This window comes from Jeotgalibacillus aurantiacus (genome assembly GCF_020595125.1).
Taxonomy (GTDB): Bacteria; Bacillota; Bacilli; order Bacillales; family Jeotgalibacillaceae; genus Jeotgalibacillus; species Jeotgalibacillus aurantiacus.
Genome location: NZ_JACNMS010000003.1, coordinates 171,265 through 225,651 on the forward strand (window position 1 = coordinate 171,265; position 54,387 = coordinate 225,651).

At 43.7% G+C, this 54,387-nt stretch carries 69 protein-coding genes, 1 pseudogene and 2 other annotated features (2 of these 72 cut by a window edge); of the genes and pseudogenes, 52 read left to right on the top strand and 18 right to left on the bottom strand.

Translation table 11 applies throughout. The features are described from left to right. The 3 genes from H7968_RS10375 to H7968_RS10385 form a co-directional block, all read left to right on the top strand. Window positions 1-485 carry the 3' portion of an HAD family hydrolase gene (locus H7968_RS10375; RefSeq protein ID WP_227396084.1) on the top strand. It extends 136 nt beyond the left edge of the window, so the window shows 485 of its 621 coding nt (coding positions 137-621); the start codon falls outside the window, past its left edge; its stop codon occupies window positions 483-485. Next, window positions 482-718 carry a hypothetical protein gene (locus tag H7968_RS10380; RefSeq protein ID WP_227396085.1) on the top strand — a complete coding sequence of 79 codons (237 nt, stop codon included), beginning with the start codon at window positions 482-484 and terminating at the stop codon, window positions 716-718. The genes H7968_RS10375 and H7968_RS10380 overlap by 4 nt, the downstream gene beginning before the upstream one ends. A 67-nt stretch (window positions 719-785) precedes the next feature. Then, on the top strand, window positions 786-1,283 hold the full coding sequence (locus H7968_RS10385; protein ID WP_406566411.1) for a GNAT family N-acetyltransferase: 498 nt from the start codon (window positions 786-788) through the stop codon (window positions 1,281-1,283). Between the two features lie 95 nt (window positions 1,284-1,378). On the opposite strand, the gene H7968_RS10390 is transcribed toward H7968_RS10385, so the two are convergent. The 3 genes from H7968_RS10390 to H7968_RS10400 are packed head-to-tail and all read right to left on the bottom strand — an operon-like array spanning window position 1,379 to window position 4,685. Further along, a complete protein-coding gene (locus H7968_RS10390; protein WP_227396087.1) occupies window positions 1,379-2,491 on the bottom strand; it encodes a TolB-like translocation protein in 1,113 nt (370 codons plus the stop codon). 59 nt (window positions 2,492-2,550) lie between these two features. Further along, window positions 2,551-4,014, bottom strand: a complete 1,464-nt coding sequence (locus tag H7968_RS10395; protein ID WP_227396088.1) for a sensor histidine kinase — start codon at window positions 4,012-4,014, stop codon at window positions 2,551-2,553. Next, complete coding sequence (locus tag H7968_RS10400) at window positions 4,011-4,685, bottom strand: response regulator transcription factor (RefSeq protein WP_227396089.1); 675 nt, start codon at window positions 4,683-4,685, stop codon at window positions 4,011-4,013. The genes H7968_RS10395 and H7968_RS10400 overlap by 4 nt, the downstream gene beginning before the upstream one ends. 164 nt (window positions 4,686-4,849) lie before the next feature. Between H7968_RS10400 and H7968_RS10405 the strand changes: the two genes are divergently transcribed. The 12 genes from H7968_RS10405 to H7968_RS10460 all read left to right on the top strand — a co-directional run bounded on the left by H7968_RS10405 (window position 4,850) and on the right by H7968_RS10460 (window position 13,120). Continuing rightward, a complete protein-coding gene (locus H7968_RS10405; RefSeq protein WP_227396090.1) occupies window positions 4,850-5,338 on the top strand; it encodes a GNAT family N-acetyltransferase in 489 nt (162 codons plus the stop codon). Further along, window positions 5,335-5,592 carry a hypothetical protein gene (locus H7968_RS10410; RefSeq protein ID WP_227396091.1) on the top strand — a complete coding sequence of 86 codons (258 nt, stop codon included), beginning with the start codon at window positions 5,335-5,337 and terminating at the stop codon, window positions 5,590-5,592. Before H7968_RS10405 ends, H7968_RS10410 begins: the two co-directional genes overlap by 4 nt. A gap of 14 nt (window positions 5,593-5,606) precedes the next feature. Next, the gene (locus H7968_RS10415) at window positions 5,607-5,882 is read left to right on the top strand and encodes a hypothetical protein (RefSeq protein ID WP_227396092.1); all 276 of its coding nucleotides are present in this window, start codon (window positions 5,607-5,609) and stop codon (window positions 5,880-5,882) included. A gap of 14 nt (window positions 5,883-5,896) precedes the next feature. Continuing rightward, window positions 5,897-6,610 (top strand): MOSC domain-containing protein, encoded by a 714-nt coding sequence (locus tag H7968_RS10420; protein ID WP_227396093.1) that lies wholly within the window; start codon window positions 5,897-5,899, stop codon window positions 6,608-6,610. A 70-nt stretch (window positions 6,611-6,680) separates the two neighbouring features. Then, window positions 6,681-7,094, top strand: a complete 414-nt coding sequence (locus H7968_RS10425) for a MarR family winged helix-turn-helix transcriptional regulator (RefSeq protein ID WP_227396094.1) — start codon at window positions 6,681-6,683, stop codon at window positions 7,092-7,094. Further along, complete coding sequence (locus H7968_RS10430) at window positions 7,085-7,423, top strand: DUF3147 family protein (protein WP_227396095.1); 339 nt, start codon at window positions 7,085-7,087, stop codon at window positions 7,421-7,423. Before H7968_RS10425 ends, H7968_RS10430 begins: the two co-directional genes overlap by 10 nt. A gap of 420 nt (window positions 7,424-7,843) precedes the next feature. Further along, complete coding sequence (locus H7968_RS10435) at window positions 7,844-8,713, top strand: efflux RND transporter periplasmic adaptor subunit (RefSeq protein WP_227396096.1); 870 nt, start codon at window positions 7,844-7,846, stop codon at window positions 8,711-8,713. Further along, window positions 8,710-9,399, top strand: a complete 690-nt coding sequence (locus H7968_RS10440) for an ABC transporter ATP-binding protein (protein ID WP_264476700.1) — start codon at window positions 8,710-8,712, stop codon at window positions 9,397-9,399. Before H7968_RS10435 ends, H7968_RS10440 begins: the two co-directional genes overlap by 4 nt. Continuing rightward, window positions 9,392-10,555 carry an ABC transporter permease gene (locus H7968_RS10445; protein ID WP_227396097.1) on the top strand — a complete coding sequence of 388 codons (1,164 nt, stop codon included), beginning with the start codon at window positions 9,392-9,394 and terminating at the stop codon, window positions 10,553-10,555. Before H7968_RS10440 ends, H7968_RS10445 begins: the two co-directional genes overlap by 8 nt. Window positions 10,556-10,566: 11 nt before the next feature. Beyond that, entirely contained in the window at window positions 10,567-11,238 is a 672-nt protein-coding gene (locus tag H7968_RS10450) for a response regulator transcription factor (RefSeq protein ID WP_227396098.1), read from the top strand. Beyond that, entirely contained in the window at window positions 11,235-12,581 is a 1,347-nt protein-coding gene (locus H7968_RS10455) for a HAMP domain-containing sensor histidine kinase (RefSeq protein ID WP_227396099.1), read from the top strand. The genes H7968_RS10450 and H7968_RS10455 overlap by 4 nt, the downstream gene beginning before the upstream one ends. Before the next feature lie 65 nt (window positions 12,582-12,646). After that, window positions 12,647-13,120 carry a glutathione peroxidase gene (locus H7968_RS10460; protein WP_227396100.1) on the top strand — a complete coding sequence of 158 codons (474 nt, stop codon included), beginning with the start codon at window positions 12,647-12,649 and terminating at the stop codon, window positions 13,118-13,120. 36 nt (window positions 13,121-13,156) lie between these two features. Here the strand turns inward: H7968_RS10460 and H7968_RS10465 are convergent, their stop codons facing one another. Beyond that, window positions 13,157-13,429, bottom strand: a complete 273-nt coding sequence (locus H7968_RS10465; protein WP_227396101.1) for a hypothetical protein — start codon at window positions 13,427-13,429, stop codon at window positions 13,157-13,159. A 111-nt stretch (window positions 13,430-13,540) separates the two neighbouring features. On the opposite strand from H7968_RS10465, the gene H7968_RS10470 reads away from it, so the two are divergent. The 4 genes from H7968_RS10470 to H7968_RS10485 all read left to right on the top strand — a co-directional run bounded on the left by H7968_RS10470 (window position 13,541) and on the right by H7968_RS10485 (window position 15,921). Then, window positions 13,541-13,972, top strand: coding sequence for a DUF1801 domain-containing protein (locus H7968_RS10470; RefSeq protein ID WP_227396102.1), 432 nt, complete (start codon window positions 13,541-13,543; stop codon window positions 13,970-13,972). After that, window positions 13,969-14,358, top strand: coding sequence for an RDD family protein (locus H7968_RS10475; protein WP_227396103.1), 390 nt, complete (start codon window positions 13,969-13,971; stop codon window positions 14,356-14,358). Before H7968_RS10470 ends, H7968_RS10475 begins: the two co-directional genes overlap by 4 nt. 93 nt (window positions 14,359-14,451) lie before the next feature. Continuing rightward, window positions 14,452-15,156, top strand: coding sequence for a DUF459 domain-containing protein (locus H7968_RS10480; protein WP_227396104.1), 705 nt, complete (start codon window positions 14,452-14,454; stop codon window positions 15,154-15,156). Window positions 15,157-15,177: 21 nt separating this feature from the next. Beyond that, window positions 15,178-15,921, top strand: coding sequence for a class I SAM-dependent methyltransferase (locus tag H7968_RS10485; RefSeq protein WP_227396105.1), 744 nt, complete (start codon window positions 15,178-15,180; stop codon window positions 15,919-15,921). A gap of 678 nt (window positions 15,922-16,599) precedes the next feature. Here the strand turns inward: H7968_RS10485 and H7968_RS10490 are convergent. After that, window positions 16,600-17,154 (bottom strand): hypothetical protein, encoded by a 555-nt coding sequence (locus H7968_RS10490; RefSeq protein WP_134376197.1) that lies wholly within the window; start codon window positions 17,152-17,154, stop codon window positions 16,600-16,602. A gap of 35 nt (window positions 17,155-17,189) precedes the next feature. Between H7968_RS10490 and H7968_RS10495 the strand changes: the two genes are divergently transcribed. The 8 genes from H7968_RS10495 to H7968_RS10530 all read left to right on the top strand — a co-directional run bounded on the left by H7968_RS10495 (window position 17,190) and on the right by H7968_RS10530 (window position 24,882). Continuing rightward, complete coding sequence (locus tag H7968_RS10495) at window positions 17,190-18,140, top strand: phosphatidate cytidylyltransferase (protein ID WP_227396106.1); 951 nt, start codon at window positions 17,190-17,192, stop codon at window positions 18,138-18,140. A 72-nt stretch (window positions 18,141-18,212) separates the two neighbouring features. After that, entirely contained in the window at window positions 18,213-18,986 is a 774-nt protein-coding gene (locus H7968_RS10500; protein ID WP_227396107.1) for an arylamine N-acetyltransferase, read from the top strand. A 130-nt stretch (window positions 18,987-19,116) separates the two neighbouring features. Then, on the top strand, window positions 19,117-19,437 hold the full coding sequence (locus tag H7968_RS10505) for a thioredoxin family protein (RefSeq protein WP_227396108.1): 321 nt from the start codon (window positions 19,117-19,119) through the stop codon (window positions 19,435-19,437). 35 nt (window positions 19,438-19,472) lie between these two features. Beyond that, window positions 19,473-19,682, top strand: coding sequence for a copper chaperone CopZ (gene copZ / locus H7968_RS10510; protein ID WP_134376257.1), 210 nt, complete (start codon window positions 19,473-19,475; stop codon window positions 19,680-19,682). Window positions 19,683-19,770: 88 nt separating this feature from the next. Further along, on the top strand, window positions 19,771-22,185 hold the full coding sequence (locus H7968_RS10515; protein ID WP_227396109.1) for a heavy metal translocating P-type ATPase: 2,415 nt from the start codon (window positions 19,771-19,773) through the stop codon (window positions 22,183-22,185). A gap of 19 nt (window positions 22,186-22,204) precedes the next feature. Further along, window positions 22,205-23,086 (top strand): hypothetical protein, encoded by an 882-nt coding sequence (locus tag H7968_RS10520; protein WP_227396110.1) that lies wholly within the window; start codon window positions 22,205-22,207, stop codon window positions 23,084-23,086. A 76-nt stretch (window positions 23,087-23,162) separates the two neighbouring features. Continuing rightward, entirely contained in the window at window positions 23,163-24,587 is a 1,425-nt protein-coding gene (locus H7968_RS10525; protein WP_227396111.1) for an MATE family efflux transporter, read from the top strand. Window positions 24,588-24,603: 16 nt separating this feature from the next. After that, window positions 24,604-24,882 (top strand): glutaredoxin family protein, encoded by a 279-nt coding sequence (locus H7968_RS10530; protein WP_227396112.1) that lies wholly within the window; start codon window positions 24,604-24,606, stop codon window positions 24,880-24,882. A 25-nt stretch (window positions 24,883-24,907) separates the two neighbouring features. Here H7968_RS10530 and H7968_RS10535 read toward each other — a convergent pair whose 3' ends face one another. Next, entirely contained in the window at window positions 24,908-25,240 is a 333-nt protein-coding gene (locus H7968_RS10535) for a four-helix bundle copper-binding protein (protein WP_371414481.1), read from the bottom strand. A 151-nt stretch (window positions 25,241-25,391) separates the two neighbouring features. Between H7968_RS10535 and H7968_RS10540 the strand changes: the two genes are divergently transcribed. The 4 genes from H7968_RS10540 to H7968_RS10555 all read left to right on the top strand — a co-directional run bounded on the left by H7968_RS10540 (window position 25,392) and on the right by H7968_RS10555 (window position 28,805). Next, a complete protein-coding gene (locus H7968_RS10540) occupies window positions 25,392-26,720 on the top strand; it encodes a sensor histidine kinase (protein ID WP_227396113.1) in 1,329 nt (442 codons plus the stop codon). Beyond that, a complete protein-coding gene (locus H7968_RS10545; protein ID WP_227396114.1) occupies window positions 26,695-27,369 on the top strand; it encodes a response regulator transcription factor in 675 nt (224 codons plus the stop codon). Before H7968_RS10540 ends, H7968_RS10545 begins: the two co-directional genes overlap by 26 nt. 104 nt (window positions 27,370-27,473) lie before the next feature. Continuing rightward, window positions 27,474-28,094 carry a YdhK family protein gene (locus H7968_RS10550; RefSeq protein WP_227396115.1) on the top strand — a complete coding sequence of 207 codons (621 nt, stop codon included), beginning with the start codon at window positions 27,474-27,476 and terminating at the stop codon, window positions 28,092-28,094. 144 nt (window positions 28,095-28,238) lie between these two features. Continuing rightward, complete coding sequence (locus tag H7968_RS10555) at window positions 28,239-28,805, top strand: DUF402 domain-containing protein (RefSeq protein ID WP_227396116.1); 567 nt, start codon at window positions 28,239-28,241, stop codon at window positions 28,803-28,805. Between the two features lie 98 nt (window positions 28,806-28,903). On the opposite strand, the gene H7968_RS10560 is transcribed toward H7968_RS10555, so the two are convergent. From H7968_RS10560 to H7968_RS10580, 5 genes are all read right to left on the bottom strand, one after another. Continuing rightward, entirely contained in the window at window positions 28,904-29,383 is a 480-nt protein-coding gene (locus tag H7968_RS10560) for a GNAT family N-acetyltransferase (RefSeq protein ID WP_227396117.1), read from the bottom strand. 40 nt (window positions 29,384-29,423) lie between these two features. Next, window positions 29,424-29,903: a hypothetical protein gene (locus tag H7968_RS10565; RefSeq protein WP_227396118.1), complete on the bottom strand. Its 480-nt coding sequence runs from the start codon at window positions 29,901-29,903 to the stop codon at window positions 29,424-29,426. A gap of 83 nt (window positions 29,904-29,986) precedes the next feature. Beyond that, complete coding sequence (locus tag H7968_RS10570) at window positions 29,987-30,493, bottom strand: hypothetical protein (RefSeq protein ID WP_227396119.1); 507 nt, start codon at window positions 30,491-30,493, stop codon at window positions 29,987-29,989. A gap of 308 nt (window positions 30,494-30,801) precedes the next feature. Then, window positions 30,802-31,110: a hypothetical protein gene (locus H7968_RS10575; protein WP_227396120.1), complete on the bottom strand. Its 309-nt coding sequence runs from the start codon at window positions 31,108-31,110 to the stop codon at window positions 30,802-30,804. A 228-nt stretch (window positions 31,111-31,338) separates the two neighbouring features. Then, entirely contained in the window at window positions 31,339-31,491 is a 153-nt protein-coding gene (locus H7968_RS10580) for a hypothetical protein (RefSeq protein WP_227396121.1), read from the bottom strand. Window positions 31,492-31,587: 96 nt separating this feature from the next. Between H7968_RS10580 and H7968_RS10585 the strand changes: the two genes are divergently transcribed. The 3 genes from H7968_RS10585 to H7968_RS10595 all read left to right on the top strand — a co-directional run bounded on the left by H7968_RS10585 (window position 31,588) and on the right by H7968_RS10595 (window position 36,386). Further along, window positions 31,588-31,992 carry a GNAT family N-acetyltransferase gene (locus H7968_RS10585; RefSeq protein ID WP_227396122.1) on the top strand — a complete coding sequence of 135 codons (405 nt, stop codon included), beginning with the start codon at window positions 31,588-31,590 and terminating at the stop codon, window positions 31,990-31,992. 404 nt (window positions 31,993-32,396) lie between these two features. Next, window positions 32,397-32,631: a binding site (T-box leader), on the top strand. A 63-nt stretch (window positions 32,632-32,694) separates the two neighbouring features. Continuing rightward, window positions 32,695-35,754: an isoleucine--tRNA ligase gene (ileS, locus tag H7968_RS10590; RefSeq protein WP_406566412.1), complete on the top strand. Its 3,060-nt coding sequence runs from the start codon at window positions 32,695-32,697 to the stop codon at window positions 35,752-35,754. A 65-nt stretch (window positions 35,755-35,819) separates the two neighbouring features. Beyond that, entirely contained in the window at window positions 35,820-36,386 is a 567-nt protein-coding gene (locus H7968_RS10595) for a hypothetical protein (RefSeq protein WP_227396124.1), read from the top strand. 661 nt (window positions 36,387-37,047) lie between these two features. Here the strand turns inward: H7968_RS10595 and H7968_RS10600 are convergent. Then, complete coding sequence (locus H7968_RS10600; RefSeq protein WP_227396125.1) at window positions 37,048-37,848, bottom strand: inositol monophosphatase family protein; 801 nt, start codon at window positions 37,846-37,848, stop codon at window positions 37,048-37,050. 191 nt (window positions 37,849-38,039) lie between these two features. On the opposite strand from H7968_RS10600, the gene H7968_RS10605 reads away from it, so the two are divergent. The 7 genes from H7968_RS10605 to H7968_RS10635 all read left to right on the top strand — a co-directional run bounded on the left by H7968_RS10605 (window position 38,040) and on the right by H7968_RS10635 (window position 43,004). Beyond that, on the top strand, window positions 38,040-38,990 hold the full coding sequence (locus H7968_RS10605; protein ID WP_227396126.1) for an ABC transporter ATP-binding protein: 951 nt from the start codon (window positions 38,040-38,042) through the stop codon (window positions 38,988-38,990). 2 nt (window positions 38,991-38,992) lie between these two features. After that, window positions 38,993-39,757, top strand: a complete 765-nt coding sequence (locus tag H7968_RS10610) for an ABC transporter permease (RefSeq protein ID WP_227396127.1) — start codon at window positions 38,993-38,995, stop codon at window positions 39,755-39,757. Continuing rightward, the gene (locus tag H7968_RS10615; RefSeq protein WP_227396128.1) at window positions 39,757-40,539 is read left to right on the top strand and encodes an ABC transporter permease; all 783 of its coding nucleotides are present in this window, start codon (window positions 39,757-39,759) and stop codon (window positions 40,537-40,539) included. Before H7968_RS10610 ends, H7968_RS10615 begins: the two co-directional genes overlap by 1 nt. Window positions 40,540-40,555: 16 nt before the next feature. Then, a complete protein-coding gene (locus H7968_RS10620; protein WP_227396129.1) occupies window positions 40,556-41,458 on the top strand; it encodes a Nif3-like dinuclear metal center hexameric protein in 903 nt (300 codons plus the stop codon). A 46-nt stretch (window positions 41,459-41,504) separates the two neighbouring features. After that, window positions 41,505-41,978: a hypothetical protein gene (locus H7968_RS10625; RefSeq protein ID WP_227396130.1), complete on the top strand. Its 474-nt coding sequence runs from the start codon at window positions 41,505-41,507 to the stop codon at window positions 41,976-41,978. Between the two features lie 65 nt (window positions 41,979-42,043). After that, entirely contained in the window at window positions 42,044-42,466 is a 423-nt protein-coding gene (locus H7968_RS10630; RefSeq protein WP_227396131.1) for an NUDIX domain-containing protein, read from the top strand. A 4-nt stretch (window positions 42,467-42,470) separates the two neighbouring features. Next, window positions 42,471-43,004 (top strand): GNAT family N-acetyltransferase, encoded by a 534-nt coding sequence (locus tag H7968_RS10635; RefSeq protein WP_227396132.1) that lies wholly within the window; start codon window positions 42,471-42,473, stop codon window positions 43,002-43,004. A gap of 114 nt (window positions 43,005-43,118) precedes the next feature. On the opposite strand, the gene H7968_RS10640 is transcribed toward H7968_RS10635, so the two are convergent. Further along, window positions 43,119-44,330 carry an MFS transporter gene (locus H7968_RS10640; protein ID WP_227396133.1) on the bottom strand — a complete coding sequence of 404 codons (1,212 nt, stop codon included), beginning with the start codon at window positions 44,328-44,330 and terminating at the stop codon, window positions 43,119-43,121. Between the two features lie 58 nt (window positions 44,331-44,388). Further along, window positions 44,389-44,640, bottom strand: a binding site (T-box leader). Window positions 44,641-45,057: 417 nt separating this feature from the next. Beyond that, window positions 45,058-46,194: a M14 family metallopeptidase gene (locus tag H7968_RS10645; protein WP_227396134.1), complete on the bottom strand. Its 1,137-nt coding sequence runs from the start codon at window positions 46,192-46,194 to the stop codon at window positions 45,058-45,060. 92 nt (window positions 46,195-46,286) lie between these two features. Between H7968_RS10645 and H7968_RS10650 the strand changes: the two genes are divergently transcribed. Further along, on the top strand, window positions 46,287-46,769 hold the full coding sequence (locus H7968_RS10650) for a GNAT family N-acetyltransferase (RefSeq protein WP_227396135.1): 483 nt from the start codon (window positions 46,287-46,289) through the stop codon (window positions 46,767-46,769). A gap of 34 nt (window positions 46,770-46,803) precedes the next feature. Here H7968_RS10650 and H7968_RS10655 read toward each other — a convergent pair whose 3' ends face one another. The 3 genes from H7968_RS10655 to H7968_RS10665 form a co-directional block, all read right to left on the bottom strand. Then, a complete protein-coding gene (locus tag H7968_RS10655) occupies window positions 46,804-46,995 on the bottom strand; it encodes a hypothetical protein (protein WP_227396136.1) in 192 nt (63 codons plus the stop codon). Between the two features lie 67 nt (window positions 46,996-47,062). Then, window positions 47,063-47,257, bottom strand: coding sequence for a hypothetical protein (locus H7968_RS10660; RefSeq protein ID WP_227396137.1), 195 nt, complete (start codon window positions 47,255-47,257; stop codon window positions 47,063-47,065). A 131-nt stretch (window positions 47,258-47,388) separates the two neighbouring features. Beyond that, window positions 47,389-47,541, bottom strand: a complete 153-nt coding sequence (locus H7968_RS10665) for a hypothetical protein (RefSeq protein WP_227396138.1) — start codon at window positions 47,539-47,541, stop codon at window positions 47,389-47,391. A 73-nt stretch (window positions 47,542-47,614) separates the two neighbouring features. Between H7968_RS10665 and H7968_RS10670 the strand changes: the two genes are divergently transcribed. The 6 genes from H7968_RS10670 (at window position 47,615) to clpP (ending at window position 51,208) form a co-directional block, all read left to right on the top strand. Then, a complete protein-coding gene (locus tag H7968_RS10670; RefSeq protein ID WP_227396139.1) occupies window positions 47,615-48,262 on the top strand; it encodes an NUDIX hydrolase in 648 nt (215 codons plus the stop codon). Further along, window positions 48,246-48,752: a GrpB family protein gene (locus H7968_RS10675; protein WP_227396140.1), complete on the top strand. Its 507-nt coding sequence runs from the start codon at window positions 48,246-48,248 to the stop codon at window positions 48,750-48,752. The genes H7968_RS10670 and H7968_RS10675 overlap by 17 nt, the downstream gene beginning before the upstream one ends. Window positions 48,753-48,858: 106 nt before the next feature. Beyond that, entirely contained in the window at window positions 48,859-49,194 is a 336-nt protein-coding gene (locus tag H7968_RS10680; protein ID WP_227396141.1) for a PadR family transcriptional regulator, read from the top strand. Beyond that, window positions 49,194-49,736 carry a DUF2812 domain-containing protein gene (locus H7968_RS10685; protein WP_227396142.1) on the top strand — a complete coding sequence of 181 codons (543 nt, stop codon included), beginning with the start codon at window positions 49,194-49,196 and terminating at the stop codon, window positions 49,734-49,736. Before H7968_RS10680 ends, H7968_RS10685 begins: the two co-directional genes overlap by 1 nt. A 221-nt stretch (window positions 49,737-49,957) precedes the next feature. Next, a complete protein-coding gene (locus H7968_RS10690) occupies window positions 49,958-50,605 on the top strand; it encodes a sigma factor-like helix-turn-helix DNA-binding protein (protein WP_227396143.1) in 648 nt (215 codons plus the stop codon). Between the two features lie 21 nt (window positions 50,606-50,626). Beyond that, a complete protein-coding gene (gene clpP / locus H7968_RS10695; protein ID WP_227396144.1) occupies window positions 50,627-51,208 on the top strand; it encodes an ATP-dependent Clp endopeptidase proteolytic subunit ClpP in 582 nt (193 codons plus the stop codon). Between the two features lie 63 nt (window positions 51,209-51,271). Here clpP and H7968_RS18175 read toward each other — a convergent pair. Next, window positions 51,272-51,436, bottom strand: a pseudogene (locus H7968_RS18175) (Abi family protein); the annotation flags it as partial. Window positions 51,437-51,699: 263 nt separating this feature from the next. Between H7968_RS18175 and H7968_RS10705 the strand changes: the two are divergent. From H7968_RS10705 to H7968_RS10720, 4 genes are all read left to right on the top strand, one after another. Further along, window positions 51,700-52,491: a hypothetical protein gene (locus H7968_RS10705; protein ID WP_227396145.1), complete on the top strand. Its 792-nt coding sequence runs from the start codon at window positions 51,700-51,702 to the stop codon at window positions 52,489-52,491. A gap of 281 nt (window positions 52,492-52,772) precedes the next feature. Further along, complete coding sequence (locus H7968_RS10710; RefSeq protein WP_227396522.1) at window positions 52,773-53,549, top strand: class I SAM-dependent DNA methyltransferase; 777 nt, start codon at window positions 52,773-52,775, stop codon at window positions 53,547-53,549. Window positions 53,550-53,572: 23 nt separating this feature from the next. Then, on the top strand, window positions 53,573-54,064 hold the full coding sequence (locus H7968_RS10715; RefSeq protein WP_227396146.1) for an HIT family protein: 492 nt from the start codon (window positions 53,573-53,575) through the stop codon (window positions 54,062-54,064). Window positions 54,065-54,080: 16 nt separating this feature from the next. Next, a protein-coding gene (locus H7968_RS10720) for a GNAT family N-acetyltransferase (protein ID WP_227396147.1) crosses the window boundary here: on the top strand, window positions 54,081-54,387 show its 5' portion. Its footprint extends 134 nt past the window's final position; 307 of the gene's 441 nt are visible here — the first part of the coding sequence; the start codon lies at window positions 54,081-54,083; its stop codon lies beyond the right edge, outside the window.

A 54,387-nucleotide genomic window follows, 5' to 3' on the forward strand; every position in this document is an offset into this window, starting at 1 on the left:
TGGGCCTGCAAATGCACGAAATTGCGCAGGTGTTTTTTCCGGAGCTTGATGAAAAAAAGCAAATGGAGATCATGGATTACTGCACAGAAATTGAAATTCCCTACGTGGCGCAGCATGGAGGAGAGCTGTACCCTGATCTGGAGGAAACGCTTAAAAAACTCTCTGAAAAATATCAATTGTTTATCGTCAGCAACTGCCAGGACGGGTATATCGAGGCTTTTTATGAATACCACAAGCTTGATCACTATTTTCAGGACTACGAAAATCCTGGGAGAACGGGTTTGACAAAAGGGGAAAACATTAAGCTGGTGATGGAACGAAACAATCTGAAGTCGCCGGTTTATGTTGGTGATACGCAGGGAGACCGCAACGCTGCCCGCCATGCAGGAGTTCCGTTTGTATTTGCAAAATACGGATTTGGCGAAGTGGATGATTTTCATTACGAGATTGACGGGTTGAAAGAATTGCCGGAGTTGTTTAAGTGATAAAGGGATGGTTTTTCATTGCAGGGGGAGTGTTCATCCTTCTGCTTGTTTTTTATGGCATTTATGATTCCTTTTTTAAAGTTCATACAGGACCGGTTGGGGCTGGAGAGGTACCGGTTAGTACCTATATGTCGCTTAGTGTGGCTTTTTTATCGGCGATACTTTGTCTCTTAAGAGGTCGTTATGAGATCAAGAAGCGTGGAGCAGAGGAGGCTAATTCAAATGATGGTTAATAAGGAAAAGGGCCCTATTAAGATTTCCACAGAAAGACTCTGCTTAAAGACTGGGATTCAGCCTCAAATGGCGCTGGACTATTACGTAAGAAATCGAAAATTCCTGTCAAAATGGGAATCGGAAAGGGAAGAAGCGTTTTTTACACTTGAAATGCAACGCACCATATTAGAAAATGATCAATCAGCCATGTTGAACGGTCAATCATATCGTTTCTGGATCTTTGAACATGGTGAACCTGATCGCGTAATTGGTTGTGTTTCGGTTCAAAATATTCTTCGCAGCATTATGCAATCCTGTATTCTCGGCTATAAGCTGGATCACTCGATGGTTGGAAAAGGCTATATCACAGAAGCCTTGCGTGGTGTCATTACTTTTGTGTTTTCAGAGCTTGCACTACACAGAATTGAAGCACCTATTATGCCTTCCAACAAACCTTCAATCCGGGTTATCGAAAAGCTGGGTTTTCGTTATGAAGGGACAACACAGAAGATGATGAAGGTGAATGGCGTCTGGGAGGATCACGAAAGGTGGTCTCTTTTAAACACAGCAGATGAATTGTTGTAGAAATGGAAAGCTCATGATGAATATGGGAACAAAAATCACAGCAGAAGCCATCTATCACCGGCTTCTGCTGTTTTGTGTACCGCTATATTTAATGATTAATGTCCGAGTCTGAAAAGTTCAACCTTCTTGTTTTCAGGACTGTCCGGTTCATACGTTTGAACATAAAATTGCTGAGAATCTTCCGTCCAGTATCCGCTGTAGGAAATGACAGCATATAATTCAGCATGTTCCATCACCAGAGAAGTGTGGGTCAACTGAAGACCCTCAAGTCGACCGACATACACATTCTGAAAGAACTCACTTCCCATCTGGATGGATGTATTAAATAAAAGATACTGACCGTCAGGAGAGAGATTAAAGGATGGTGTCCAGATTCCTTCCTCCGTTTTTCCTCCGGAAACGAGCATTTCTATTTCGTTCGTTTGAAGATCCTTGATGAATATACCTGATTGACCATCCATCATGCCGCTGAATATGAATTTCTGATCTATCAACACGTACTCTTCGGTTGGATGAAGTTGATCCAGCTCAAGTAAAAGCTCCGGATATCCACCCTTGGCCAATCGATAAATACCATAAGCCCCATCTTTCAGTTTTCCAGATAACAAAAGACCGGACTCGCTGACCTGAAAGTTTTGAGGGTGAATGGAGTCCGCTATGAACCTTGAATCCATTATCCATTCGCTGGTTTCCATCGAAGCAGTATCAATGACTTCAATTGCTCCGTCCGTGTAATAGCTTTCAGGATTGATGATAAAATGACTTTCTCCCCCTGAAAAGTAAGGCTGGTCAATTAATCCTTCCTCACCAAGCGTTCCGATCAGCGTATCCTCACCTGACTCCAGATCAGCCAGAAATAAAAGCTCATCTTCTATCGTCAGCGCCATTTTTCCGTCCTTTGATATATCGATAAAAGGCTTGTCGGAGACCTCGGTATGGTTTCCTGTTTCTGTGTCAACACGGATCATTTTGTTACCATCAGAAAAGAAACTTGAAGCACCATGAAAGCCATAAAATTCCTCAGAGAAAAATGCTATGTCGAAGGTCTGTTCATGCGTAAAAGCAAGCGTTTGATCCGCCAGCATACTTTCTGTTTTGATGTCCTCTTGTACAGTGACAGTTTCCTGCGCAGCAGAGCTCATGACGCATCCTGCTGTTAACAGGCTGGTGAACACAAGTGCGATAGAAAGACTCTTTGGTTTGTTCATTTGATATCCTCCTCAAAAGTAAGTTCTTCTATAGAGTAAGGGAAGGATTTTTCCAACCTTTACGCACTTGTTTCCAGTTTGTTTCCGGCCGGGAAAATCATTTTGACTTGAACGGTCTGATCTTGCTGCTCCATTGTAATCGTGCCATGATTGGACTCTACAAGCTGCTTTGTAATGAATAAACCTAAGCCATGACTGTCCTTGGAAGACCGGAGAACGAATGGTTCAAACAGCTGACTTTTTATTTCCGCAGTCAGGCGGGGTGCATGGTTGGATACAGTGATTTCGTGAGACACATGAATATCAATGGCGTGTCCCGGTGTACCATGCTTAATCGCATTATCAAGCACATTCATCATGATCTGTTTCATCTCATTTCTGTTTGCTGAAAGGATCGTGGGTTCACCTGACAGCTTGAACGTCATCCCGTATTTGCCCGCCTTCAGTTCGAGATCTTCAAGGATGTATTGTGTAAAAGAATACATGTCGACTTCTTCGGTGCTGCGCGGACCCGTTTCGGCTGTCGAAAGGGACAATAGCCGGCTAACCATCTCGTTCAGGCGCTGGCTTTCCAGATGAATCCGACTGGCGGCCTTTTGCAGAAAAGCCTGATCGTCAAAGGATTCAGCACCAATAATCTGAGCGTAGCCTGAAATGGTGGTGAGCGGCGTCTTTAATTCGTGTGTGACGTGCTGGAAAAAGACTGTGCGCTTTTCTTCGGCGGTAAGTACACGTTGTTTTTCAATTTCAAGTTCCTGGATATAGTGCGTGATGTTTTGTTGCATGTGCTGAAATTGAATGGATAGCTCGTTCAGTTCATCTGACGTTCTGACAGTTGGGATGGTTTGAAAATCTCTTTGTGCGATTCTTTTGGCTGCTGCTGTCAGCGTATGTAACGGCTTGATCAGCTGATTCGTAAAGATCATAAGGAATACAAGGATCGCTGAGAATATGATGCCTGTGATCAGTGTCAAACGCTCCAGTAAAGCTTTATTTTGAGCGTAAATCGCTGTGTAGTCTGACGTAAATCTCACTACGCCATAAAAGTCACCATTCACATAAAATGGGTAAGCGAAATAAAGAATGGTTCCGTCATTTACCGGCGTCAGGGTGTAGGCGGCTTTATCGTCAAATGCCTGAAGCAGCTCTGCATGCTCCGTTTCTGACAGATCGACATGGAATTCCTGATGGTCAATCAGGAGTGACTCCTGTAATGGCATCGCTTCATACAAAAAGGTCCCGTCAGCATGGTAAAGAGAGACGGCCATGCTGTTGATTTTGCTTAATTCATTGGCAATAGGCCTGCTGTATTCATTAAACATACCAAGGTCCGCCCCTTGAAGCTCGGCAAACTGGAGCAGGTATTGGCGGGAAGTGTTTTGCAGGGTCTGCATTTCAGTCGTAATGCGCTCATGAACGTGCTCCTCCAGCATTTTTTCGATAACGGAATAAGCGAAAAGAGCGGCTGCTAAAAAAATCAGTGAGAAACCAATAAAAAACTTTTTTCTGATCGTCCACTTCATCTGTGATGCCTGCGCATTCTGTATCCCGCTCCAAAAACAGTTTCAATTAAAGCAGGATGGAGCTTTTGTCTGATTCGCTGCACATGGACATCAACCGTTCTGTCCCCGCCGCTGTAATCAAAAGACCATACATGATCAAGAATCTCCTCTCTGGAAAATACGCGGTTTGGATGCTGGGCAAATAATAATAAGAGCTCAAACTCCTTTGGCTTAAGTGCCACGGTCTCATTCTTTTTTAGAACAGTGTGAGCTGAAGGGTTCATGATGATATCATGATCAAGCGGTATGTATTGATAAGTCGCATCTTGTTTTTGCCTGCGTAAAAGGGCTTTTACACGGGCCAGCACCTCTCTGATGTCAAAAGGCTTTGTCAGGTAATCATCAGCCCCAAGTTCCAGGCCGAGCACTTTATCCACAATATCCCCGCGTGCCGTCAGCATCAAAATAGGCAGGCTGGTTGATGCGGTAATCTCCTTACACAATTCAAATCCGGTCGTATCCGGAAGCATCACATCCAGAATCACGAGATCAAAGCGGGTTCCCTGAAGCAGCCTGCGCGCCTCGTGTCCTGTGGCAGCCCCTTTTACTGCATAGCCTTCCTGCCTGAGAGAATAAGATAATATATCGAAAATGGCTTCTTCATCTTCTACAATTAAAATCGATTTGTTCATATAGACACCGTCCTTGAAAATCATTCTTCTATTATTTTACTGGAAAATTGTATCGAATTTGTTTCCAACTTTAAAAAGATCTTCAGAACACGAAGTTTTGCAGGATAACAGTCATTTGGAAGCGAAATACAAATGAGGACATTGAATAGACAGGGGAATAAAACATGGAACTCATTTTCTACACAGAGAAGGAAACATCATTGATTGAGCAATATCAGCTTTCAGAGGAGCAATTGAATTTCACAGGAGCTCCGCAGAACAGCATCAAGTTAGCTGAGGAGGATGATCAGCGGCGGTGCATTTTGCTGATGGATGAAGGGAAGCTTGTATCGTATTTTGTTCTACATGAAAAAGATGGAGCGGCTCCTTATTCTGATAATCCCAAGGCGATTTTAATGCGGACATTCTCAACAGATGTCAGGTATCTGGGGAAAGGCTATGGGAAGGCTGCCATCAAGCTGCTTCCGGACTTTGTACGAAAGCACTATCCGCATGTGAATGAAATCGTATTAGCTGTAAATATGGGCAATTTAGTAGCCCAGTCACTTTATGAAAAAAATGGCTACATTGATCACGGACGCCGGAAGATGGGACGTAAGGGAGAAATGAAAATATTGAGTCTGATGCTTGGGCAGAAAGCGGGTGTGCGATGAGTGGTGTATTGAAGGAATTTAAGGTGCCAATCGGTTTTCTAGTGCTGGGTATTGTGTTTTTACTGATTGGTTTTAATGGACAATGGTTGGCCGTTAATTTTTCGAGGCCCGGAAACGTCGGCTACTGGGAAACGAGTCAGGAAATGATTAATGGATTTACGTATTTCCCTGTAATTGTTGGTGTTGTCATGCTGCTGTTGTTTGTCAGTACGTTTTCGATTGTGTATGCACAGTCGTTTAAGAAAACGGTATAAGGAGGTCGTGGGAAATGGGGGTTTTTTTCGAAAATAGTGAGACGAAGTCTTCTAAACGAGTGACGACGATTCAGATCACCTTAATCGTGATCAGTTTGTTTTTTTTATTACTAGGATTGTTTACAGATGCCGGCGATCCTGCTTTGGCAGTCGGGTTTGTCCTTGCGGTGGTTCACAGTCTTATAGAGGTTGTTGAAGGGATCAGACATAAAGAAGGTAAGAAATACTGGTTCAATATTGTATTCTCTATCGTATTTCTTATCTTTGCCTATCAGGCTATCTTTGGTTGAGAAGGAGTGAAAATATGACTTCTATTGGAAAAGTAACCACAATCATGCGTCATCCGGTTAAGTCCTTGCGCGGTGAAGAGGTAGCGGAGACAAGGATCATGAGCTACGGACTGTATGGAGATCGCAGTCATGCACTGATAGATGGGGAGCGCTTTTACACCGCTACACAAAATAAGAAACTGCTCGGCTATCATGCAGCGTTTGATGGTGAGGAGCAGGACGTGAAATATCCACCTGTTAAGATTTACGGCCCGGAAGGACAGACATTTTACTGGCATGAAAAAGCCTGCCTATCAACGTTTGAAGAGCTGGCTGGAAAGCCTTTAACACAGCAATCCTACACGCCGGAGCACGTTCCTTTTGGTGCCATTGAGGAAGAGCATCTGCTGATCGTCAATGCAGCTTCCATTGAGCATCTTGAAAAAACACTTGGAAAAGAGATCGACTGGAGAAGATTTCGTCCGAATCTGGTCGTGAACCTCTTGGGTGGCGGGCCGTTTTCAGAGGAAAAACTGATCGGAAGAAAGATTTCTTTGGGAGAAGCGGAAATCGAAATCGTCCGCCCGTGCGAACGCTGCAGCATCATCAATATTGATCCGGAAACGTTAGACATAAACCCTGCTGTCCTAAAAACCGTTTACCAGCAGCACGAAAACTGCTTTGGCATGTATGCGAAAGTGTTGAAGGCTGGTTTGGTGAGGGTTGGGGATGATTTACTTACTAATTAAATATATTCGGTTCTTTTATATCGTATTATAAGATATAATCATATTATACGATATAAAAGAGGTGTGCCGAATGAAAGACGTAATGCAATTAAATGAATGCTGGACAGATCTTTATTTCATGCTTCACTATCAGCATGAAGAAAAGATTTCCCACCAGGCAGTCCGTATTATGCAGCTGCTTGAAAAGTCTGATGAGATTGGGATTAAGGAGATAGCTGCTTTTCTAGGAGTTTCTCACAATACGGGATCAGAGCATGTGAAACGCCTGATTGATAAAAAATATATAGAAAAATTCAGAAGTAAGCAGGATGAAAGAAGAGTCGTGCTAGCACTGACGGAAGAGGGAAGGTTTGTCCTGCACCGGAATACCAGTCTGGATGAAGATAAGCTTAAGATACTTTTAGAGTCATTATCTGAAAAAGAGCGGAAATCGGTCTTAGGTGCATTTGCTCTTTTGAGTGACAAGGCGAAGTCATGTTTTTAGTCGTTAAAATAATCGTGTCGGCTGTCATCATTGCTGTGGTGACGGAGATCGCACGGCGTTTCCCGACCTATGGAGGGATCATTGCTGCTCTGCCGCTCGTCAGCTTACTTAGTATTTTCTGGCTGTATGTGCAGGGAACCGAGAAAGCAGAGCTCAGTAAATTTGCGCTTGGCGTTTTGTGGGGCTTTCCGGCAACAGCCGTTTTGCTGCTAATTGTATTTCTGTCCTTAAAATATTCGCTGAACCTCTTTGTAGGACTCGGTCTTGGAGTAAGCGGCTGGATGATCTTTCTGGTGTTACAGGAGAAGATTGTCCGGGGATGGATTTAAAATTATGTGTGATGAGAAAAAGCTCCGGCGATGCCGGAGCTTTTTCAAAGGTTATTAAATTTAAAAACGTGACAGGTCATTCTTCAGATTTTAGATTAGCGTAACTGTTTTTATGTCGCTAGCAAGCTCATTTCTGTCGATAGGCAGGCTGTTTCTGTCGATCGAGACTCTCGACGGGATAGATTTGTTGTTAGCGCAGGATTTAATGTTGATAGACCTCTAATTGATGTCGTTAACTCTCCCATATCTGTTGATAGCATCAAAATTTTTGTCGATAGACCATCCGGTTGCATTCGACAATATTCGGGAGGTGCCTGGCACCTCAAAGAACCTCAAAACCACCTCAAAACCCCCACCCGTTCATAGTTCGTTCATAACTATCCACTATTCTATCTTCATCAACCAAAAGGAGGACGTAAAATGTCTAAAAACAAACGTAAAAAAAGAGGATGGATGATTGGGGGAGTTGTGGCTGTGGCGGCGATTGCGATTGCGGGTCCGCTTTTTGCAGCTGAGGATCAGGGTGTGCAGAAGACGGAGGAGGTTCTTGAGGAGACGATTACTACTTATAATTATTTTTCGGGTAGCCTGAGTCCTGAGGAGCGGACGATGGTGAGAGCGGAGCAGATGGATACGCTGACGATTGTGGTGGAGGAAGATCAGGAGGTTTCTGAGGGTGATGTGCTGGCGGAAGGCGCTCAATCTTCTATTACTGCTCCACAGGAAGGGACGGTTCAAAGTATTCAGGCAGCGGATGGACCGGTTACACAAGGTGCTCCTTTGATGGAGATTGTTAATTATCAATCACTGCAGGCAGTTATCCAAATTGATGAAGCTGACATTGGTTCTGTTTCAGAAGGGGATGAAGTGACCATTAAAGTGCTGTCGATGAATGAAGACATAACTGGAACCATCACTTCTATTTCCAACGAAGCATCATCTAACGAAACACCAAGTGCGCGTGCTTATTTTACAGCTGAAGTAGAGCTGGAGATCACTGATGGGATGCGAGCGGGAATGACGGTTGAAGCAATGACGGTGAGAGATGAGGCGGTTCAGGTACCAACACTTTCTCTGGATGGCATTGAGTATGACGATCAGGATCAGCCGTTTGTCTGGATTGAAAACGGAGAGGGTGATCTGGAAAAGCGGTTTGTGGAAACCGGTTTAACGGATGGCAAACGCATTGAAATCACAGATGGCCTTACAACGGGTGATCTTATTGTGATGGAAGAAACGTCTGCTGTCGGAGGCTTTGCACCGCCAATGATGGGAGGCGGAGGGCAATGAGCGCCATCGTCGAAATGAATAGACTGACGAAAACCTATCGTCTTGGTGAGGAGACACAAACCGTTTTATCTTCTATTGATCTCGAGATTTATAAAGGAGATTTTATCTCGGTCCTCGGTCCTTCCGGATCAGGAAAGTCCACGCTGATGAATATGATCGGCTGTCTCGATACGCCAAGCTCGGGTGAGTATAAAATCAGTAATCAAAGTGTTTCTGAAATGACGGAAGGAGACCTTGCGTTACTGAGAAATAAAGAAATCGGATTTGTCTTTCAGCAATTTCAGCTATTACCGAGATTGTCGATTTTGGAAAATGTGGAGCTTCCGTTGATTTACGCTAAAGTTTCAAAAAAGGAGCGTAGACAACGGGCAGCTGAACTGCTCAAAAAGGTAGGACTTGGTGATAAGCTGAGGTATCGGCCTAATCAGCTATCAGGCGGTCAGCAGCAGCGTGTAGCGATTGCGCGTGCGCTTGTGACGAACCCGGCGATTCTGCTTGCAGACGAACCAACCGGAGCGCTGGATCAGAAGACAGGTAAGCAGATTATGGATCTTTTTGTTCAGCTTCATCGGGAGGGAAAGACCATTGTGATGATCACACATGATGAAAAGGTTGCCCGTTACGGCAGCAGGATCATTCACCTGCTTGATGGAGAAATACGTGAGGAGGCTGTTGTCCATGTTTAGAGAAAATATCAGAATGGCATGGCTGAATATCGCGGCAAATCGAATGCGATCGTTTCTAACGATGCTCGGGATCGTGATTGGTGTTGGCGCCATTATTGCCCTCATGACAATCGTAAATGGGGCAACAGAATCGATCAATGAAGAGGTATCTACATTCGGTGCTGATCGCGTGAGTCTTCAAATTCAGGGCACTAAACAAAAAGCAGGATTGAGCGCAAGTGAAGTAGAAGAATTAAACGGAATGGATGCCATTAAAGGTGTGTCCCCTGCGGTAAATGGACTCGTAAACAGTACACTCTCCGATGAACAGGTTCAGCTTTCAGGGAGAAGCGAGGTTTACTTTAATCAGACACCTGATGCGTTAGAAGCGGGAAGAGGTATAACAATAGCAGACGTTGAACAGGAAACACCTGTCGTGATCATTGGATCAACCGTTGCGAAAGAATGGTTTCCTGCAGAAAATCCACTGAATCAGTCGATCGAGCTTAATGGACGTACGTTTACCGTAGTAGGCGTACTGGCACCTTCAAGCAGTTTTTCAGTGACATCTGTAAATGACGTTGTCATGACGCCTTATACAACTGCACAACGAGTACTGGGTGTGACATCAGTCAACCAGGCGGATTTGTATATGGAAACGGGTGCAGATGCGAATAACATTGTAGACGAAACAACATTTTTGCTAAAAAAAGCATTTAATCAAAGAGAAGATGTCTTTGCGGTAACGAATTTTGAGGATGCACTTGCTTCAATTGATCAGATCAACGCCATGTTATCGATGCTGCTGGTAGGGATTGCATCCATTTCTCTGCTGGTGGGCGGAATCGGGATTATGAATATGATGCTGGTATCCGTAACAGAGAGAACGAGTGAAATCGGGCTCAGAAAAGCACTTGGTGCATCACCGCGATCGATTCAGCTGCAATTCTTACTGGAATCAACGTTTTTATCTTTACTTGGTGGTGCGATTGGCATTGTTTTTGGAGCGGGACTTGCTTATCTTGTCTGTCTGGCGATGGGAATCGGTTTTACATTATCCGGCACAGCTCTTTTGTTGTCAGTCGGATTCTCAGTAGGGATTGGTGTCATTTTCGGATTCATTCCTGCAAGAAGAGCTTCCCGATTGAATCCAATTGAGGCTTTACGGAGCGTATAGGAGGGAACAAAATGGTCCGGATCTTGATCGTAGAGGATGATGAAGGACTACGGTATTACTTGAAAGAAGGACTGAGTCAGGCGGGATATCGTGTGTTCGAGGCTGAAGACGGCCGGGATGCAATGGACCTGCTTGATCAGCAGGCAATCGATTTAATGATTACGGATGTGATGATGCCGAATCTCGATGGCGTAACCCTGACGTCTGAGCTGAGGGAGGTTTATCATTTCCCCATCTTAATGCTGACGGCACTTGAATCGCTAGATGATAAGAAAAAAGGTTTTTTATCCGGAGCGGATGATTACTTGGTGAAGCCGGTCGAGCTTGAAGAGCTGTTACTCAGGGTGAACGCGTTGTTGCGAAGATCTAACATCGCAAAAGAAAAAAGAATTGTCTTCGGTCAGATCGTCATAGATGAAAGTGCCAGGGTGGTGATGAATGGATCGGAAAAAATTGATCTGCCTTTGAAAGAGTTCGACATTCTATTTAAACTGGCATCGAATCCGAAGAAAATCTTTACTCGACAGCAGTTGATGGATGACATTTGGGGCTATGAAGCTGAAAGTGATCTCCGAACGATTGATGTGCATATTAAGCGGATCCGAAAACGTCTTGAACATGTAAAAGACATTGAGCTTACAACGGTTTGGGGACTGGGATACAGGCTGGAGGTTCAGAAATGAAGCGCTTTTTTCATACCATTTACGGGCGTTTCCTTGTTATATTTATCGGTCTTTTATTAATTCCGATGATGATTTCATTTGCAGTGTTGTTTACTGTTCAGCTCGGGCAAATCAGAGAGGACGTAACCGCACAGATCAAGGATCAGGCGGAGGTTGTTCAAACGCTTATTGCATCAGATACCTTTACAAAAGAAGAAGCGCTTGATCTGGTCGTCAGTGATCTGCTGATTGCAGAGGTCTACTCTTCCGCTGCTGAGTGGAGAAATTCAGATACGGCAGTCTACACAGAGCAGACCATTGAGCAATTGACAGATGGGGAAGTCGTTACAGGCGTTCTAACTGACTTCAGAGAGCTTCCTTATGCAGCCTTCGAGCAAAACGGGGCAATCTATATGATTACGCCTGATCTGAACAACAATCAAATTACACAGTTTCGGGAAATGACGATATACAGCTTTTTAGGAGTGGCTGTTGTGGGCTCCATCCTTCTATTATTTGCGATCTCATTCCTGACTAAAAGGCTGAAGCGGATCAGTCAGGCCTCCAGACAGGTTTACGAGGGGAACTATTCTGTGCGGATTGAAGATAAGGGAAATGATGAAATCGGTGATCTGGCACGTCAATTTAACCAGATGGCGAAAGAGCTTGAATCAAATGAATACCTGAACAAAGAATTGTCAGCGACCATGGCGCATGAATTTAAAACGCCTGTTTCGTCCATGATCGGTTTTGCTGCCCTTTTAAAGAAGAAGGACTTACCTGAGCATAAACGTCTCGAATATGCCTCTGTCATTGAACGTGAAGCAAGAAGACTGGCGAATCTATCTTCTACGCTGTTGAAGTTGTCTACCTTCGATCATCAGCTCATTCGTCTGGAGAAAGAATCATATTCACTTGATGAGCAGGTCAGAGAATGCTTGCTGACGCTGCAGCCGCAGTGGGAGGAAAAGGAACTTCAGATGAACATTGAGCTGGAGGAAATAACGCTGATGGCTGATCAGGAGCTGATGTCCCAGGTCTGGTTAAACATCATGAAAAACGCGATTGAGCACTCTGATCATGGAGGAGAGTTGGCCGTTACACTGTCTCATAAACCGGGTGAAATCCGGATCATGATAAAGGATCAGGGAAAGGGGATTGAACCTGAGCATATAGGCCGGATCTTTGACCGCTTCTACCAGGCTGATCAGACGAGACATTCATCAGGTACAGGACTCGGACTGACCCTCGTGAAAAGGATTGTGGAGCTTCATAACGGACGTGTTGCCGTCGAGAGTAAGCCGGGAGAGGGCGCTTTATTTACCGTTACTCTTCCTCGCCATGACAGTTCCCAGCGCCTTTAAAATCGTACCGAATCAGTCTACTGCGCTAAAATAAGATTGGATACGATGGCAAAGGAGGCTTTACGATGTCTGTGTATGATTTTATTGTAGATAAACCAAACGGTGAATCGACGAGTCTGAAGGAGTATAGAGGAAAGCCGATGCTGATTGTGAATACGGCAAGTAAGTGCGGACTGACACCACAGTTTGAAGGGCTTCAGAAGCTGCATGAAACGTATCACAGTGAAGGTTTGCAGATTCTCGGGTTTCCATGCGACCAGTTTAATAATCAGGAATTCGAAAATATTGAAGAAACAACAGAATTTTGCCAGGTGAACTATGGCGTGACATTCCCGATTTTTGCGAAGGTGAATGTGAACGGCAATGATGCCCATCCTTTATTTGATTATTTAAAGGATCGTCAAAAGGGACTTCTCTCAAAGGACATCAAGTGGAACTTCACCAAATTCCTTGTAGATCGTGAAGGCAACGTTGTGAAGCGCTTTGCCCCGACTACGACACCTGACAAAATCGAAGATGAGATTCGTTCAGTCTTATAATGCAAGAAAACTCCGGACTCAATGTTCGGAGTTTTTTTAACCTCCTAAAATAAATGAAAGCTCTAAAGCAATGAAGATAAAACTGATGATCAGTGTGAGAATAGGAAAAATCCTCCTTTTACCTTTCTCTTTTACGGATCCAAGTATGCCGAAAATAAGTCCAAGCAGACCGGTGAATGGCGTCATGATTATGAAGTACACAATGGCGCCAAAGGGGTTTTCAAATGTAAACAGTGCCAGAAAGAGAAACTGCGCGATTAAAATAAAGAAAAGTACAGCTGCAACCTTGCCGGATCGTGAAGCGGGCATGGTCCGATCCCTCCCATCATTTACATAAGGGTAACATGTTCAGGACAGTAATAGGAATAAAATTGAAAGTAATGTAAAATGATATTATACGTGAAAAGGAGGCGATGCATGATGGCTTATGAGCTGAAAACGAAAGAGCATGATGGGGATGTTTTTGCATTTATTGAAGCAGTGGATTCTCTGAAAAAAAGAGAGGACGCCTACCGGCTGCTTGATCTTTTCACTGAAACATCCGGTTATCCGGCAAAAATGTGGGGACCGAGTATGATTGGCTTTGGATCGTATCATTACAAATATGAGTCCGGTCATGAAGGGGACATGTTTTTAGTTGGATTCTCTCCAAGAAAAGCGAAAATCAGCCTTTACTTTGCAACGGGAGATCCTGATCGCACAGCGCTTCTGGAACGCTTCGGGAAGCATACGACGGGGAAAGCATGTGTGTATATCAATAAGCTGGATGATGTGGATGAAGACGTGCTAAAGGAGCTCATTTCGCAATCGATCACCTTTTTACAAAAAACGTATCCGGAGGGAACGAAATGAAGGATTTAACGAAAAAGCGTGCAAAAGCCATCATGATTGATTTTGCCGTTTCTACAGTTGCCACCCTTGCCATCGAGCAGCTGCTCCGCAGAAAAATCAAAAACGAGGCTTTTCATGCACTTGTGACGCCAACTGCTGTCATGTATGCGCTCGAAATCGCCCAGCTTAAAAAGTCCGGTCAGACACTCGGTTACAAAAAGATGGGTCTCGTGCTTCAAAACGAAGATGGGACATTGCCAACTTCTGAGCAGCTGTTAAAGCGCGTAGCCTATCGGGATACGGTTGGCACCATCTCGTATTTAAAGGACCGCGAAGCATTTGAAGGAGCAGATGGCTCAGTGATGCCTCACGACCGGTTTAGTGGACTGGTAGTGCGGGACAAATAACGTCTCATTTACATAACAATCTCATAACAGCTTCACAAATACTGTTTGTATCATAACCTCCCGGGGAATCTGTATTCTTTAGGAGGTCTTTTTATGTCGAAATTTAAAATGTTGTCTCTTGTAGCCCTTATTTTAGCGGCGGCAGGAGGCGTTTACTGGTATACTGATAAAACGATTCAACCGCAATCCGGGCGTGAGATGGTCGCGCTGGGGGACTCTTTGACCTATGGTGTAGGTGATCAAACAGGGCAGGGGTATGCAGATGAACTTGAGGAGCGTTTAAATGAAACCCAATCGTCTCCTTTAACCGTATATAACTATGGGATCCCGGGTCAGCAGACAGACGGCCTTCTTCAGCAGCTGCAGGATGAGGATGTGAAGGAAACGCTTCGCCATGCAGAATACTTTACGATTTTTATCGGCACCAATGATTTGATTAAAACGAATGGAGGAGACTTATATCCTCTATATGAAGACCGGATCGAAGCGGGGAAAGCAGATTACAGAAAAAATGTAGAAGAGATTTTATCCATCATCCGTGCGGAAAATCCCGATGCACCCATATTATTTTTGGGGCTGTTTAATCCGTATCCCGAGTCTGAAGAGATTCAGCAGGTGATCACGGAGTGGAACGGGTTGACGCAGGAAATGCTTGCTGATGACGGGCGAGTCAAATTCATCGCAACAGATGGGCTTTTAAAAGAAAAAAGCACCGATTACTTCAGCGATGCACTACACCCTAATAGTAAAGGGTATGAACTAATAACGGATGAAATCATCAGAGAGTATGATTTTTAATAGAAGGAGCGTGTATGCGCAATGGAACAGTACTTCCATGAAGCGTTTGAAGGATTGGTAAGATTAGGCCCGGGAAGTGAAACGTCTACAAAAAAGGCGATATCCCTTGTCCCGCTGCCAAAAGAAGAGCCAATCCGCATTTTAGATATCGGATGTGGAACAGGCATTCATACGATGCTCCTCGCAGAAGCCTTCCCGAACGCTGATATCACAGCGATTGATATCAGCGAAGAGCATTTAGAAGTACTGAACGAAAAGTTGAAAATCTTTCAGCTTGAGGACCGGGTTCATGTGAAAAATCAATCAATGTTTGAGCTCGATTATCCGGAAGGAACGTTCGATCTGATCTGGTCTGAAGGGACGATCTACATCGCTGGATTTCAGTCAGGGCTGAAGGATTGGCGTTCTCTTTTAAAAGATGGGGGATATTTGTTCTGCAGCGAGATTTCCTGGCTGCATGCCATGCCATCTGAATCAAGCCGTGCCTTCTGGGAGCAGGGTTACGCCGAAATGAACACCATCCCGAATAAAATTATTCAGGTTGAAGCGAATCAATATGCGTTCGAAGCCTCGTTTGTTTTACCTCAATCAGACTGGCTTGTTGAATATTATGCGCCACTCGCTGACCGCTTGAAGCAAATGAAGGAAAAATATCCTGAAAACGAAGAAGCGCTGAACGTTGTGGCGATGCTTGAGCAGGAAATCAACCTGTTCAAACAGCATCCGGATGACTACAGTTACGTTTTTTACGGGATGAAGAAATGATGAAGAAGATGAGGACGGAGCGGCTGTGGTATTCAGCGTGCTCTGTCCTTTTTGTATGCGATTGGAAAAAGGGGTGGCAAAAGGAACAGCTGCTCCGTCCCCCTGAATTGCTCTGAATGGGAATGTACTGTTCACGGCGGTTTTTGTATCGAATCAATTATTTATTGTCATGTTTCAGGAAATATATGTATTGTTTCAGCTGTTAATTGTATCGTTCCGTTCTCAGAGTGGCATTTTTGTTATGTTTGAACTTTGATATGTAACGTTCACGATCAGATTTGTACTGTTTCAAAATAGAATTGTATCGTTTGGTGTTAAGCACATTCTCGTGTAGAGGTTGAGCTGTCCCTGAACTCTACCTGTCGAATTCGTGCCAAAATGGTCGTGTGACGAGTGATGGAATCGTGTTCAGTTGTGAAGGGATTCCGTCTGGTTGTGAGGGAATTGACATTACGGTCTGAAGGAAAACAGTAGCGTGTGAGGCCTAGTGAAGGAATTAATTTTTCAAAAGAAGGAATCAACATCTCAAAAGCCTGAATGATTTTCCAGAAAGAAGGTATTGTTAGCGGTTGTGATGGAATTCCGCGGCGGACGGTCCTGGCCAACAGTGTAGTGTAACCCGTTCCCGCGGCGCACGTCACAGCCAGCAGTTGCTCCTCATTCCGCGTCAACCCCGCCTCACCCCAAACGCTTCCTCTCCGCAACTGGTGGATACTCCGTCAGCAGCCCTTCATAGATCAATACAGTCTGATCTGATTCCCTGAAATCATTCGGTTCAACAAGCGCGGGAAGCTTATCCCAGAGTCTGATGTCTGCGCGGTGCAAAATGTCTGCGACAAACTGTGAACAGAAATACATCCCGATTGGCTCAAAGGGCTCCTTCATTGCCACGCCAAAAACACCCAGTAAATTATAAATCATTTTACGGTCATTTCGTTTGAACAGTTCAATCAGTCTGACCACCTTGCTGTACTGGCGGTCTGTGACCTCAATTTCATAGACGGCACAGGTGGTTTTCGGAAAGTGTTTATAGGTGCCATAAAGCACATCTTCCTGTACAAAACCGCCATTTAAGGGGTTATTAGGATTTTTTCGCCCGAAGCTATATAATTGAATTAGCTCTGCATCTAATGAGAGAGAGGAATGGTTGTAGGGGGCTTTTGTGTATTTTTTAATGGTTTTGGTGAAGATCGTTCCCGTGTCTGATAACAGGATATAAATCTTTTTAGCCATGGGATGTCACTCCTTTTATGAATGGGGCTGTCAGTATGAATGATATATTTCAATACATATACTTTATTTTCCTTCTTTTAATATCGGTCAGTTTGCTCGTCTCGTTGATTACCTTTTATCAAAAGAGAAAAAATCATGGAATCAATAAATATGATGAGCTTGTAATCCGGACACGTCTCTGGTGGGGGATGGCTGTGATCTTCTGTTTGTCGATCGCCTTTCATCCGAATGTATCGCTCATTTCATTAATGATCTTATGTTTTATGGCCTTAAAAGAGTATTTCTCCATGATGGATACGCGAAAGCAGGACCGTCGTATTTTTATCTGGGCCTACCTGGCGATCCCGCTTAATTTTTATTGGATTTATATTGGCTGGTATGGCATGTTTATTGTCTTTATCCCGATCTATGTGTTTTTGTTTCTGCCGCTGGCCCGTATTTTCAGAGGCGGAAGTATCGGCTTTTTAAAGTCGGTCAGTGTGACGCAATGGGGACTGATGCTGATGGTGTTCGGGATCAGCCACCTCGCCCTTTTTGCAAAAATGCCTGAGATCACGCGGCACGATGTCACGATCGCGACGCAATACGGGGCGTTAATGGTGTTGTATCTTGTTCCTCTCACACAAGTAAATGATGTCGTGCATTACATGGTGTCTAAAAAGTTTGGCAGAAGAAAAGTGCTGACGGCTGCAAATCCTAATCTTACATGGGAGGGGTTTGTGTGCGGCGTCATTGCAACGATTCTTTTATCCATAGTCATCGCACCCTATATCACGCCGATGTCGCTCGGTTTCAGTATCGTATCCGGTCTGATCATCGGGGTAACCGGGTTTTTTGGAACGCTCGTTGTGTCTGTGTTAAAGCGGAACTTCTTCTTCCGTGAAAACGGGGGTAAAGTGGCAGAGAGCAAGTTTATTAATAAAATAGACAGCCTGACCTATACGGCACCAGTGTTTTTTCATCTTGTTTACTATTATATTTTCTAACGAATAAAAAGCTTCCTGTTGGACTGACGCAGCATTGTCTCTTTATCATAAAGTCAGACTGGAGGGAACCGCATGCTGATTGATCGTTTTCTTACATTTCTGGATGTAGAGAAAAAGGAGCCGTCTCTTTCTTATTTAAATGAATTGATCCACGCTCATCAAACAAAGGTTAGGTGGGAGACACTATCTAAGTTCATTGATTATGAGAACTTAAGTCCGGCAGACGCTTATCTGCCATCAATGGACTCTTACATTGATCGAATTATCAATAAAGGGGTAGGGGGTACCTGTTATACACTGGCAAGAGGGTTTCATTTGCTTCTTAGTGAGCTTGGTTTTGATGTGAATTATTTATTCATGGAACCGAATCATTTATGCCTGAGAGTGGATCTCGAAGGAGAACCTTATTACGTGGATGTTGGATACAGTGCGCCCTTATTTAAAGCCTATCCTATGTTTGAATCCTTCGAGGTTGTGGCGCCGGCAGAAACGTTTACTTACACAGTAATGGAGTCAAAGATACTCGTCGAAAGAAATCCTGGTCCGACTAAAACCCTTAACCCTGAGCCTGTTTCATGGTCGGAAATTGAAGCGCATATTAAAGGAACCTATGACTGGAAAGATGGATTTGCTTTTCAATCGTTAAAGCTTTTTGGATACCTGGATGGGGTTCCTGTATCGTTGCGTAATCATGAGCTTCGCATTTTCAAAGAATCAGGCTTCGAGGATCAAGTGCTGAATCCGGAAGAGGTCATGGGTTGGGTGAGAAAATTTGATGTTAATGAGGAATTTTACAAAAAAGCTGTGAGTATTTTTGTAAAAAGAAAAAATGTTAAACCATACTGATACATCCAGCCCTTGATCCGAAAGGTTTTCAGGGGCTGAAAATATTTTTGAGCTTTCCTGTTTACAAAAAAGTAAAAGGGGTGTATATTGAATATACCCACATGGGGTATATAGAGAAGGAGGTGAAGAAATGGAGCAAATAACAACAAATCAATTTTACGATCAAATGAAACTGATGGATCAACCTGTTGTTTTGAAGTTTTCAGCAGACTGGTGTTCAGGCTGTCGTCAAATTGCCCCAGTGGCTGAAGCAGTATCAGAGGAATATAGTGATTCAGTCAAATTCTACGAGGTTAATGTGGATCAGGAACCTGAATTAGCTGAACAGTTCGGTGTCATGAGTCTGCCAACCTTCATTGCATTTAAAGATGGTGAAGAGACAGGCAGAGAGGTTGCACCTTCTGCTTCAGAAGACACATTAAAAGCGTTTATAAAAAATTTTAAAAAATAATATACCCTATAGTGGTATATATGGAGGGATTTATGATGACAAATCAAACATTACAGGTAAAAGGAATGTCTTGTGGGCATTGCGTGAAATCAATTGAAGGAAATGTTGGAGAGCTCCAGGGTGTAGAAAGTGTAAAAGTTAACCTGTCTTCAGGAAAAGTGGATGTTGTGTTTCAATCCTCAGAGGTTAAATTAGAGCAGATCATTGCAACCATTGAAGATTCAGGCTATGAGGTCCAGCAATAAAAACAAAGTAAATCGTGCTGCATAAAGTCAGCACGATTTATTTTAAAATAATATATACCCCATATGGGTATATAAGAGGTGAAGAACTATGAGTGATTTTAAGGAAGCCAGCCTTCGTATTGAAGGGATGACATGTGCGTCGTGTGCGATCAGAATCGAGAAAGGATTAAAGAAAATTACGGGTGTGAAGGATGCTGCGGTTAACTTTGCTGTGGAGAAAACAACTATCGTTTATGATGATCAACTTACGAGTCTGCGGGAGATGGAGCAAAAAATCGAATCACTCGGATACAAGGTAGTGAATGAAAAAGCTGAGTTTAGTATCACGGGAATGACGTGTGCAGCATGTGCAAACAAAATTGAGAAGACGTTAAACAAAATGGATGGCGTTCAATCAGCAGTTGTTAATTTTGCCATGGAATCTGTCCAGGTACATTATCGTCCGGAAGATACATCCTTCTCAGATATGCAGAAAGCTGTGAAGAAACTTGGATATGAACTTCATCAAAAATCACAGGACGGAGCTGGTGAATCAGATTACAGGGAGAAGGAGATTGCAAGACAGCAAAGTCGTTTTATCTTCTCCAGTATTTTGTCCGTTCCTCTGTTGTGGGCAATGGTGAGCCATTTTGAGTTCACATCATTTATATGGTTACCTGAAATGTTTATGAATCCATGGGTTCAGTTGGCGCTTGCAACACCTGTTCAATTTATCGTAGGTGGTCAGTTTTACAAAGGAGCCTATAAAGCACTAAAGAATAAGAGTGCCAATATGGACGTGCTGGTAGCATTGGGAACCTCGGCTGCTTATTTTTACAGCATTTATCTGAGTGTTCTTTCAATCGGATCAACTGGTCATATGGTCGAGCTGTATTTCGAAACGAGTGCGGTATTGATTACATTGATTATTTTAGGAAAGCTGTTTGAAGCGAAAGCGAAGGGACGATCTTCTGAAGCGATTAAAAAGCTGATGGGTCTTCAGGCAAAAACAGCCACTGTTTTTCGTGATGGACAGGAGCTTCAGATCCCTATCGAAGAGGTTGTAACTGGTGACATCATCTCTATTAAACCAGGTGAAAAAGTACCGGTGGACGGTATTATTCTGGAAGGGAGATCTGCGTTTGATGAATCCATGATTACCGGCGAAAGTCTTCCCGTTGATAAAGTCACGGGAGATGAAGTCATTGGCGCGACAGTCAACAAAAATGGATTTATCAAAATCAAAGCAACCAAGGTTGGGAAAGATACTGCGCTGTCACAGATTATCCGCGTTGTTGAAGAGGCACAGGGATCGAAAGCGCCGATCCAGAGGCTCGCAGACAGTATCTCTGGGGTTTTTGTTCCAATCGTTGTAGGGATTGCGTTTATAACCTTCTTCGTCTGGTATCTGGTCATTGACCCGGGTAATTTTGCAGGAGCACTTGAGAAACTGATTGCCGTTCTGGTTATCGCCTGCCCATGTGCGCTTGGTTTAGCAACGCCTACAAGTATTATGGCAGGTTCAGGACGCGCTGCAGAAGCAGGCATTTTATTTAAAGGCGGCGAGCACCTTGAGACCGCACACCGGATTGATACCGTTGTACTTGATAAAACAGGAACAGTAACCAATGGTAAACCTGTATTGACAGATGTGTATCTCACTTCCGGACACAACGAAGCAGAGGTGCTGCGCCTGGTTGGATCAGCAGAGCAGCCGTCAGAGCACCCTCTGGCTGAAGCGATTGTTGAAGGGATCAAAGAAAAAGGAATTTCACTTGAAAAGACCGATGAATTTGAAAACATCCCTGGTTACGGAATTATCGCAGCGGTTGCAGGAAAAAAGGTGATTGCCGGAACGAGAAAGCTGATGAAGCAGCACGATATTTCCTTTGAGGATCATTTATCAACAGTAACGAATTTTGAAAAAGAAGGAAAGACAGCAATGCTGATCGCAATTGATGGAGGATTTGCAGGCATTATCGCTGTAGCTGATACTGTAAAGGATTCATCTGCCAAAGCCATCTCAAGATTAAAAGAAATGGGAATGGAAGTCATTATGATGACAGGTGATAATCCACAGACTGCACAAGCGATTGCAGCAAGTGTGGGTATCGATCGTGTCATTGCAGAGGTTCTGCCCGAAGGTAAGGCCGAGGAAGTCAAAAAACTTCAGCAGGCCGGGAAAAAAGTGGCGATGGTTGGAGACGGAATTAATGATGCTCCTGCTCTTGCAACCGCAGATATTGGAATGGCGATCGGTACAGGAACAGATGTCGCGATGGAGGCGGCAGATATTACATTAATCAGAGGAGATCTGATGAGTGTCGGTGATGCCCTGTTCATGAGTAAGAAAACGATTAGAAATATAAAGCAGAATTTGTTCTGGGCATTTGCCTATAACAGCTTGGGTGTACCGATTGCAGCAGCAGGGTTCCTTGCTCCATGGCTTGCCGGTGCAGCAATGGCATTCAGTTCAGTATCTGTTGTGCTGAATGCGCTGAGACTTCAAAAAGTAAAGCTGTAACATGACAGGAGTGAAGAGGATGAAAAAATCAGTAAAAATATGGACAGTTTCCGGTATAGCTTATTTAGGGCTGGTTATAATTGGGTATAGTCTTTTTGTGGGGAATGAAGAAGAGCCCCACTCTGATGCTCATGAAAAAACAGCAATGGAAGTAAAAGGAGATTCACATGAACATGAAGCTAATCCAAATGAAAAGGAGAATGAACAGATGGAAAATCATCAGCACCATCAGCACGCGACACATAACGATCATGCAGCAGTTGAAAATGAGGTATCTGTAACAGCAGCGTATGAGGATGGAAAGATTGTGGTGGAACTAAAGGACCCGGAAGGTAATGCGCCGGTTCTTGAAACAAGTCATGAAAAAGATCTTCACTTAATTGTAGTGAAAAATGATTTAAGTGAGTATCGTCACCTTCATCCGGTCAGCAAAGAGAACGGCGTTTTTGAGCAGGTCTATGAGTTACCTGATGGAATGTATAAAGTGTTTGTAGATATAAAACCTAAAGGACTTGCCTATCAGGTCAAACCTGTTGAACTGCATGTGGGTGAACATCAGAATCATTCAGCTGAGAATGATCTCTCAGTAGATACAGAGTTTGAAAAAACAGTAGATGGACGCACTGTAGCGCTTTCGGTTAACTCCTTAAAGGTAAATGAACCAACAGTTTTCACATATACAAGTAAAGATGGGAAGCCCGATCCGTATCTTGGCGCATTGGGTCACGTAGTGATTCTGGATGAGGATGCAGAGGAGTTTATTCATGTTCACCCTTCGTCAGAGGATGAAACCGTTTTTGAAACCCACTTCAGCAAGCCGGGGATTTACAAGGTATGGGGAGAATTCAAGTTTGGTGAACAGGTCCATGTGTATCCATTTGTTATAGAAGTAACTGAATAAGGTTGGAGCCATACAATTCTGTATGGCTTCCTGTAATCATTTTTATACCCCGTAAAGGTATAAAGGGAGTGAGGAAATGGACACAACACAGGTGCTTGATGTAGCTTCATCAAGAAAAGATAAAATAAAAGTCATTCTACTGTTGGCCATTCCGGCAGTGGCAGAAAACTTTTTTCAAACCGTACTGGGATTTGTTGATACGCTGTTTGTATCTCAAATCGGGCTGGCAGAAGTTTCAGCAGTAGGCGTAACGAATGCCATATTGGCCATTTATTTTGCTGTTTTTATGGCAGTGGGTGTCGCTGTTAATGTTTACGTGGCGAATAATTTAGGAGCAGGCAAAGTAGAAAGGGCACGTCATATTGCCCAGCAGGCTGTTATCTTATCCGTTTTACTCGGAGTCTTGTTTGGACTGGTGACATTATTCTTCGCTGAACCGCTGCTTTTGCTGATGGGGATCGAAGAAGAGGTGCTTGCTGCAGCCAGTATTTACTTTAAGGTAGTAGGTATACCTTCCGTGTTCATGTCACTGATGTTTGCATTGAGCAGTATTTTAAGAGGAGCTGGAGATACGACGTCACCAATGAAAGTCAGTATCGCTGTTAACGTGATTAACATTGTGCTGGATTATGTTTTTATCTTCGGTTTCTGGATGATTCCAGGCATGGGCATTCTCGGTGCAGCGCTTGCAACAGTAATGGCAAGAATAGCCGGAACTGTATTACTACTCCGTTATATACGCAAAACATCAACGGTTTCATTCCGCAGAGATTTCTGGAAGCCTGACTGGGAGCATCAACTGGAGCTGTTGAATCTGGGAAGTCCGGCTGCAATGGAGAGACTTGTCATGAGGGCCGGACAGATCGTGTATTTCGGATTTATTGTTGCACTGGGTACGAGTACTTTTGCTGCACACCAGATTGCCGGAAATCTTGAAGTGTTTTCTTACATGCTGGCCTATGGTTTTGCAACAGCTGCAACGATCCTTGTCGGCAAAAATATTGGTGCTAACGATCATCAGGCTGCGAAGGAATATGCAAAATTAAGTACGTATCTGGCAATTGGTTTCATGTCATTTTTCGGATTACTGCTATTCTTTTTCGGAGGATGGGCAGGTACTTTATTTACAGACGATCAGCAGGTCATCGCAGATATTGATATTGCATTGAAAATTGCTGCCATCTTCCAGCCGTTTTTAGCTGTCGTGTTAGTTTTAACAGGTGGATTTCAGGGAGCGAACAATACAAAGTTTCCTATGTATTTGACAACGATCGGTATGTGGACGATACGTACAGGTGCTGTTTATCTTCTCGCGATCACATTTGAGATGGGGATTGCAGGAGTCTGGATCGCAATCGGACTTGATATTATTTTCCGGGCTATTGTGCTATGGATCCGATTTACAAAAGACCGTTGGATTTCTGTTAAAAAAGAAAAGTTGTCTCCCTGTCACCCGAAAACGAGAAACGCCAGATTATCAAGATGTGTAAACAACTATTAGAAAAGAGGGAATCGGCATGAAACTGACACTTTATACAAGACCAACCTGTTCGGATTGTCAGCAGGCGAAGAAATACTTGAAGGAAGAAAGCATCCCTTATACAGAAATTGATCTGTCGAATCAGCCTGATAAGGAAGGTGAACTGAGGACTGTGACGGGAACGGGCATTGTTCCGGCTTTTGTTTTTTCAAAACAATTGTTTTTTGGCATTAAAGTAAAGAGAGACGTTTATATAGGATTCGAACGCAATGAAGCCGCAGTCAGAAAATTATCGCAAAAAATAAAGAGCGGCTGAGGCCGCTCTTTATGGCTTGCTGGAGTTATGCTGCCATCTGACGGCAGGCGTCGGCACACTTGCGGCAGGCTTCAGCACATGCCTGACAATGGTCATGATCATGTTTGGCGCACTCATCAGCACACGCGTCACAAATCTCTGCACACAATCCACAGATTTCCCTCACGTGCGGGCTGTTCGTTTGCATAGCTGTAATCGCAAGCTGACATACATCGGCGCATTCCCGATCCAATCGGATACACGCCGCCATCATTTTAACATCCTCTTCATTCAAACAGGCGGAAAAACACCTATTACAGGCTTCCAAACATTCCTGGCATGCTTTCAGACAGTCTTCAAATTGATGGCTCATCTTCATTTCCTCCTCTAAAATAAGTACTAGTGTAGGAATTCCCCTCTTTACTTCAAATAAACGGAAAAGCAGGATATCCATATAAAATACTGCGTTTCTGCACAAAATCTGCACGTAATTTACTTATAATTTTCAGTGATAGGGAAGGAACGGTGACATGAATAAGCTTTCACTAAAAATCAGTCTGTTTTACCTGACAGGGCTCATTATTATACTCACGGTGTCTCTATGGCTCGTTCATGACCATTTAGTCGATCAGCAGATTAAGAATGAGAACGATCAGTTGTATCAGCGTGGTGTAAGTCATCGTGATGCATTGGAAACAGACTCGTCAGCTGATGTGATACAGCACGTTATATTAATGGAAAGATCAGCGTTATCGGATGTAACCCTGTTTGATGCAGAAGGAAGTCTGATTGCTTCCTCGTTGGAAGATCCCTCTGTTGTAAGCGGCTGGCCTTTAAAAGAAGGGATAGTAGAGGCTGACTGGAGATCAGATGGCTATATCGGGAGCATCGCGATGCTGCCGGATGGAGGAGCTGTGGTCATGTCTAAAAGCACGGAATCTCTTCAGCAGCTGATTAATGAATTAAATGGACATTTCTTTCTTGCAGCTTTTTTATCACTTGTATTTATCGTGTTCAGTGTATATTTTTTAACCACACTTGTTACAAGACCATTGCTGAACATCAGTCATTCCGCCTCGCAGCTTAGTAAGGGGGAAGTGCTGACCATGCCGGAGACAAACAGGCGTGACGAGATTGGCAGGTTATCGCAATCTATCGAAAAAATCTCGGCTGACCTCCATCATATGAAGCAGTCCAGAAGTGCCTTTTTAACTTCTATTTCTCATGAGCTTCGGACACCTATTACGTATATAAAAGGGTACTCAGGTCTTTTAACGAAAGAGAATTCTGAATATGGTGAAATTATACATGAAGAAGCGAACAGGCTTCAGCGGTTGACAGAGGATTTATTTGAACTCGCGAAAATGGAGGAAACATCCTTTGCCATCCGTCCGGAAGAAGTAAGAATGTCCGAGTTGATAAGGGATGCGGTGAGTCGGGTGGACCAGGCTCTTTCAGAGAAAAAAATCTCTCTTCATTATCAGGTTGGTGAAGAAATAACAGAATGGCTGGATCCGATTCGTGTAGAACAGGTTTTTATCAATCTGCTTGATAACGCAATTAAATATACCCCCGCTTCAGGAGATATTATGATCAGGATCAGGAAAAACTATTGTGAGATTGAAGATTCAGGACCCGGTATTCCGGAGGGCGATCTTCCTTTCATTTTTGACCGTTTTTATCGAGTGGATAAATCGAGGAACCGTCAATCTGGAGGAACAGGACTTGGCCTGGCTATTGTAAAGGAAATCGTGGAAGCACATGGCGGATCTATTGAAGCATCAAACAGTGACCGCGGAGCGAAATTCATGATCACATGGAAGGGAGAGGGGCATGAAAAAAATTCTTTTAACGGATGACGAAGCGAGAATGCTGGACTTACTTAGCTTGTATCTGACTCCCGCAGGCTTTCACTGCATAAAGAGTACGAGCGGTGAGCACACTTTAAAACTTTTAAAGGAGGAAGAGATAGACCTTGTTTTGCTGGATGTATTAATGCCTGGGTTTAACGGCTTTGAAACAACGGAAGCCATCAGGCGTTTTTCAGATGTACCCATTATTCTCCTGACGGCTCTTCACCAAAAAGAAGATATTGTGAAGGGGCTGAAGCTCGGAGCAGATGATTATATCGTCAAACCGTTTGATGAGGACGAGCTCGTTGCCAGAATAACAGCTGTTTTTCGCAGGGTAAGTGATGATTTTGCCAGAAGAATCGAAAAGGACGGTCTGATATGGGATGAGTTTTCACATGAGCTGATTTACAATGGGATGACGATTCCTGTGACGCCAAAAGAATTTTCGATTATCGGGCAGCTGATTAAGAATCCGAATCGCGTGTTCTCAAGAGACCAGCTCTTATCGATTGTATGGGGATATGATGTAGGTACTGATGGCAGAACGGTTGATTCCCATGTGCGAAATCTTAGGGACAAGCTCAGAAAAGCAGGGTTTCCAGCTGATCAGTATATCAAAACAGTCTGGGGAATCGGTTATAAATGGCTGAAATAAACGATGCTAAAAAATTTCACATATAAATGTGCTGTTTTCCATAGAATCTGCACATTTACTGGGTAAGCTATTTAATGAATCTATTTATATGGAGGGTTAATAAAATGAAGCTGAAAAAGAAACTGATGACAGGTGTTTTAACGATCTCTGCCAGTGCACTGCTATTTGCATGTGGCGATGATGGGGACAGTCAAAACGCTGATAATATGAATGACGATGAAATGATGGAAATGGAATCCGACGAAGAAATGGATCACTCAGAGATGGATCATTCTGAGATGGACCACTCCGGCATGGAGATGTCCGGTTCAGGTGAGTTGCCTGAAGGACTCGAGGAAGCAGCTGATCCAGCCTTTGAAGTAGGCAGCACAGCCATTATTACTGATGCACATATGCCAGGTATGGAGGGAGCAGAAGCAACGATTGTTGGCGCGTATGATACAGTCGTATACACCATTTCCTATGATCCAACCACAGGTGGCGAACGCGTAGAAGACCACAAATGGATCATCCATGAAGAAATCGCGGATGCACAGGAAGAACCTTACGAAGAAGGCGATGAAGTAACCGTCGAAGCCACACACATGGAAGGCATGGAAGGCGCTACAGCTGAAATCGATTCCGCCGAACAAACCACCGTCTACATGGTCGACTTCACCTTAGAAAACGGAGAAGAAGTCACTAACCATAAATGGGTGACGGAGAGTGAATTGTCTGCGGAATAATAATAGTGAAGGTCTGTTCCGGGTCTGTGTTAGATCCAGGATAGACCTTTTTTCTTTAATAAAAATCAGAACATCGCCTTAAAAAAGGAGGAAATAAATACACTTAAATGGAAATTAATATACAGGAGAAGGTGGGTGTTTTTAATGTTAAAAAGAAAATACGGGGAGCGTCATGACTGGACTCGAATTGTAAAAAGGGAATTTGCTCAAAGTTACATAAAGTCAGAGTCCTATCAGGGGTATGTGACTTTACTGCATACAGTTGAAGTGACAGAACCGCTTTTTGTTACATATGGAGATGAACGAATCTGTATCGTCAATGACGGCTATATGTGGCTACAGCAATTTCCTGAGGGGAAGCATCATGCTGTAACGGTCATGTTTAATGAAAAAGGGGAAGTTGTGCAGTGGTACATTGATATTTCACGCGAAAATGGCATTCACGATGGAAAGCCATGGATGGATGATTTATTTCTAGATTTGATTGTTCTGCCTTCCGGTAAGCTGATTGAAAAGGATTCGGATGAGTTAGAGGCTGCTTTTCAGAAGGGGATCATTGATGATCAGCTGTATCATTTAGCCTGGAAAGAGCTGAAGAAAGTAAAGCAGGACATCCAATCAGAACAGTTTGGGTTATTAAATCTGGCGCAAGCTCATAGGGAAAAGCTTAGTCAGGAGCTTGCTGGGCAATGCCATTCATTTAAAGATTAAAGAGTGCTGCATGATTTAACATAATGAGAATAGATGTTGAGAAAAGGAGCCTTGATGATCAGGCTCTTTTTCTGTGCAGATAAACGACGGTCATCGCATCATTCGTTTATTTTAAACTCCATTTTACGACTCATCGTAGTCATGCCGAGCGATTCATAAAATTCAATTGCGGATGTATTGGCCTCTGACACACCCAATTCAATGCTGCTTACTCCAAGATTTCTTCCAAAATCAAAAACGTATTTTGTCAGCTTTTTACCGATTCCTTTTTTTCGATGGATTTCAGAGACGCATAAACTCTGTATGTATAAAACTTTCCTTGCCTTAACAAAAGTATTCTCATTTATTTCTTCTTCCTTCGTCACGATCACCCCAGCGATATCTTCAGCAATCACAGCGACAAAAATATGCTGTTTATCATCCAGTAGCTGACTTTCGAAAAACGCCTGTTCAACTGGGGTTGTATTCTCTTTATATAAATCCGGCCTTGCTGAAACATGGAAATCGTGTACCTGCTTAAATAAAGGCAGTAGTGACTTGTAATCATTTTGTTTGGCGGTGCGAATTGATAGTTCCATTTTATAACCTCTTTATGATCATTTATTGAGATCACTTTTTTTATTCTGACACGTCTACTTCTAAAGTGGAAGGTAAAAACAAATAGGTATAATCGATCGTGATCTTTTGAGGTGAATGATCTCCGAAAGTTCTTAATCCATAATGTTTTACTACCTGTGTATCCTCTACTGTATATAGGTCGTTCAGTTCCTCTGAGGATAGCGCTGGCTGAATAGCATATTCATTAATGTTATGAAAGCTAATGTAAGGGTCCTCGTCAAGACCGTCACCGGCAATAATGTGATTGCTTCTGCCTATGCCCAATTCAGTCTGCTCAACTTTTTTTTCATCAGCCATAACTTGTCTGAGACTTACATCTGTGAAACCGTCATTGATAATCTCTATTACTCTTTTTGTCTCGTCATCTGCATAAAAACTTACGCCATTTGCGGATAAAGGAGGATTAAATTTCAAATAAATCACGCTAACTAAAAGAAGAGCAATTATAGTACCGCTGATTATTAATAAAACTTTTCTCAATCTAACCACTTCTTTCCGAGAGGATGTAAAGTTTTACTCGACATTTTGAAGAATAGAGCTTGGAACAGCCACCAAAATCTCCACTACTGAACCGGAGTAAGTGAAATGTCTTCATAGGGTACTTTAATCAGGGCGTAAAAGAATCGATTGTCACCACGGAGCTTCAGGTTTCTTTCTTCACCATCCCCTGAAAGTTTCATTTCCTGAATGGTGTGATCGAAAGCTTTACCAGTTAGAATAGAGGCGGATATTCCACTGTCTGTTTGAAATGGAAATGCGGCAGTAGAATAAGGTAACTCGCCCTCAACTTCAAAATTAACGATCGGATCGGTTCTTTTCCAACTGTATGTACCATTATTTTCAATAATGTTTCCAGTGCCTAATCCACTTGAACTTTCATAAAAAACAAATGTTTCACCTTGAAATTTCTCTGTGCTTAAAACTGATTCAAGACCAGACCCCTCTTGCGCCAAGCCAGATTCAATCGCTTCATTTTGAGTGTCAAACCACTCCACTGCATTTTCATTGTTGCATCCGGCAATGAAGAAAGCGAAAGATAAGATGAAAAAGATAAATAAGATTCTTTTCAAACAATTCACTCCGTTTCTTTAAAGATTGCAACGATCGGTGTGGATAAGAAAAAAGGGTGATTCAAGCTACCTCAAACTTTCATTAATTTCTAAACTTCTTCCTTACTTTGTATTGTTGGACAGTTATTAACCAGAAAACAGCAGAAAAGATAAAAATAATGATGAGATTTTTTACATTAATATCAATCCCCATGACCAAGCTGAATAAAAGTAAAAATCCATAAAACAAGATAGCTACATCTAAAAACGAAGATTTTAAAATCACTTTTCACTCCTTTGCTGTAAACTTCAGAGGCATATTCTCAACTCTACGCTGTTCTCTTCATGCTGCGTTGATTTCTAACAAGTGCAAACGCATTAAATAATATTGTGAAAGCAATAAGGACTGATGACGCAAAGACCACGGCTCTGATTTCTGAGAGTGCAGACCAGTCTTCGATATTTACCAGGTGCTGTTCATAAAGAAATTGGAACAGAAGCGCGATCGTGCACGCAGTAAAACTCGTGAAAATCGTTATAGATATTGATATTTTAGGTTTTCTTGATGCCAGAAATACAAGTGGGATTGCCCACGCAATCAGCCCGAGTAGTAAGCTTCCAAGATTTAAATAACCCATTATTGTTTTGCCTCCTATTATTTTGTCAATGTAGACTTCAAGGACAGGCCCCAAGTCTACGCTAATCCAACAACGGAATGATGTACATCACTGCTTCTTCGTATGGGTGAATGTCTTTAACAATTTGTTTTGCCAGCGCAAGTTTGTCAATTGGGCATCTGAATTCCATTTTGCATTCTTCCCCGAAGGATATTTCGTTTTGATTTCCGTTGAAAGGTTTGGCGGTGTTTAGTGGCCGCCAGTAGCCTTTTGTATGTGTGTAGGACAGAACAGGTCGTAATGTCCAACCTGCAAAATGCCGGCATCATTCAGACGGTTTCGTAACGGAATAATGATGTCCTCAGGCAGTAATACTTCTATTTTTACAGACGAGAATCTCAACTTCCTCTATCCTTTCCTCTCTTTTTCCTGATATAGTCATTAGTATACTAAAAAGAGGAAAAAGTTTCATAATCCGATTAAAAAGTTGGTGTGAAGATGAATATTTTTCTTGAAGCGTTGAATGATGCTGATTTAAAAGCAGTTTATGAGTTTGAAAAAATGAACCGTGCTTATTTCGCCCGGTTTATTCCGGATAGAGGCGATGACTATTTTGAACAGGACTTTTTCCGGGAGCAGTACCAGTCTCTGTTAAATGAGCAGCTTGAAGGACAGTCTGAATTTTATCTGATCAAAAACGACCGTGGCCGGGTTATTGGCCGGATGAATGTGGTGGATATTAAAAATGCACGTGGATTTCTCGGCTATCGCATTGGAGAGTCAGAGGCTGGAAAAGGCGTTGCGTCTTCTGCGCTTGAGCAGCTTCTGAGGAAAGAGCTGAGTGTGACGAGAATGATTGGTAAAACAACGCCGGACAATATCGGCTCCCAGCGCGTCATGTAAAAGAACGGCTTCCGCAGAACACATGAGGACGATGACTTTGTCTATTTTGAATGGATGAAGATGAACTGAGCGTAGTGTGGGGGTCTGTCCCTGGGTCTATGCTAAATGGAATTGTCCTGTTCACAGCAGTTTTTGGATCGATTCAATTTTTTATTGTTGCGTTCCAGAAAATATATGTATCGTTTCAGATTTTTATTGTATCGTTCACCTTTTACCAGAGAGTTTTTGTTATGTTCGACCCTTGAATTGTAACGTTCACCATCATAATTGTACTGTTTCAAAATGGAAATGTATCGTTCCGTTGTTCCGCGCAACATTAGCGTCCGGCTCCGTCCCCGCGACTCTCCATCTCTTGACAATCTCCAACGACTTAGCATAAGCTATGTCTAACAAAACCCAATGTTTAACATTCGATGACGAGAAAGAGTAGCGATGGTGCTGAAGCAAAGAGAGCTGACGGTTGGTGTGAGTCAGTGTTCAGGCGATTGTGAAGATCCTCTCCGAGAAGCGGTGCTGAGTTTGTTTAGGTGCCGACGGGATTCCGCCGTTACAAGGAACGCGTATGATGGTACGTTGAATGAGAGTCCGGGATGTTTTCCGGGAATCAGGGTGGTAACGCGGGCTAAGCTCGTCCCTAACGTTTGTTTAGGGGCGGGCTTTTTTGTATGCAAAAAAGGAGGAACGGATATGGTTAGAAGTCAAATGCAGGAGACGGCAACGGAGCGTGAGAAGCGGGTTCAGGACTACTGGAGTGAGCAGCAGGTTTTTCAGCAGTCGATTGATCAGCGGGAGGGAAAAGAGACCTTTGTCTTTTATGAAGGCCCTCCAACGGCGAATGGTCTGCCGCATGCGGGTCACGTGCTGGGCCGTGTGATCAAGGATTTTGTCGCGCGCTATAAAACGATGAGCGGTTATCAGGTTTTAAGAAAAGCCGGGTGGGATACGCATGGTCTGCCGGTTGAGCTTGGAGTGGAAAAGAAACTTGGCCTTTCCGGTAAACGTGAGATTGAGGAATATGGTGTAGAGAAATTTATTGAGGAGTGCAAGAAAAGTGTGTTCGATTACGAGCGGCAGTGGAGAACGTTTACCGACGCGATTGGCTACTGGGTGGATATGGAGAAGCCATATGTCACGCTGGAAAATCGCTATATTGAAAGCGTCTGGCATATCCTTTCGAGCATTCATAAACGCGGACTTCTAGAGCAGGGACACCGGGTTGTACCATACTGCCCGAGCTGCCAGACCTCTCTTAGTTCACACGAGGTTGCACAGGGCTACAAGGATGTGAAGGATCTGTCCGTAACGGCAAAATTTAAGGTCAAAGGGGCTGAACATGAATACTTCCTTGGCTGGACCACAACGCCGTGGACGCTGCCATCTAATGTGGCGCTTGCAGTGAATCGTGATCTGGATTATGTAAAAGTGAAGCAGGGTGAAGAGGTTTATATCGTCGCAAAAAATCTTGCAGATGCGGTCTTTAAAGACAGCTTTGAAGTCGTAAGCGAACATAAAGGCAGTGACTTCACCGGGTTATCCTATGAGCCGCCGTTCCAATATCTTACGCTTGAAAAAGGACACGAAGTCATCGCTGCTGATTTTGTCACGGATGACAGCGGAACAGGGATTGTCCACCTGGCTCCGGCGCATGGTGAGGATGATTATCAGGCGATCAAGGACAGTGGGCTTGATTTTGTCAAAGTAGTCGATGAAGCAGGGCGTTACACGGCTGAAGTGACCCCATTTGCAGGGGAAAAGGCGAAGGATCAGGATGTGGCGATCATCAAGCTGCTTGCTGAGAATGGTCGCCTGTTTGAAAAAGAGAAATATGAGCACAGCTACCCGCACTGCTGGCGTTGTGATTCTGCCCTGATTTATTATGCGATGGAGGGCTGGTTTATCAAAACAACCGCGATCAAGGATACGATCATCGCCAATAATCAGTCTGTCGAGTGGCATCCTGGGCATATGAAAGACGGCCGTTTCGGTAAGTTCCTTGATAGCATGGTGGATTGGAATCTCGGGCGGAACCGCTATTGGGGCACCCCGCTGAATGTCTGGGTATGTGAAGATTGCGGGCATCAGCATGCACCTGACAGCGTGGCAGATCTAAGGCATCATGCCGAGCAGGAAATCGGTGAGGACCTTGATTTGCACAAGCCTTACGTGGACCGGATCACGTTGACGTGTCCATCATGTGCAGGGTCCATGACGCGCACAAAAGAGGTGATTGATGTGTGGTTTGACAGCGGCTCAATGCCGTTTGCCCAGTATCATTACCCGTTTGAAAATAAAGAGCTGTTTGAAAAGCAATTCCCGGCTGATGTGATTGCTGAAGGGGTCGATCAGACGCGCGGCTGGTTTTACAGCCTGCTTACCGTTTCCTCGCTTTTCACTGGGAAAGCGCCTTATAAACGCGTGCTGTCACTCGGACATATCCTGGATGAGGACGGCCGTAAAATGTCTAAAAGTAAAGGCAACGTCATCAATCCGATGGAGCTGGTCGAGCAATACGGAGCAGATGCACTGCGCTGGGCGCTTTTAGCTGATAGTGCACCATGGAACAACAAGCGTTTTTCAGCAAATCTTGTTGCACAGGCAAAATCGAAGCTTGTTGATACACTGCATAACGTTCATTCGTTCTATTCGCTTTATACAGAGATCGACGGCTTTGACCCGGCTGTTCATGGGAAAGGCGAGCAGGCACTTTTAGATCAATGGGTGCTGTCGAGGCTGAATACAGTAACGGTGAAGGTGAAAAAGCATCTGGATGACTACGACTTTACAGCAGGTGCACGGGAGCTGTCTGTGTTTGTAGATGAGCTGAGCAACTGGTATATCAGACGTTCACGCGACCGTTTCTGGGGAGAGGGGTTAGACGATGATAAGCGCGCTGCCTATCACACACTCCACACTGTCCTTGTAAATGTGAGCCGTCTGCTGGCACCTTTTACACCGTTTATCGCAGAGGATATTCACGAACATCTGACTGGAACAAGTGTGCACTTATCCGATTTTCCACAGGCTGACCTGAATCTGGTCAATGAACAGCTTGAAGCGGATATGGATCGTGTGCTGCAGGTCGTGGAGCTGTCCCGTCAGCTGCGCAATACAACAAACCTGAAAACAAAGCAGCCGCTCGCAAAAGTGACCGTGATCGGGTCAAAAGAAGAAACCGATCCGCTGAGAAAATATGAAGCGATTGTGATGGACGAAATCAATGTGAAAGCGGTAGAGCTGAGTCAGGAAGCGGGTGAGGCGGTACGCTACGAAGTGAAGCTGAACTTCCCGACCGCAGGACCGAAGCTTGGCAAAAAAGTCGGTGCGGTTCAAAAAGCACTGCAGCAGCTGACCTCAGAGGAAGCGAGGGCCGTTGCGCAGCAGGGATATGCGGACGTCGAAGGTGAGAGAATTGAAGCAGAAGATCTCCAGATCCGCCAGCAAGCAGACGAAGGACTCGAGCTCGCCTCCAATGCCGTCTACACCGTCCTGCTCGACACCGTCTTAACAGAGGAACTGAAAGCAGAAGGACTCGCACGGGAACTGATCAGAGGCGTCCAGCAATACCGGAAAGAGCTCAACCTTCCCGTCGACCAGCGCGTCACACTCAGCTTCCATACAAACGACCAAATCAAAAACGTCATCACCACCCACCAGCAGCTACTCGAAAACAACCTGCTGCTGAAAACCATCAAATTCGAACAAAAAAATGATATGAAAACACTAGAATTTGATGGGCATAGCGTAAAGATTGCCATAGAATAAAAAGAGTGTAGACATGGGGTCTGTCCCTATGTCTACACTACTACTTCATTAAGGGGGGAGAATGAATGGTCAACATTTTTTGGGGGTTAATTTTGATCTTTTTCAATCCGAATCTTAACTTTCTTGATCTCGGTGTGATCGATTACTTGTGCAATATACTTGGATATGCGCTGATCCGGTCCGGGATCAGGGTGATGGAAAAGCAGTATTCCGGGGCCTCAAAGATCCAGCCATACGTCCTGTTCATGATCATTCATAGCGTAGTCTTTTTTCTGCTGAGCGTTTTCGGATACTCACCTGTTCATCTTCCATTGAATATTGATTGGGCCATCATTACAGTCATCGGACTAGGTTTTATGATGGCTGGCATGTTCATGGTGTTCGTGATTATTGGAATGCTGATTAAAGTTGTTGAGGAGGATGAAAACAGCTTTGTTTCTGTAAAAAAACTCAAAACCATTTGTGCGGGGATGATGGTGATCTTTACTCTGGCAGCAGTCAGCTATTTCTTATTCCAGGCGGTACCGGGTGTCTCGCTGACGCTGACGGCCATTTTATTGATATTGAAGGGTGTATTCCTGTTTGAGTTTTATCGTGGATTTGTTCGGGAGCGGGAGGTAGTGAGGCTGTAAGTAAGCATGTCAAGTGAATCAAGATTTATGTCCCTGTGTTTCTTTTAGTTTGCCGCGGAATCAGCTGTTTGTGATCAGTCAGTTGGGCTTCGCGTCAAAAGGATCAATACAAATCATTTGTGGGACAATACAATAATAATTTGAAACAGTACAAAAAGCTTTTGCAACGAGACAATTAAGGTCGTTCTAATTGTCAACGATACAAATATTTTTTAGAACAGAACATTTATTTAATGGCTCGATACATAAAAAAATTGAAACGATTGAATAAATGATGAGAACGATACAAAAGCAAGCCGATTAAGTTTACCGCGAAATCAACTGCTCGCAATCAGCCAGTCGGTCTTCGCGTCAAACGGTCAATGGGGTTGTTACGAAGTGAGGGAATTATTGTTAGTAGTGAAGGAATTCGGATAAGAGAACGAAGGAATCCAAGTCTGGATTGAAGGGAAAACAACGGCTCGAAGGTCTAGTGAGGGAATAAAAATTCAGAAAGAAGGAATCGAAATTTGAAACGAGGGAATTAATTTTTCAAAAGCCTGAATAACTCAAGCGAGTGAAGGAATCCAAATCAGGCCCGTCAATCCCATCTGTCTATTTAAAATAGGGGCGTATATCTTGTTTCGTACATCGAATGAAACAAAATATACGTCCCTGTGTTTCAATCCAACCCTTCCCTCACCAACCCCAAAAAGTAAGCCCGATTCTCCGGGTGGCAGGCGATGAAATAAGGTGATTCGGATTTGATGCCTGTGAACTCGTTGCCATCGAAGTCGAATACGAGTGCGCCTGCTTCCCGGACCATGAGTAGTCCTGAGTAGAGGTCTTCTCCTTCGGAATTGTAGAGCACGACCCCATCAATTTCACCCTTAGCCAGCAGTGCCCAGCATAAGGTTGGTGCCCATGTACGTAGCATGCGTTTACAGTTCAGGTCTAGGTGCTGGCGAAGCTGGACGGCTTTGGCTTCGTTTCGCACGGCATGTCCCTGAATCCAGGCGATTGTAAAGCGGTTAGGGTTCTGGCGCTTTTGTACCTGCATGACCTGGCCGTTACAGGACGCACCAGCGAGTGTATCTGCCACATACAATCGGTCAATGACGGGTTCATAAATGACACCAAGCACAGGCTGATTTTTATGTATTAAGGTTATAGAGGACGAAAACACGGGCAGGCCGATCGCAAAGTTGTTCGTGCCATCTAGCGGATCCACTTGCCAGGTCCAGTCACTCTTCACATCATTGTGACCTGATTCCTCACTGATAATCGCATGGTCAGGAAATGATTTCGTCAGCTGTTTTAAAATAATCGACTCCGCTGCGTGATCTGCTTCCGTCACCACATCACCGAATTCATCCTTCTCTGTCACCTGCGCCGACCGGTCAAATGCCGACAACGCAGCCTGCCCAGCCTCAACCACCACTTTTGAGGCAACCTCTCTTGCTTTGATTAAAACCTGTTCCATCATTTTCACCGCTTTCCATTAAAATGGTTTTTACTGCAGTTTAATGGTAGTGGCTACACTTCATGCTGTCAATGAAGCTCAAAAAATCAAATGCCATTTTGTTCAAATGATATGAATATTGAAAATACATTGACGCAACTGAAAATGAACCTTCATAATTATTGTAAGAAATTTCTTTAGGAGGAGAATGGGTGGAAACAGTTATTAAGGTTGAAAATTTAGCGAGATCATTTAGAACAAAAGGACAGGTTAAGCGGGCTGTGGATGGGATCAGCTTTGAAGTGAAGAAAGGCGAAGTATTCGGTCTGCTCGGGCCGAACGGTGCCGGGAAAACGACGACCATTAAGATGCTGACAACCCTCCTTTTGCCGACAGAGGGAAGGGCTGAAATATTTGGTTATGACGTCCATCATGAGAGTCATGAAATCCGTAAGCTAATTAACTTTGTTTACGGTGGGGAACGTGGTGTTTACGGCAGGTTGACTGCAACTGAATATATGAACTATTTCTGTACGTTATATAAAATTCCGCGAAAGGAACAGCGCAGCATGATTGCTGAATTGCTGGAGCTGGTTGGACTGATGGAGGCCGCGGATAAAAAGATACATACTTATTCTAAAGGGATGATTCAACGTTTACATATCAGTCGCTGTCTGATCAATTCGCCGAAGCTTTTGTTTCTGGATGAACCGACCATCGGGCTTGATCCGGTTGGCGCACGGATGCTTCGAAGCCTGATTCAAAAGCTCCAGAAGGATGGCATTACGATTATTTTGACGACCCACTATATGCAGGAAGCGGATGAGCTTTGTGACAGAATTGCCTTTATTAAAGACGGGAAAATCAGTCTGATCGGAAGTGCAAAGGAGATTAAGCGAAGCAGTGGACACACGAGAATGTTTGAAGCCATTGTTCAAATGGAGGAGATAGAAAAAATCGAGAAAGAGCAGACGATTTCCATTCATACAATGGAAGAACTGAAGCAGCTGTTTTATTCCATTACATTTGAAGTGAAAATGAAAGAAATGGACATTCAGCAGATCAAACAGATCCTGTCTAAATATGGTGAAGTCGTTCACGTCATTCAAAAGGAAATGTCACTCGAGGATGCTTATATCTCTCACATGAAGGAGCTTGGGTGAACATGAACTCAGCTGAATTATTGATAAGAGAGATTAAGTATTTTACAAACTTCAATAATAAAATGTATCAATTTCTATTGTTCTTTCAACCACTCGTTTTCCTGACCATTACTTATTTTCTCGGGCAAATGAGAGAGGGGATAGAAGTGGAGCGTTTTATTGTTGCTTCAGCCATTATCAGTATGTGGAGCTATGTGCTTTATTCATCCGGCTCGGCACTCGTCAGCCAGAAGTGGAGTGACACGCTGAAGATGCTCGTTGTAGCGCCTGTTTCGCTGTTTTCAGTGATCCTGTCAAAAGTGCTGAGCAATGCTGTCATTGCCCTTATTTCCATGGTCATAACGTTTATCTACAGTGTCGTGATTTTTCGTTTTGACTTACATATTCCAAATGTCTGGCTGTTTTTCGGGAGCGTACTTGTTCTCGTTTTTTCTCTCAGTGTGATTGGCTTGATGCTGGCGTTTATTTTTTCAGCTTTTGAAAATGTGTTTGCCTTTCAAAATTTGATTCTCACACCGTTGATTGTTCTTTGTGGTGTCTTTTTGCCGGTGGAAAACTTCCCTGTATTTCTCCAGGTGATTGCTTACGGCATTCCGATGACCTGGGGAGTGGAGGCTGTCTATAGCTCGCTCAGTCTGTCATCTGAGATGTATCAGCAGGCCGGTTTTTCACTTTTGCTGAGTGGGGTGTACTTAATTGTTGGATTAGTATTTTATAAACGCATTGAGATCGCGCTCCGGAGTAAAGGGAATTGGGGGGTGATGTGATGATGGGTAGGTTAAATGGATTTTCGTATTTATCGTTTAAAGCACTGTATTCTTTTCATTCTGTCAGACTGTTTTTCTTCTTTCGCCTTATTGATCCAATGCTGCATTATGTATTCATTGCGGCGATTGCAAGCGCGCTTGTCGGATCAGGTTATTTATCTTACATCATCATAGGTAACATCGCTTTTTACGCTGCCCAAATCATGATCATCAATTTCATTACGATGTTCAGGATGGAGCGCCGGTTTGGCACACTTGAGCTGAATATTGCGGCACCCATGAATACGTTTGTGGTCATTTTCAGAAAATCAATTGTGCCGTTAGCTGATGGGCTGTTTGTTTTTCTATTCGGATTGTTGATTGGACAGCTGCTGTTCAAGGCCAATATTCCTTGGGATCAATTAGGGAATTTGCTGCTCATCGTGTTAGTCGTGACCTTTTCGGTTCTGTCATTGAGTCTGTTTTTTGCGTGCCTGAGTCTGCTGTTTTCAAACATCAATTTGTTTTTAAATCTTATCCTCGGCGGGCTGCAAATTTTGTGTGGCGTTCACTTCTCAGCGCATCTTTTACCAGGCTGGATCGAGAGCATTTCCAGAATACTGCCGCTGACTCACGGCATTGAAGCGCTTCGAACCCTTTACGGACTGGAAGCCTACAACGTCCAAAGTCTCTTAATGAAAGAAGCACTGATCGGTCTCGGTTATCTGACTGTCGCTATTCTGATTGTAAAAGTGATGGAATACGCCGCAAGAAGAAGTGGGGCACTGGTGAAGTCGGCTTAAATAAAGGGGTGTAAGAATGAAACTTTCACAGCTGACGCAAGCATTAAATCAAGAGTTTTCTATTCACCAATATGGCAAGGACCCAGCCTTCAGCCGTTTTATACCACAGGTGTACTCACCAGGTTGGGAGTCTTATTTTGAGAAGGAATTCAATGAGCTATTTAACGGACTGATGATAAAAGGGGCGCCGGAGGTTCAGTCCGTTTTTCTGGCTGTATTTCCAACGGAGGAAGTACTGGAGCGGTTTTTACAAGAGGGACAAGCAGGGGATTTGCTTTTTATGCATCACCCGCTTGTGATGGAATGTGGAGATCCGCTTGGTATATCAGGCAGAGGGTTTGTTCCGATTTCCGGCGATTATTTAACGGAAATCATACGCCGAAAGCTATCTATTTACACATGCCACATTCCGATGGATTATCATCCCGTGTTAAATACGAGCAAAGCCATTATCAAAGCATTACAGGGGACCATTACAGATGGTTTTGAACCCGATCACTTCGGAAATCACCTGATTCATATGGTCGAGATTGATCCGATATCTACTGCAGGGCTAATAAAAAAACTGAAAGGAATTTTTGAGATTCCCTATGTTGATTTTGAAGGCCGTGAGATTGAAATCATCACAAAAATTGCAGTTGTGGCCGGCTGCGGTGACAAGGTGGATTGGATTCAGGAAGCTGAAAAAAGAGGCGCACAGGCATATATATCGGGTGAAATTCACTGCCATATTGATAATGACTATGGACAAATGAAATATAGCCAAATCATGCATTATGTGAAAGAAACCAGCATGTCACTGATTGGCGTCTCTCATTCAGCCTCAGAATATCTTGTGAAAAAGACACTCATGAAGGAATGGTTTGAACAAGCAGGTGTGCAAACAAAACTGCTGCCACAGAGCAGGTGGTGGGTGTGATTCCTGACTGTTTTTTAGATGTAAAGATGATCCGGGAGGAATGACTTTGAAAAGGATGTTGTTTTTTATACTTTGCCTTGGTCTCGCTGGCTGCACTCAGTTAGACGAGAACGCTGAAACGGCACAGCAGCATTTAATCGATCTTGGATACGACGTAAAGTCTTACGAAGGCAGTCAGGCTTATTCATTTACAAAAGGTGATCTTGGCAACATGCCTCACAATTATATCTGGGCAGTGCAATCAACCTCACCAGAGCCATACTTCGGGGAAGAAATCACACAGCAAATCTTCCTTGTAGAAGATCATCCACTGAATGAGGTCTATTCAGATCAGGAAGGCTTCGGAGACAAAGTCGAAGTCAGGATCTTCATGCTCAATGATCAAATCATCGGCGGAACCTCATCTCCAACAGGAGAAGGCATCTCAGGGTCAGCCCACTCTATTGACGGCCGCACCCCTGAAGAAGTACAAGGAGAGAACCTCAATGAATTGCTGAGGGAGTGGGAGGAAGGTAGGTAGCGTAGACTTAAGGGAGAGACCCTGAGTCTACGCTTTTAAATGTTGAATTAAAAAAGGATGGTTATATGAAACGTGTAGATGTTGTTTATGTCGTAGTGAATGATGAACATGAAAATGTTTTGATGGTGAAGAATAGAGGGAAGAATGGGTCTTATTTTACTTTGCCAGGCGGAGCGGGAGCGGTTGAGAAGGGTGAAACGCTTGTTGAAGCAGCTGAGCGTGAAGTGAAAGAGGAGACAGGGTATGAGGTAAAGGTCGGAAACATTCTATGTGTGACAGAAGCATTTTTTGATGAGCCGAATCACCACGCGATATTCTTTACTTTCTCTGGGGAAATCAAAGGGGGAGACATTGATCTTTCAAACCCGGAAGAAATTGAGTCCGTTGAATGGCAGCCTTTAAAAGAAGCTGAAAAACATGCACTTGTGGTGAAGCAGGAAGGACTGCTTCAGGAAATGAAGACGGTACCTTATTTATTGAGGAGGTAGCGTGATGAAGATACAACTACAAACAAATAGATTGATCTTGAGAGATTTGGAAGAAGGAGACTGGTACGAGGTTCATCAGTACGCTTCTATTCCTGATGTGAGTAAATATCAACCTTGGGGTCCCAATACGGAAGAAGAGACACGGGAATTCGTCATAGAAGCCATAGAAGCTGCTCTTCATCAACCGAGAGCAAGATATGCACTTGGCGTTGTTTTGAAAGAAACGAAGCGGCTGATTGGTGCTGTCGAGTTAAATATAAAGGAATACAATCAAAGTGGAGAACTTTCCTATATTCTTCACCCTGAATTCTGGGGAAATGGGTTTGCGTCAGAGGCAGCGAAAAGGCTGGTTGCGTATGGATTCAAAGAACTTGAGCTGCATAAAATCTTTGCCACATGTGATCCCAGAAATACAGCTTCTTCAAATCTATTACAAAAACTAAGCATGACATACGATGGCAGGTTACGGGATGATTTGTTCATTAGAGATGGCTGGAGGGACTCATCTTTGTTTAGTTTGCTTGAGTATGAATACTAAAACAAGGGGACGGAGGGGGTGTTCCTTTTTTGCAGACCTGTCCCCTGTTGAACAGTCATGTTTAAAGGGACAGAGCACGGCAAATGGCACACCCGCTCCGTCCCTCTGTTACCTTCACACGCCACTTTTTATTTTAACTGCACCAAAAAACCCCGCTTCTGACTGTGTTCTATAGAGTAGAATCGTAATCAATAGCATGATCAGCGCCCCTGTTAACACGGTCATTCTTAAAGAGATGAATTCAGCTGAGTATGCGAACAGAGCTGTGATCATGACAATGCCAAGAGCTCCGATAAAATCAAACAGGCTGGATACACGGCCCATGCGATCGACCGGAATATGTGTTTGAATGTACGTCAGAAATCCTGTGTTGGCAAAGGATAAAGCGAGTCCGATGATGAATACGCCCAGACAGGCAACGATAAAGTGATTTGAAGCGGCGAAGATCATATAGCCGACTGCGGTCATCACAGCACCAGCCTGGATCATTGTCCTGATATTGAATCGGTCAGCGCCGTACAAATTGATCGCGGAGCCAATGAGAATCCCGGCTCCTGCAACGCTGACAAGAAATCCATAATCACTGTCTGAAAGCAGCAGCACCTCTTTTGAAAACGAAACCTCCAGAGAATCCACAGCTGTCTGCAGTACAACAAAGCCTGTAAACAGAAAGTATGCGATCGCGACAACAGGTTGATCGTATCTAAACGACAGAGCGAGTTTCCAGTCTGCCACCAGATCCGTTTTTATCGAAAAAGAAGGGATCGACACACTCTTTTTTCCTTCTTCTTTAATAAATGCAATGAGCACAGCCGCCACTGCAAGCGCACACGCATTCAGGTAAATAGCAAGCATCGGGCTCCCGGCCATCAGGATGACTCCAGCCACAGCAGGTCCCAAAAGAAAAGCTCCTGAGTCAAGTAAGCTGCGGATTGAATTGAAGCGTTGCATCTTGTGGTCAGGAATCATTTCAGCTGTGAAAGTAAGCATTGCCGGCTCATAAAGAGAGCTCAGCATTTGCAGAAAAAACACCAGCACATAACAAATCCAAATATGTTCAATAGAGAACGCAACCCCTATCACGAGGATACTCTGACCAATGAACAGTGAGAGCAGCAACCGTTTTTTAGAAACACGGTCCACCAGACTGCCACCCCAGAAAGTCGTCAGCAATGCTGACACAGGGCGGATCATGTAAAGAGCGGCTACGGCGGCTGCAGATCCCGTCTCGTTAAAAATAATGAGGTTTAACGCAATAAAGTAAATCCAGCCCCCTAGGCTTGCAAAACCCATGGAAATCAATAGTCGTATAGCTGCAACACTCATGTGAACACCGCCTTTTCATTTGTTGAAAAATAAAAAACCCCACCTCCAAGACTGTTGTCTTGAGGGCGAGATTTGATTCGCGGTGCCACCTCAGTTTGTTCATATGTCGCCATATCAACCTTTTCAGGTACAGCTTTATAGGTATACCCAAGCTCGATAACGGAAGCAGCCGTTCTGCCATCACCCATTCAGGATCCGGCAAAATGCTCAGAGGCTTGATTCAATAACCGCCATCCTGCTCCTTTTCACCAGTCGTCGGAGCTCTCTTTTGAGGATTCAGGTTACCTACTCTTCTCTTCATCGCAAATAAATTTCATTGATCATACCACAGGATGGAAATGACTGTCATCTGTTTTTTGGATTTTTAGTTTGCCGCGGAAAGGGTTGTTTTACGAACGGCTGGGGTGGTGCCGCGTCAAACAGGCAACGATACAAATCATTTATGGAACGATACATTAAACATTTGAAACAGTACAAAAAGCTTTTCCAACGTGACAATTAACCGGGCTTTGAGTGTTAACGATACAAATATCTGGTAGAACAGAACATATATTTGACGGAACGATACATAAAAAAATTGAAACGATTGAATAAATGATGAGAACGATACAAAAGCTCAGCCGGCCCGCCCGCCCGCCCCCAGTTTGCCGCGAAACCATCCCATCATCCACCAACCCATCTCCGCGTCAAACCAACAAAAAACCCGGCCGCAGCCGGGTCACATCTTTTATCCTTTAATCACATACAATCCTTCATTCCGAAACACACTCTCCATCGCTTTCCGGCCTTCCTGGAGAATGGCGAGGCGCCATTCGTGGTCATCCGGGTAGAACATGGCTGTGAATTCATCGAGGATTTCCTCGCGATCTTTTTCGTGGACTGCGCCTTCCCAATACAGCTGATTTTCCAGAATGATCGTCAGGAATTCACGGATGGTGGCGGACATACTCGTTCCGAATGTGCCGAATTCAAACAGCGCAGAGAATAAGTATTTATCGGGATACGAGCGTTTTTTGATCGCGTAAAAGTGGTTGGTCGAGTCACCTTTTACCTCTTCGGGATCATACTCCTGAATATTCTTTAACCCGTATGTCTTTTTCAATTCTTTGACGGTACGTCCATCACGATCACTCATCACCATGGTGACTTCATTAGACGGTCCGAGGGCTGTATGCCAGTCTAGATGAATGACACGGTCAAAAGTTTCCAGCAGCTTTTCCTGAATGCCTTTCAGAAAGATGGCCGATTCTTCTTTTTCCTTGCCACCATAGTAGACACCCTTCGGAAACTCATACTGACCCATGCCTTTAGCAGACATTAAGCCACTGTAGCCTTCGTTTACCGCTCCTTTTGCCATATGGTTCCGGATGTTTGACTTCTCCACGAGCAGACTTTCAATTTTCCCGGATGGCAAAAACAGTTCCTGCAGCTTTTCGTATTCCTGGTTTGTATTTTCGGGAACGTGTCCAGGATCTACGAGATAATTCCGGTTCAGATCGATGTTGTTTTCAGTAACCCGTCTCCGGTGACGCATGCCCCACGGGTTTAAAGCATGGATCAGACATAGTCCCGTTCTCTTTTCATCCAGCAGGTAGGCAAGCTCATGAGCGAACACGTCCAGCATCGCAGCCCCCGCAAAGCCTTCAATCCCATGCTCCCCGGTCGTCATAAAAAGTACCCGTTCATTCTCATGCGTGCCTTCTGCATAAATCATATCAATTGTATTATTATCAGACTCCTGTCCGATAAAATGAGTGGAAAGCTCAACATTCGGCCAGATCCGCTTAATTTTCTCAAAGTTTTTTCGGAAAACAGCTCTGGACGTTTCATAATCTCTCTGGAAATACTCATCAATGGTCTTCATCTCACGCACTCCTCTCCTATAAAGAGGTTTCCACTTATCGGGAAGGGTGAAACCTGCTTTTTGGTATGATAGGTAAAAGGAGTGAAAAGGTCATGACATCTGTTTCAATTCGACATTTGAAGGCATCTGATTTTGAACGTGTCTCACCGGTAATAAATGAATGGTGGGGTGGTCGCCAGATGGCTGACATGCTGCCGAGGTTGTTTTTCGTTCATTTTAACGAAACGAGTTTTATTGCAGAGGATAATGGGGAAGTAATCGGTTTTCTATGCGGGTTTTTGTCTCAAAGCCATTCAAAAGAAGCGTATATCCACTTTGTTGGTGTCCACCCGGATTATCGACGTCACCAGGTAGGGCGTCTTTTATATGAGTCCTTCTTTGAGGTGACTCAAAAGGTAGGCCGTACCGCCATCAAAGCGGTGACTTCACCTGTAAATGAGCGGTCTATTGCATTTCATCGGAAAATGGGATTTTCTATTCAGGAAGGTCCTGATCAGGTAGGAGAGATTTTGGTGTTCCCGGACTACGATGGTAATGGGCAGGACCGCGTTCTTTTTGTAAATCAGCTAAAATAAAAAAATCCCCTCATGTTCTATAGGGGATTTTCCTTTATTCATCAGCCTGAAGTTTCTGTTTCTGGACGATTCCAAACAAGCCAACTGCCGCTGTCATGTTTAAACCAACAGCTAAAATTAACATGACTGTTTTTGTTATGCCCAGTAGGTCCAATAGATTAGAAAATACGAGTAATAAAGAGCCTACAGTAAGCAAAGAGAAAAATGCAGCAAATTTTGTATCCATGTCAGTCCTCAATTCTTTTTCTTTTAATACGAATAAAAAGATCTCTAAGATTCATTTATTACATTGACTACATAAATAATACAAACGCCAAAGCAGAACCGATGAGGATATAAATGCTAAGCAAGGTAATGGTCAGCTGTTTGGCAAAAAGTAAGTTTGGATTATGATTGGAAAAAGAAAATCTGGTTTGTTTAAACAGTTGATAAATAGCCATCCCACCAATAACGACAGCAAAAAAGATCATAATGTACATCAGTTCCATACGCCCACCTCACTTCTTATATTTACCATTTTAACCTTCTCTAGAATTAAATTCCAGTACTTTTTAAATAATTTTTATGTTTTTTGGTAAATAGATGAAATGAAATTAGGTGTTGGAAGATACGTTACTAATTATGTTTCTTTTTTTCCCGGCCTTGTAATACTCAAAACAATCGCAGCCGCGAAAAACAAAAATGCGGGTGGGAATGTATAAAGATTGCTGATGGGTGTGAAGATACCTGCCCAGAAAAGTACCGCACCTAAAATCAGGAATAGAATGGTCATCGTTTTCCTCCTATGTGGAATCATTTGTTAAACTTAGTGTAACAAAATGGAATGGTAGAAAAGAGGTTTATGAATGGAATCAGAAAAATTAACAGTATTTAATGAGCGTCATGAAAAAATCGGGGAGGCAACGAGACGCGAGGTGCATGAGAAAGGATACTGGCATGAGGCTTTTCACTGCTGGATTATTGCCTTTGAAGGGAAAATCCCATTTGTGTATCTCCAGCTCCGCAGTGAAGATAAAAAAGATTACCCGGGACTGCTCGATATCGCGGCAGCCGGACATATGCTCGCGGGTGAGACAGTGGAGGAGGGTGTCCGCGAGGTAGAGGAAGAGATCGGATTGAGGGTGAAACTGTCTGACTTGAAATCGCTCGGCGTCATTCCGTATGCTGTGAAAAATGGTGCGCTGATTGACCGCGAGCTGGCACATACATCCGTTTACATGTCTGCTAAGCCAGTGCAAAATTTCGTTCTACAGCCCGAAGAAGTAGCAGGAATGGTGAAAATCCCATTTGATGCATTCGCGGAGCTTTGGAGCGGAAAGCGTGATCAGGTGCTCATTGAGGGATTTGAGATTGATGAATATGGTGAGCAAGCTGAACTGAAAAAGCCTGCAGGAAGGGAAAGCTTTGTTCCTCACCCTGCATTTTATTATGATGAGGTCATCAAAGGGCTTCAAAAAGAAATTGAGGTGGCGAAAAGTGCTGGGATTGCCTAAAGGGGAAGTTTTTCTCGTGCCATGGACAGAAGGTTGGCAGCGTGAATTTGAATCTGAAAAGAAGCGTATTGAAGAGATGGCGGGTGCATTTATTCTGGAGGTGCATCATATCGGAAGCACATCCGTTCCCGGGCTCAGCGCAAAACCGATCCTTGATATTGCAGTAGAAGTATCCTCATTTAAGCTTGGAGAAGACTGCATTGCGCCTCTGGAGAAGCTTGATTACGGCTATAAAGGGACAGCGATTTTACCTGATCGTCATTATTTTAGTAAAGGCGAACCGAGAACGCATCAGATCCACCTTTACGAAACAGGAAGTCCGTATTTGGAAGAACAGTTGAAGCTTCGGGATATTTTGAGGAATGATGAGCAGGTCATGAGAGAATACGAGTCATTGAAGCGTGAGCTGGCAGACGCTCATCAAAATGACAAACATCTTTATGCGGAGCGGAAGACGGTGTTTATAAAAAGAATATTACTTAATGAGTAAAGCGGGATTTTCTCATCCTGCTTTTTTTTATTGCTTAATATATCATTAAACGATATAATACATTTAATGATATATCATTAAACGATATAGTAGAGGAGGTTCCTGCTTGGCTAGAAACGATGTACTTCAGACTGGTGAACTGACTGACACGTATTATTATATTTTGCTGGCTCTTGTAGAGGCGAGACATGGCTATTTAATTATGAAGACGATCGAGGAATTGACGAAAGGGAGCTTTACCGTGGGTCCGGCATCTATGTACACCTCGATAAAAAAGCTTTTATCAGCAGGCATGATTGAGCAGCTTGAGGAAGAAAAGGATAAAAAGACTTACATCATTACAGAACAGGGCATATCGCTTCTGAAAAATGATATTAAAAGAAGAGAAGAAATGATTCAGCAGGCCAAAATGATATTCGGTCAGAAGGGAGAGGATTTTTGATGAAAAGAAGGTATATCATGAGTGGCGGACTGGCGTTTAGTGAAGAAAAGGATATGATGAAACTATCGAGACTTTCAAAAAAAGGATGGGTGTTTGACCGTTTTACTTTTATGGGATATATCCTCAAAAAAGGTGAGCCTCAAGAGCTTCAGTTTGCGATTGATTACAGAAGCAATCCGGATGAAGAGTATTTTGAGCTCTTTAGGGAAGCGGGTTGGACACATGTAGGATCTCAGGCGAATTATATTCATCTTTTTACAGCACAGCCGGGTGTTACGCCGATCTACACGGATCGTCCTTCAACACTTGAGAAGTACTCCAATGAAAAGAACTTCGTTAAAAAAGGAGCAATCTGGTCTCTGGCAGTTACACTGTGCATCGCACTGCTGCTTTATTTAGTGTATACCTTAACGTTTCCTGATGCTGTTGAAGCTGTTTTATCAGTCAGCTTGTCTGTTTTGTTGGGCCTCTCACTCATCAGCCTGATTTTTACGGGTCTTCCGTACCTGGGCTACGTTTACAAAATATATAAACTCAGATAAAGTCTTTGACTCACTTAAATCAAGAACCTTTCGAAGAGCGGGAGAAAGGGATAGTTATAACAACTGTACACCTTAGAGCGTAAAACAAACGTTTGATTGACAGCCCGTTTCAAATTTGCTCATCGTTCTGACCCGGTATACATTTAAAGAAAACACACTTACCCATATCTTTTTACAGAACCTGTTCGTTTCAGGGGTGAGAGTACGAAGGAGGGAAGGTTATGCGCGCAAACCTGACATTGGTGAAAGACCAGCACGAGGAGGTTGGGGAGCTGATCTCCAGGCTTGAACGTTACTGCCAATTTCTGACCCGTAATAAATGGGATCGTGAAGAAGTTGCTCAGGAAGCACTGGCAAAGGCACTGAACGCTTACAAGATTGAGGACTGGAATGCGGCTCTTTTGAAAAAGATTGCTTATCATGTGTGGGTGGACCGCGTCCGGAAAATGGAGCGGGAGGCTCAGGTGATTCATGAACCGATCCACCAGCCTGTGTCAGAAGAATCTGAGGATCTGATGGGCGTTCTGGCGAAAAATCTGACGCCTAAACAATTAGTAACCTTCGTTTTAAAAGAGGGATTTCAATACAAAATCTCTGAAATTGCTGAGCTGATGGGGATGACGGAAGCGGGTGTCAAGGCACTCCTGAATCGTGCGCGCGCCAGAGTAAAGGGACTGTCTGAATCAGATATCGAAAGCTTCTGGGAGGAAGAGCTGCGGGAAGAACTGTTCCCGGTTTTAGTGGACGCCGTTTCCATGCAGGATCCCGAAAAGCTTTTAGCGATGCTCCCGGCCATTTTCACCCCGACAGCCAGCCTGAAAAAGGTGGTCAGCTTCCCTTCTTCAACCGTTCTCTCACTTGCAGCATAATGCGTGAAGGAGGAAACGAACATGGCGACTATTCCTTATGTGATTGAGCAATCAAGTAAAGGTGAGCGCTCCTATGATATTTATTCCCGTCTGTTAAAGGACCGGATCATCATGGTGAGTGAGGAAATCAATGATCAGATGGCCAACAGCATCGTCGCTCAGCTGTTGTTTCTTGCAGCAGATAACCCGGAAAAGGAGATTTCTTTGTACATCAACAGTCCTGGTGGCTCAACATCTGCCGGCTTTGCGATCTATGATACCATGCAATACATTCAGCCGGACGTCCGCACGATCTGCACAGGTATGGCAGCATCCTTTGGCGCTATGCTTCTGATCGGCGGAACAAAAGGCAAACGTATGGCACTTCCAAACAGCGAAATCATGATTCACCAGCCGCTTGGTGGAGCCCGGGGTCAGGCAACCGACCTCGAAATCTCCGCTAAACGAATTCTGAAACTGCGTGAGCATATCAATCAAATCATCTCAGACCGCACCGGCCAGCCTGTCGAAAAGGTGGCAGCTGACACCGATCGTGATTACTTTATGACAGCTGAAGAAGCATTGGAATATGGGATTGTGGATGAGATTATTTCGAAGAAGTAATAAAAGAACCAGATAAACCTTTTGTGAGATAGGGGTTTATCTGGTTCTTTTTGATTTTGACTATTAGCAATGCTCTAACAACAGATTTCTTAAATCTCTATCTAAACTGTAGAGTTGATAAATTTCTTCAAATGTTGCACCATCCTTATAGCGCTCTTTTTGACCTGAATGATTACCACTTTTCTCTAAGAAGAAATCTTTGTAGCCATTAATAACTCCGTAATAATTTTCAACCTTTAAAAGTCAGAATATCTAATTGTTGTTGATGAGTTTTGAAGGGTTTCATTCTAATCAACTCCACAAAAATAGCCCATCCCTCGTAAGGGAATGAGCCTGATCACTTAAGATCACCTTAATATATGTTAAATGTGCTGTCAATATACGAAGTGCTTTATATGGACAATTCTGGGGATTTATGATGTTGAATTTAGTTTTCATTATTATTTTTTGAATATTCGTATTATAATATATGTCAGGAAGGAGGGGATGAGATGATCACACGGTGGATAGGCAAATTAAAGTCGCTTGGAGTATTACTGCGCCGCTTTGCAGTGCTCTTTTTTGCGTTATTCCAGCCGGTTTCGGTGATTCTGATTGAGCGCCGGAGTGGTGATTTGTTTTCAGGTCAAGGGACAGATCCCTTTATTATCCCTGCCGGATATGCGTTTTCCATCTGGTCTGTCATCGTGCTTGGAACGATAATCTACGCGATCTATCAGCTCCTCCCCCGAACTTATCATATGAAGATATTCGATGAGATTGCAGGCTCATCGATACTCGTATTCATGGGATTTGCCTATTGGATCTGGCTCGCATCGATGCAGGAGCTGTGGGGGACCGTAGTCGTATTTATCGGTATGGGTCTCCTGCTGAGAACAATCTATCTGAAGTTATTAGCAGAAAGCTTCTCTAAATTTGAGCAATACTTTGTGCGCGGAAGCTTTGCGCTTTACTATGGCTGGACCACTGTTGCGGTCTTTGCAAATCTCGCTTCTGCCCTTCATTATTATGGACTTCCTCAGGGAGGTCCGGCCGGCTTAGCGTGGCAGGCAGTTGTTTTACTGGCAGCGATATTTGTATCCTATCAGCTGCTTGATGAGATTTATTTTTCTCTGCCGTACTTTGCAGCGATTTCGTGGGCGCTTGTTGCGATCGTGGTTGGAACGATACTTGCCGGAGTGCAGGCGTGGCCGCTGATTGTATTATCCATTGCAGGTACTGCATTTCTTTTATACAAAGGTATTCAAATAATACAGCACCATCATGAAGAGCCTTCCTATTAAAAATGGGGGGTTTTAAATGGCTTCACTTTGAAAACCGTGCCGTTTCATTCCTTCGCTTTCCGCGGCCGCGCGGTGAGCCAGCTATTGCTACGCAATACGCTGTCTCACCTGTCGCTTTTCTGCCGCAGGAGTCTACGGAATGAAACGGCACTTTTTGTGTGAATGATGTAGAAATATCCAAATGAACCTTAAAGTTTTTATAGATAAAAAGGGTTTTTAGGAAGTTATATGGAAAGAGATGATGAATACATAGATGTTAGGAGAATAAGCAATTGAAACAAATGATGAAAGACAATCTTCAACCCTATCACAATCCCGAAAAATACGATTACATACAGGAAAATTATAAGGCGGACCTGCCCTTTATTCTGGATTATGCCCAGAGGATCAAGCCTGAACACATTATTGAACTTGCCTGTGGGACTGGGAGACTGACGATTCCTGTGGCGAAGCAGGGCTATGATGTTACAGGCGTTGATTTACATCAGGGTATGCTGGATCGTGCAAAGGAAAAGGCGGAAGCAGTGGGAGTTCAGATTGATTGGATTCAGCAGGATTGTACGAAGCTATCCTTACCCCGAAGTGCTTCTCTCGTTTATATGACAGGTAATTCATTTCAGCATTTTTTAACCAATGACATGCAGGATCAGCTGATGCTTTCTGTTAAAGAGCATTTACATGCAGGTGGATATTTTATTTTCAACACGCGAAATCCTCTGTTACATGACCTGGCAGAGGTGGACGAATATAAAACTAGATATTCAGATGCATCCGGCAGGCGGGTTGTGGAAGAAAATCGGGAGGTATATGATCCGATTACGCAGGTTCAGGACTGTTTCCAAACACGCCGAACTTTTGATCAAGACAAGGAAGTTGAAACAGAGGAAATCTCAATCCGAATCCGATTTACCTTTCCTTTAGAGCTTGAAAGATTGATGAAGCAGCACGGCTATGAGATTGAGGGTTTTTATGGCGGCTGGGGTCTTGAGTCGCTGAAGAAGGAAAGCAGTGAACTGGTTGTGGTGGTGAAAAGGGGAGAGGCCGATCAAACTGAATGAAGAGCCTTTTTAGGAGTGACAGAATGAGAACGTTAATACTGGCAAATGGCGAAGAGGTTCAGGTGAAGTGTCTGAGTTGTGCGATTACAGGTGGACTTGTTGAGCCTGAGGGTGGCGTCATATGTGAAACGGAGTATTTTCACGCTCATCAGGACGTTGCGTATCCTATTCCGGGACTCGTCATTTTAGCATCAAAAAGACATATCACGTGTCTTGATGAATTGACTGAAAAAGAACGTCTGGACTACATCACCACCATGAGCAGGATCAGAGCGGCTCAGCGTGAAGAGCTCGGCATTGAGCACGTTTATTACTTTTACAATGAGGATACAACGCATCATTTTCATATCTGGATGGTACCGAGATATGACTGGATGAAGGATTTCGGGAGGTCTGTGGAATCATTGAGACCGGCCATGCTCCATGCCAGACATGAGTTAAATACAGACGAGAACAGAAAAATCGTACATAATGGGATCGCAGCGTTAAGTAAAGCGTTAAATATGACTAAATAAGAAATGGAGAATGATCATGAATATTTTATTTGCAGCAAAAGAAGACAGTAAGGAACTCGCACCATTATTTGATGCGTACCGGCAATTTTACAATCAGCCATCCAACCTTGATGGAGCGGAGGCTTATTTATCAGAACGTCTGGCAGAAGGAGAGTCGATTATCTTTTTTGCAAAGGAGGGAGATGAGGTGCTTGGATTTACGCAGTTGTATCCAACCTTTTCGTCGATTTCAATGAGACGCGCATGGATTTTAAACGATCTTTATGTTTCTGAACAGGCGCGCAAAAAGGGAGTAGGAGAGCGACTGCTTCAGCAGGTAAAGG

Coding starts and splice junctions, on each gene's coding strand:
- H7968_RS10610 (WP_227396127.1), top strand. CDS start 38,993: ATGAACTCAGCTGAATTATTGATAAGAGAGATTAAGTATTTTACAAAC.
- H7968_RS10705 (WP_227396145.1), top strand. CDS start 51,700: ATGATCACACGGTGGATAGGCAAATTAAAGTCGCTTGGAGTATTACTG.
- H7968_RS10545 (WP_227396114.1), top strand. CDS start 26,695: ATGAAAAAAATTCTTTTAACGGATGACGAAGCGAGAATGCTGGACTTA.
- H7968_RS10400 (WP_227396089.1), bottom strand. CDS start 4,685: ATGAACAAATCGATTTTAATTGTAGAAGATGAAGAAGCCATTTTCGAT.
- H7968_RS10485 (WP_227396105.1), top strand. CDS start 15,178: ATGGAACAGTACTTCCATGAAGCGTTTGAAGGATTGGTAAGATTAGGC.
- clpP (WP_227396144.1), top strand. CDS start 50,627: ATGGCGACTATTCCTTATGTGATTGAGCAATCAAGTAAAGGTGAGCGC.
- H7968_RS10440 (WP_264476700.1), top strand. CDS start 8,710: ATGAGCGCCATCGTCGAAATGAATAGACTGACGAAAACCTATCGTCTT.
- H7968_RS10435 (WP_227396096.1), top strand. CDS start 7,844: ATGTCTAAAAACAAACGTAAAAAAAGAGGATGGATGATTGGGGGAGTT.
- copZ (WP_134376257.1), top strand. CDS start 19,473: ATGACAAATCAAACATTACAGGTAAAAGGAATGTCTTGTGGGCATTGC.
- H7968_RS10640 (WP_227396133.1), bottom strand. CDS start 44,330: ATGAGTGTTGCAGCTATACGACTATTGATTTCCATGGGTTTTGCAAGC.
- H7968_RS10450 (WP_227396098.1), top strand. CDS start 10,567: ATGGTCCGGATCTTGATCGTAGAGGATGATGAAGGACTACGGTATTAC.
- H7968_RS10670 (WP_227396139.1), top strand. CDS start 47,615: ATGGAATCAGAAAAATTAACAGTATTTAATGAGCGTCATGAAAAAATC.
- H7968_RS10560 (WP_227396117.1), bottom strand. CDS start 29,383: ATGGAACTATCAATTCGCACCGCCAAACAAAATGATTACAAGTCACTA.
- H7968_RS10425 (WP_227396094.1), top strand. CDS start 6,681: ATGAAAGACGTAATGCAATTAAATGAATGCTGGACAGATCTTTATTTC.
- H7968_RS10665 (WP_227396138.1), bottom strand. CDS start 47,541: ATGACCATTCTATTCCTGATTTTAGGTGCGGTACTTTTCTGGGCAGGT.
- H7968_RS10490 (WP_134376197.1), bottom strand. CDS start 17,154: ATGGCTAAAAAGATTTATATCCTGTTATCAGACACGGGAACGATCTTC.
- H7968_RS10515 (WP_227396109.1), top strand. CDS start 19,771: ATGAGTGATTTTAAGGAAGCCAGCCTTCGTATTGAAGGGATGACATGT.
- H7968_RS10630 (WP_227396131.1), top strand. CDS start 42,044: ATGAAACGTGTAGATGTTGTTTATGTCGTAGTGAATGATGAACATGAA.
- H7968_RS10645 (WP_227396134.1), bottom strand. CDS start 46,194: ATGAAGACCATTGATGAGTATTTCCAGAGAGATTATGAAACGTCCAGA.
- H7968_RS10635 (WP_227396132.1), top strand. CDS start 42,471: ATGAAGATACAACTACAAACAAATAGATTGATCTTGAGAGATTTGGAA.
- H7968_RS10500 (WP_227396107.1), top strand. CDS start 18,213: ATGCTGATTGATCGTTTTCTTACATTTCTGGATGTAGAGAAAAAGGAG.
- H7968_RS10475 (WP_227396103.1), top strand. CDS start 13,969: ATGAAGGATTTAACGAAAAAGCGTGCAAAAGCCATCATGATTGATTTT.
- H7968_RS10495 (WP_227396106.1), top strand. CDS start 17,190: ATGAATGATATATTTCAATACATATACTTTATTTTCCTTCTTTTAATA.
- H7968_RS10585 (WP_227396122.1), top strand. CDS start 31,588: ATGAATATTTTTCTTGAAGCGTTGAATGATGCTGATTTAAAAGCAGTT.
- H7968_RS10420 (WP_227396093.1), top strand. CDS start 5,897: ATGACTTCTATTGGAAAAGTAACCACAATCATGCGTCATCCGGTTAAG.
- H7968_RS10520 (WP_227396110.1), top strand. CDS start 22,205: ATGAAAAAATCAGTAAAAATATGGACAGTTTCCGGTATAGCTTATTTA.
- H7968_RS10655 (WP_227396136.1), bottom strand. CDS start 46,995: ATGGATACAAAATTTGCTGCATTTTTCTCTTTGCTTACTGTAGGCTCT.
- H7968_RS10615 (WP_227396128.1), top strand. CDS start 39,757: ATGATGGGTAGGTTAAATGGATTTTCGTATTTATCGTTTAAAGCACTG.
- H7968_RS10530 (WP_227396112.1), top strand. CDS start 24,604: ATGAAACTGACACTTTATACAAGACCAACCTGTTCGGATTGTCAGCAG.
- H7968_RS10550 (WP_227396115.1), top strand. CDS start 27,474: ATGAAGCTGAAAAAGAAACTGATGACAGGTGTTTTAACGATCTCTGCC.
- H7968_RS10535 (WP_371414481.1), bottom strand. CDS start 25,240: ATGAAGATGAGCCATCAATTTGAAGACTGTCTGAAAGCATGCCAGGAA.
- H7968_RS10470 (WP_227396102.1), top strand. CDS start 13,541: ATGGCTTATGAGCTGAAAACGAAAGAGCATGATGGGGATGTTTTTGCA.
- H7968_RS10555 (WP_227396116.1), top strand. CDS start 28,239: ATGTTAAAAAGAAAATACGGGGAGCGTCATGACTGGACTCGAATTGTA.
- H7968_RS10405 (WP_227396090.1), top strand. CDS start 4,850: ATGGAACTCATTTTCTACACAGAGAAGGAAACATCATTGATTGAGCAA.
- H7968_RS10415 (WP_227396092.1), top strand. CDS start 5,607: ATGGGGGTTTTTTTCGAAAATAGTGAGACGAAGTCTTCTAAACGAGTG.
- H7968_RS10690 (WP_227396143.1), top strand. CDS start 49,958: ATGCGCGCAAACCTGACATTGGTGAAAGACCAGCACGAGGAGGTTGGG.
- H7968_RS10430 (WP_227396095.1), top strand. CDS start 7,085: ATGTTTTTAGTCGTTAAAATAATCGTGTCGGCTGTCATCATTGCTGTG.
- H7968_RS10660 (WP_227396137.1), bottom strand. CDS start 47,257: ATGGAACTGATGTACATTATGATCTTTTTTGCTGTCGTTATTGGTGGG.
- H7968_RS10650 (WP_227396135.1), top strand. CDS start 46,287: ATGACATCTGTTTCAATTCGACATTTGAAGGCATCTGATTTTGAACGT.
- H7968_RS10395 (WP_227396088.1), bottom strand. CDS start 4,014: ATGAAGTGGACGATCAGAAAAAAGTTTTTTATTGGTTTCTCACTGATT.
- H7968_RS10455 (WP_227396099.1), top strand. CDS start 11,235: ATGAAGCGCTTTTTTCATACCATTTACGGGCGTTTCCTTGTTATATTT.
- H7968_RS10390 (WP_227396087.1), bottom strand. CDS start 2,491: ATGAACAAACCAAAGAGTCTTTCTATCGCACTTGTGTTCACCAGCCTG.
- H7968_RS10445 (WP_227396097.1), top strand. CDS start 9,392: ATGTTTAGAGAAAATATCAGAATGGCATGGCTGAATATCGCGGCAAAT.
- H7968_RS10575 (WP_227396120.1), bottom strand. CDS start 31,110: ATGGGTTATTTAAATCTTGGAAGCTTACTACTCGGGCTGATTGCGTGG.
- H7968_RS10410 (WP_227396091.1), top strand. CDS start 5,335: ATGAGTGGTGTATTGAAGGAATTTAAGGTGCCAATCGGTTTTCTAGTG.
- H7968_RS10460 (WP_227396100.1), top strand. CDS start 12,647: ATGTCTGTGTATGATTTTATTGTAGATAAACCAAACGGTGAATCGACG.
- H7968_RS10480 (WP_227396104.1), top strand. CDS start 14,452: ATGTCGAAATTTAAAATGTTGTCTCTTGTAGCCCTTATTTTAGCGGCG.
- H7968_RS10620 (WP_227396129.1), top strand. CDS start 40,556: ATGAAACTTTCACAGCTGACGCAAGCATTAAATCAAGAGTTTTCTATT.
- H7968_RS10715 (WP_227396146.1), top strand. CDS start 53,573: ATGAGAACGTTAATACTGGCAAATGGCGAAGAGGTTCAGGTGAAGTGT.
- H7968_RS10465 (WP_227396101.1), bottom strand. CDS start 13,429: ATGCCCGCTTCACGATCCGGCAAGGTTGCAGCTGTACTTTTCTTTATT.
- H7968_RS10710 (WP_227396522.1), top strand. CDS start 52,773: ATGATGAAAGACAATCTTCAACCCTATCACAATCCCGAAAAATACGAT.
- H7968_RS10595 (WP_227396124.1), top strand. CDS start 35,820: ATGGTCAACATTTTTTGGGGGTTAATTTTGATCTTTTTCAATCCGAAT.
- ileS (WP_406566412.1), top strand. CDS start 32,695: ATGCAGGAGACGGCAACGGAGCGTGAGAAGCGGGTTCAGGACTACTGG.
- H7968_RS10385 (WP_406566411.1), top strand. CDS start 786: ATGGCGCTGGACTATTACGTAAGAAATCGAAAATTCCTGTCAAAATGG.
- H7968_RS10540 (WP_227396113.1), top strand. CDS start 25,392: ATGAATAAGCTTTCACTAAAAATCAGTCTGTTTTACCTGACAGGGCTC.
- H7968_RS10600 (WP_227396125.1), bottom strand. CDS start 37,848: ATGGAACAGGTTTTAATCAAAGCAAGAGAGGTTGCCTCAAAAGTGGTG.
- H7968_RS10525 (WP_227396111.1), top strand. CDS start 23,163: ATGGACACAACACAGGTGCTTGATGTAGCTTCATCAAGAAAAGATAAA.
- H7968_RS10505 (WP_227396108.1), top strand. CDS start 19,117: ATGGAGCAAATAACAACAAATCAATTTTACGATCAAATGAAACTGATG.
- H7968_RS10685 (WP_227396142.1), top strand. CDS start 49,194: ATGAAAAGAAGGTATATCATGAGTGGCGGACTGGCGTTTAGTGAAGAA.